Raw genomic sequence first — 56104 nt, forward strand, 5'->3', positions numbered from 1 at the left:
CCCCACTTCGCGGGGAGGACCTTGGTCCCGGGCGGAGGGGACCTCGGCACGCACCCCAGGGGCCGGAAGGACCGCTACGGTCGGAGGGCCCGCGGAAAGGGAGGGTCGATGACCATCTCGGTGTTCCTGCTCGACGACCACGAGATCGTCCGACGCGGCATCGCCCAACTCCTCGAAACCGAGACCGACATCGAGATCGTCGGCGAAGCCGCCACCGCGGCACAGGCACTCGCCCGCATCCCGGCGGTCCGCCCCGACGTCGCCATCCTCGACGTCCGGCTACCCGACGGCGAGGGCGTCTCGGTGTGCCGGGACGTGCGATCCTCGACGACCCCTCCCCCGGCATGCCTGATGCTGACGTCGTTCTCCGACGACGAGGCCCTCTTCGGCGCGATCATGGCCGGGGCATCGGGCTACCTGCTCAAACAGGTCGCAGGAACCGACCTGGTCGGGGCCGTCCGCACCCTGGCGGCGGGCGGGTCACTGCTCGACCCGAAAGCGACGTCGCTGGTCCTGGAACGGCTGCGCCACGGCAAGGAGGCCGAGGACCCGCGCTATGCCGGACTGTCGCCCCAGGAGCGGCGCATCCTCGACCTGATCGCCGACGGCATGACCAACCGCCAGATCGGCGCCGAGCTGTACCTGGCCGAGAAGACGGTCAAGAACTACGTGTCGTCGTTGCTGCACAAGCTCGGCTTCTCCCGGCGCACCGAGGCGGCCGTCTACGCCGAGCGCCGCCGCTCCGCCCGGTGAGCCGGGACCTTCGTCCGTCGTCGATCCGTGCCTTCCGGCCGCAGCGCGCGGTACTGCGTGGCGCCCACGATCGGGGCGTGGTCGCCGATGCCCGGTGGCTGCGTCCGGACCGTGGGAGGCCGTCGCCATGACCCTGACCGAGCGACCTGTCCGTCCCGAGGCCGCCGACGACGATCCGGCCGTGCGGTCGGTGATGTCGACGTACCTCGTCGGGATCGTGCCGGGGGCGTCGTTGCGGGTGGCGTTGCGGCTCATGGTCGCCCGGCACGTCCGGCATCTACCGGTGATCGACGGGCCCGCCGACCGGCGGTGCCACCGGCTGGTCGCCGAGGCCGACGTGCTGCGTGGGCTCGTGGCCTCGCACGGCCCGTTCGGGACGGCGCCGCTGCACGTCGAGGACGTGGCGCGGACCGCGGGCGTGGTCGGGCCGGTCGACCGGCTCTCCGACGCCGCGCGGATCATGCACGAGACGGGTGCCGACGCCGTGCTCGTCGAGGACCGCGGTGAGCTCGCCGGGATCGTGACGGTGCGCGACGTCGTGGCCGCGTCGGCGCGCGGGGTCCCTAGGCCCCGCTGAGGTCCGGCACGCCGACGGGCCGGGCCCGTTCGGCGAGAACTTCCAGGACGTGGACGTAGTCGTGGCCGGTGGCGCGGCTCATCCCGAGTTCGCAGGTGCGGTTGCAGGAGGCGTAGGCGTCTGCGTCGACATCTGCGAGCTCGCGGGCCTGTGGGGCGGTCGCGGCGGCGGTCAGTTCGGGGTGGAGCAGCCCGCGGTCGCCGGCGAAGCCGCAGCAGTTCCACGAGTCGGGAACGACGACCTCGGCCGCGACCGTCTCCGCGATCCGCCGCAGGGGGTCGACGATGCCGAGCTGCGTGGCCGAGCAGGTGGGGTGCAACACCATGCGCAGCAATGGTTCTGCCACGGTGAGTCGGGGCAGCAGCCGGTCGGCGGTGAAGGCGACGACGTCGACGACCTCGATCCCGCGGTACTGCTCGGGCCCGCCGGCGATCATGATCGCGAGGCCCTCGGTGCACGACGACGCGTCCGACACGACGGGGATCGTGCCGCCCCGGGTCGCTGTCCACAGTGCGGGCAGGACCGCGGCGGCCATCGCGGCGGCGCCGTCGGGCAGGCCTTTGGACTTCCACGGGGTGCCGCAGCAGAGCTTCGGTAGATCGGAAGGGGCGCCGACGCGGAGGCCGGCGCCGCGGCAGAGCCGCACGAACGCCGCGGCCGCGCCCTCGCCGGTGGGCCCGAACATCGCGCCGGTGCACGACGGGAACAGGACGAGGTCGGCGTCGCCCGCGATCAGCCCGGCCGGTGTGCGCTTCCCACCGCCGGGGAGGTCACGCGTCCACAGTGGAGCCTCGCCGACCCGGCGCATCGCCGCCGACACCGGACCTGCCGCCGCGGGCACGGCCTTCGCGACCGACAGCGCCGCGCCGAGCGTGCGGGTCGTCGCACCCCAGTGCTTCGCCGCGAACGCCCAGCCCCGGCCGGTCGCCTTGCCCGTGCGTTCCGCGCGCAGCCGCCGGACGAGGTCGCCGGTGTTGATCGTGACCGGGCAGGCGGTGGAGCACATGCCGTCGACGGCGCAGGTGTCGACGCCGTCGTAGGCGTAGTCCTCCTCCAGCGCCGCGACGAGCGCGGCGTCGCCCGCGGCCCGGGCGCGTTCGAGCTCGCGGCGCAGCACGATGCGCTGCCGCGGGGTCGTCGTCAGGTCGCGGCTGGGGCACACGGGCTCGCAGAACCCGCACTCCACGCAGCGGTCGACCTCCTCCTCCACGCTCGGGGCCGACTTGAGGTCGCGCAGGTGCGCGGTCGGGTCGTCGTCGAGGACGACGCCGGGTGAGAGCAGTCCCCGCGGGTCGCAGAGCCGCTTGATCTCGATCATGACCTCGTAGAGGTCGTCGCCGTACTGGCGGCGGACGAACGGCGTCATCATCCGGCCGGTGCCGTGTTCGGCCTTGAGCGTGCCGCCGTGGGCGAGGACGAGGTCGACCATGTCGTCGGTGAAGCGCCCGAACCGGTCCCGGCCCGATCCGGCGCCGAGCTCCTCGGTGAGCATGAAGTGGACGTTGCCGTCCTTGGCGTGGCCGAAGATCACCGCGTGGTCGTAGCCGTGCTTGCCGAACAGCCCGATCAGGCCCTCGCATGTGGGCAGCAGGTCGGGGACGGGCACGGCGATGTCCTCGAGCAGCGCCGCGGTGCCCGAGGGCCGCGCGCCCGCGATCTTGGCGTAGAGCCCCTTGCGCAGCTTCCACAGCCCGGCCTTGGCCACCGGGTCGCCGGACAGCTCACGGGGTCCGTGCAGCGGCAGCCGGGCCAGCAGCGGCGCCGCCGCGGCACCGCGTTCGTCGGCCTCCGACGCGGTGTGCCCGCGGTACTCGACGAGCAGCGCGGCGTGCTGGTCGACGGTCAGCGCGCGCAGCCGGGGATCGGCATCGGCGTCGGACTGCCCGACCCGCAGCGAGGTGGCGTCGAGCAGCTCGATCGTCGCCGGTCCTGACGCGACGAGATCGGGCAGCGCGCGGTTGGCGTCGGCCAGGTTCTCGAAGACGAGCAGGCCGGTGCGGGTGTGGGCGAGCACCGGCACCGTGCGCATCGTGATCGAGGAGATGAACGCGAGCGTCCCCTCGGAGCCGACGATCAGGTGGGTGAGCACGTCGACCGGCCGGTCGTGGTCGAGGAAGGAGTTGAGCCCGTAGCCCATGGTGTTCTTGAGCGAGAACAGCGTCTCGATCGTCCGGCGGGCGTCGGCGTCACCGCGCAGGCGGTCGCGCAGCCGGCCGAGCCCGGCCCACAGGTCGGGCTCGCGGGCGCGCAGTTCGTCGTCGGCGTCCGGGCGGCCGGTGTCGAGGACCGTCCCCGACGGCAGCACGAGCTCGAGGGAGTCGAGCAGGGCGTAGCTGTTCGCGACGGTCCCGCACGCCATCCCCGACGAGTTGTTGGCGACGACCCCGCCGAGCGTGCAGGCCACCTCGCTGGCCGGGTCGGGCCCCAGCATCCGGCTGTGCCGGGCGAGCCGGGTGTTGACCGCGCGCACCGTGGCGCCCGGGCCGACCCGCACCCGGGCACCGTCGTCGAGGATCTCGATGTCGCGGAAGTGCCGCCGCGTGTCGACGAGGATCCCGTCGGTCACCGCCTGCCCCGACAGGCTGGTGCCGCCGGAGCGGAACGTCAGCGGGACACCGGTGGCCGCGGCCGCGGTGAACAGCCGCGCGACGTCGGCCGCCGACGCCGCGGTGACCACGGCCTTCGGGGTGCGGGCGAAGTGCGACGCGTCGTGGGCCATGCCCATCCGGTCGATCGCGCGGGCGCGCACCGCGCCCGGGCCGACGGCGGCGGTCAGCGCGCCGGTCAGGGCCGCCTCGGTGTGCACATGCTCTCCCGTGGTGGTGGGTTCACGAGCACTCTGGCACACCCGGGGCGACCCCGACCCGCCGTCTCAACCTGAGACGTCAGCGCTCGTACGTGGCGACGATCGTCGCCCTGGCCAGGGTGTGGGTGAACAGCAGGAACCCGAGGTAGGCGGGCGAGCCCGTCCGCCCGATGCCCAGCGTCGGCACGTCGACGGCGTGCACGACGAAGTAGTAGTGGTGCACACCGTGCCCCTCGGGCGGCGCCGCGCCCAGGTAGCGCCGGATCCCGGCGTCGTTGGGCAGCGCCAGCGCACCCTCGGGGAGCCCGGTGCCGCCGTCGTCGCCGGCCCCGGCGGCCAGCCCCGTGACGTGGGCGGGGATGTCCGCGACGGCCCAGTGCCAGAAGCCGCTGGCGGTCGGGGCGTCGGGGTCGTAGCAGGTGACGGCGAAGCTGCGGGTCGCCGTCGGGAAGTCCCGCCACGCCAGCTGCGGCGAGCGGTCCTCCCCTCCGGCGCCCATGATGCCGCTGACCTGCGGCGCGGCCAGCGGGACGCCGTCGGCCACGTCCGTGCTGGTGAGGGTGAACGAGGCCACGTCGGGCAGGAAGAGATACGGGTCGGGCGGCGCCGAGACGGCGGTCATGAGTCCTCCAGGAAGTCGTCGGTAGGGCCGGGTCAGCGGGCCGTGCTGCGGAACTCGGTGGCGATGTAGTCGGCCTGCCGGATCGCCAGCGCGACGATCGTGAGCGTCGGGTTCGCGGCCGCCCCGGTGGTGAACACGCTGCCGTCGGAGACGAACAGGTTCGGCACGTCGTGGGCGCGGCCGAACCGGTCGACCACACCGTCGCGGGGGCGGGCGCTCATCCGGGCCGTGCCCAGGTTGTGGGTCGACGGGTAGGGCAGCGTCTGGATGGTGCGGGTCGCCCCGACCGACTCGTAGACGGCCGTGCCCTGCTGCCGGCCGTGGCGGCGCATCGCCACGTCGTTGGGGTGGTCGTCGAAGTGGACGTCGGCCACCGGCAGGCCGTTCGCGTCGACGGTGTCCTTGGACAGCGTGATGCGGTTGGTCTCCTGCGGCATGTCCTCGCCGACGATCCACATGCCCGCGGTGTTGAGGTACCCGTCGACGATCTCGGCCAGCGACGTGCCCCAGCTGCCCGGTGCGACGAACTTCGCGAAGAACGCCGGGCCGAGCGAGATCGTCTCCATGTAGTAGCCGCCGACGAAGCCGCGGTCGGTGTCGAGCCGGGACTCGTCCGCGATCACGCCGGCCATCGTCTCGCCGCGGTACATCCGGACCGGCTTGTCGAACTGTCCCCACACCGTCGCGGTGGTGTGGCGCATGTAGTTGCGCCCGACCTGTCCCGACGAGTTCGCCAACCCGTCGGGGAACCGCGCCGACGACGACAGGAGCAGCAGCCGCGCCGTCTCGATCGAGTTGCCCGCCACGCACACGACCGCGGCGCGCTGGCGGCGCATGGTTCCGTTGCGGTCGACGTAGAGCACCCCGGAGGCCCGGCCGTCCGCGTCGTGCAGGATCTGCGCGACGTGGCTGTCGGGGCGCAGGTCGAGGTTGCCCGTGGCCTCGGCCTTGGGCAGCTCCGCGACCAGGGTCGACCACTTCGAGCCGTGCTTGTCGCCCTGGAAGTTGAACCCGTCCTGGATCGACGCCGGCCGACCGTCGAACGGCTCGGCGTTGGTGGCGTACGGACCGGTCGCGTAGTCGCGGTAGCCGACCTTCTCCGCACCGTTCGCGAACACCTTGTAGTTGTTGTTCGCGGGCAGCGGCGGGCGGCCGTGCCGGTGCGTGACGCCCATCTTGAGCTCGGCCCGGTCGTAGTACGGCGCGAGCTCGGACAGGGTGATCGGCCAGTCGAGCAGGGTGGTCCCCTCGAGCGGTCCGTACACCGATCGCGCGGCCAGCTCGTGCGGCTTGAACCGCGGGCACGCGCCGGCCCAGTGCGTCGACGTCCCGCCGACGGCCTTGACGATCCACGCCGGGAGGTTCGGGAAGTCGCGGGCGATCTCCCAGCTGCCCGACGCCGTCCGTGGATCGGTCCACGCCATCTGGGCGAAGGCCTTCCACTCGTCGTTCTCGTAGTCGGGGCCGGTCAGGTGCGGACCGGCCTCCAGCACCACGGTCTTGAACCCGCGTTGGCACAGCTCGTTGGCCAGGGTTCCGCCACCGGCGCCGGAGCCGACCACCACCACCACGTCGGAGTCGTCGTACTCGAACCGGGTCATGCCGGGGCCTCCTCGTTGCTGTCGACGGTGCTGTCGACAGTGCTGTCGATCCAGGACTCGATGCGCGGGTCGGGCAGCCAGTCGAGATCGTTGAAACCGCGGTCGATGTAGCCGCCCTTGTCGTAGGAGGGCCCCTCGTACCCGAGGATCTCCCACACCTCGTGGTCGTCGTAGAGCGCGACGATCGCGACGTCGAGGACCGCGGTGAAGAACGGGGTGTCGGCGATCCCGCGCAGCACGAGCTGCGCGGTCTCGACGTCGAGGTTCGAGAAGCCGACCTCACGCTGGGTGTCGAGGTCGGCCAGCCCCTGCAGCAGCAGTCCGTGCAACCGCGGGTTGCCGGCGGCCGCGTCGACCACCGCGAGCGCGGTCCGCTGGTACGGACCGACCGGGAACCGATCGTGCGGGAACGCCACCCGCAGCAGGTCGACGAGCGTCGTTCGCTCGTGTTCGGACAAGAGGGTACCCACGGATGTCCTGCCTTTCGTCGTGTCGTGATCCCGCCGGGGCGTCCCGGTCGGGGTGGAAAGCGGCCCAGGTGCGGTGCGCCAGGGCCGGTGTCTCAGGTGCGGTGTCTCAGCTGCGGTGTCCCAGCTGCGGCGTCTCAGGGGGCTGCGTCGAACCCGTCCCGGATGCCGTAGACCTCGATGCGGCGGTAGAGGGTGGCCCTGCTGATCCCCAGCCGGACCGCTGCCTCGGTCATCGTGATGCCCGGCTCGGCCAGGCAGCGCACGATCTCGTCACGCTCGACCGTCTCGATCCGCGACAGCGACCTCCGGGGCGCCCCGCTGGTCAGCTCGGCGGGCAGGTGCTCGACGTCGACGACGTCGGTGCGCGCCACGGCGGCCTCGACGACCCCGCGCAGCTGCTCGACGTTGCCGGGCCAGCGGTAGGCCGACAGGCTCCGCTGGGCCGCCGCGGTGAACCGGACCTCGCGGCGGCGCTGCTTCGCCGCGAAGGCCCTGGCCAGCGGGACGACGTCCTCGCGCCGCTCACGCAGCGGCGGCAGCTCCACACAGGTGTCGACGAGCGGGCGCAGCGCCTCGGGCAGCTCGCTCACGCTGCGGGCGGTGAACGCGATCCCCGGCCTGGCGCCGTCGCGGCCCTCGGCCGGCACCGTGCTCCGCAGCCGGCCACCGAGCTTCGTCGCCACCCACGACGGGAGCTCGTCGACCCCGCTCACCACGATGCTCGTGGCGACCTTGCCCAGCTCGGGCTCCCACAGGTCGAGCCACGCGGCCGTGTCCTGCACCGCGGGTGCGCGCGCGACCAGCACCCGGCCGTGCGGGTGGGTCCGCGACAGCGCGTCGGTCAGCAACGACCGCCTGCCGACCCCGTCCTCACCGACGACGGCGACAACGCGGCCCGCCGCCAGCGCCGCTTCGACCTCGACCGACGCCGTGCGCCAGCCCCGCGACCGCGGCGACACCGACGTGCCGGGCGGGCGCAGGAACACCCGGAACACCTGCCCGTGCGACGCCGCGCGCGGCTCCCGGCCACGATGGCGGGCCAGCATCATCGCCGCCGTGCTGCTCGCGGCGCTCTGGGCCAGCGCCAGCAGCAGCTTGTCCGACTGCTGCGCCCACGTCGTCAGGTTGATCGTGCCGGCCAGCTCCCCCGACACCGGGTCGAGGACAGGCGCCGCGGCGCACGTGTAGCCCCACAGCTCGCTGCAGAAGTGCTGGTCGGCGCGCACCAGGGCGGGGGCGCGGTCGGCCAGCGCGAGGCCCAGCCCCGTCGTGCCCGCCTCCCGCTCGCCGTAGTCGAACCCCGGCGCGAGGTACACCGCGTCGAGCGCCGAGAGCAGCGACCGCTCCCGGCACACCCGGTTGAGCACGACCCCGTCGCCGTCGGTCAGCATCAGGCTGATCGGCTCGTTGGCCAGCGTCGCCTGCAGTCCCTCGATGACGTCGAGACCGCAGCGGAAGAACAGCGACTCCTCGTCGACCGCGCCGCTGAACACCGGCGCGACCTCGTCGAGTGACGCGCCGAACTCGGTGCTCCGCCGCCACGAGGCGGCGAGCCGGTCGGACACCGTCGACCCGGCGACAGCCGTCACCGGCCGTCCGATCTGCTCCCGTGTCGAGAGCGGAGCTGACCCGTTCATCCCTTCGTCACCTCCGAGGCATCGGTGCGCTCATCAGCTCACTGACTGTGACACACGCAACCGGGTTGTCGCACCGGGCGGGCGTCTCAGCCTGAGACAAGATCGACTTCGGTATCCGGGCGGGCCGTTGGTCCCAGGACCTGCGGCCCTCGGCCTCTCCCGCGACGCCCCCGCGCGCGCGACGCTCGACACCGGAGAGAGGAGCCGACGATGACGGCCACGAGCAGCGGTATCGACGTCCACACCCTGGAGGAGGCGGTCCGGCGCGCGACCCGCGCCCCGTCGATCCACAACACCCAGCCCTGGCGGTGGCGGGTGGAACCGGGCCGGATCGAACTGCACGCCGACGCCGACCGTCGCCTCGTCGCGACCGACCCCGACGGCCGCGACCTGCTGGTCAGCTGCGGTGCGGCGCTGGAGTACCTGCGCGTGGCCCTCGCCGGAGTCGGGGCGGGGAGCACGACGCAGCGCTTCCCCGATCCCGAACAGCGCGACCACCTCGCGACGGTCACGGTCGTCGACGGGCACACGATGCTCGACGACGAGAACCTCTACGCCCAGCTCGACCGCCGCCGGTCCGACCGCAGGCCCTACGACGCCGGCGCGCCCGCGCAGCTCGTCCGGGCGCTGGCCCGGCGGGCGCGCGCCCTCGGCGCCGACCTCGTCGCCGTCGAGGGGCAGGCCCGTGACCGGCTGATCCGCGCCCTCGACGACGCCGCCACCGGCCAGCCGCACCGGCCCGGCTACCTCGCCGAGCTGCTGGCCTGGACCCACCGCTACGCCGGCGCCCGCGACGGTGTGCCCGCCACGGCCGTCCCCAAGGCCGGTCCCGGCGGCGACGCCCGGCACCTGCAGCGGTTCCCGACGGGCAGCCTGCCCCACCGCACGGCGCTCGGGCCGGACGCGGGGACGCTCTGCGTCGTCACCACCGCCGGCGACGACCGGTTGGACCGGCTGCGCGCGGGCGAAGCCGTCGCCGCGGTGCTGCTCGCGGCCACCGCGGCCGGTTACGCCACCTGCCCGCTCAGCCAGGCCCTGGAGCTGACGACGACCCGCACCCGTGTGCAGGCGGCCGCCGGGGCCATCGGCTACCCGCAGCTGCTGCTCCGCATCGGGCGGCCCGCCGAGAACTGCGGCCCGGTCCCGGAGACACCCCGTCGCGCGGTGTCGCACCTGCTGTTCTGAAGGCACCCGTTCTGCAGGAACGGCACTTCCCGCCACCGGCCGGCGGTGGTGCCGTTCCCGCACGCCGTCGGGGCGCTCAACCGGTTCCGCGCACCACCGCGACCGGGCACGGCGCGTGGTGGAGCAGGCCCTGGCTCACCGAGCCCACCAGCAGACCCCGCGCCGGGCCGTAGCCACGCGAGCCCACGACGACCAGCGCCGCACCCTCGGCCGCAGCGACCAGTGCCCGGACCGCGCCGTCGCGCACGACCAACTCCCGGACCTCGACGTCCGGGTGTTTCGCCGTCCACGGCGCCACGGCGTCGACGAGCACACGCTGCTGCTGCACCGCCATGGCGTCCCAGTCGGCGTAGGCGCCCAGCAGGGGGTCGATGCCCGGGTCGATCCAGGCGTGCACGGCGACGAGCGGGACCCCGCGGCGCGACGCCTCCTCGAACGCGAACCCGACGGCCGCCTCCCCGCCCACCGACTCGCCCACACCGACGACGACCGGGGCGCCACGCCCCACCGCACGCCCGTCGCCACGGACGACGACCACCGGGCAGCGCGCGTGCGCCGCGACCGACACCCCCGCCGACCCGACCAGCAGGCCGGTGAACCCACCGTTGCCCCGGTTCCCGACGACGAGCAGCGCCGCCCCGTCCGCCTCGTCCATCAGCACCGTCGACACCGCCCCGCTGCGCACGCGGACGTCGACGTCCACGTCGGGGGCGGCGGCGATCGCGGCCGCGGCGGCGTCGTCGACCGTGTCGCGGGCGGCGCTCAGCAGTGCGTCGCGGGCCACGTCGGCCTCGGGCTCGGGGATCGCGCGCGTCGCGTGGCCGTCCCAGCCGACGACCGTGACCACCCGCAGGCCCACGCCGCGCCGCCGGGCCTCGCCGGCCGCCCAGCGCGCCGCCGCCAGCGCCGGACCCGATCCGTCGACGCCCACGACGACGGCGCCGTTCGCGGAGACGATGTTCATGGTTCCTCCTGTCCGGTCCACCCGGTCACCACCGACGATCGCCGTCGCGACGTCGACGCCGCCGCGGTTCTCCGGCCCGCGTCCGCAGGCCGTGCGACCCGTGCAGAAGGGTCCGAGGTCCCGGCGCTCAGCCGTGGCGGGCGTGCAGCCCCGTCAGCCGTGCCGGGCGCAGGGCGAGCGCCGTGGCCGACGGGCCGCCGGTCCAGGGCCCGTGCAACCGGGGGCGCAGCCGCAGGGCCTCGGCCGGGGCCAGCGCGAACGTCTCCCCCACGGCCAGCACCGTCCACGCGCGGGCGGACGCCTCGTCGAACCCGTCGGTCTCGAAGGCCGCGACCGCGTTGCCGACGATCGCGCGCGCGACGGCCGCGTCGTCGACGGCGAACACGATCCGCCCGCGGTCCCACGCGTAGCCGACGGGCCTGCTCTCCGGCAGCGCCCGGCGGGTGAACACGATCCGCCCGACGTGCCCCGTCGCCAGCAACGCGCGGCAGTCGACGGCGTCGATGTCGGCGAGGTACGGGGTCGGCGTGCTCATCCCGCCAGCGTCACCGCCCGGGCCGCCCGCGCGCAGGGCCGAAGGTCCGCATCCGCACCGGCGAGGGTCCCGTCCTCAAGTGATCCCCGTCGTCAGGTGATCCCCGCCGTCAGGTGATCCCCGCCGTCCAGGTCAGTCTGCTACCGCCGCCCGGCCCGGGCGCGAGCGCGAACGTGCCGCCGCGGCGCTCGGCCCGGCGTTGCAGGTTGGCCAGCCCGCTGCGCCGCCCGCCCTCGCCCGGGCCGCGGCCGTCGTCGGCGACGACGAGCTCGACGAGCCCGGCCCCCGGGTCGACGACCAGGTCGACCTCGACGTGCGCCGCCGCGGCGTGCTTGGCCACGTTGGTGAGTGCCTCGCGCAGCACCGCGACGAGGTCGTCGACGAGCTCGTCGTCGCCGGAGAGCGTGTCGGCGGGGCCGGTGAACCGCAGCGCCGGGCCGAAGCCGAGCACCTCGGCGGCCTCGTCGACGACCCGCAGGACCGACACCCGCAGGCCGTGGGCGTCGTCGGGCTGCTGCAGCGCGAAGATCGTGGTGCGGATCCGGGCGATGGTGTCATCCAGGTCGCCGACGACACCGCGCAGCCGCTCGGCCTGCGCGTCGGCCTGCGGATCGCCGCCGAGGCGCGCGGCGACGGCCTGCAACGACAGGCCCGCCCCGAACAGCCGCTGGATGACGTGGTCGTGCAGGTCGGCGGCGATGCGTTCGCGCTCGTCGAGCATCCGCAGCCGTTCCCGCTCGGTCCTGCCCTCCGCCAGCTCGAGGGCGACAGCGGCCTGGTTGGCGAACCCGGCGACGAGCTGCAGGTCGTCGTCGCGGAACACCGGCCCGCCCCGCCCGCGCACGACCGTCAGCACCCCCTCGGTGCGCGACGGGCCCACCAGCGGGACCACGAGCATCGGGCCCGCGTCGAAGCGGCCCGCGGTGAGCGCCGGACCGAGGCCGGGCAGTTCGTCGGGGCCGATGAGCCGCAGCGCCGTCGCCGATGTGAACACCTCGCCGGTCACCGAGCCCCGCATCGGGTACGCCCGGAACCGCAGCTCGTCGACGACGTCGCCGAGACCGGGCGCGGCGTCGACGATGTCGACGCGCAGCGTGTCCGGGCGGTCCGCGTCGGGCCGCACCAGCACGGCGACGTCGGCGCCCGCCAGCTCCCGGCTCCGCTCGACGATCAGCCGCAGCGGCCCGGCGCCTGGCGCGTCGAGCATCTCGCGGGTGACGGCCGCCGTCGCCGCCATCCACTCGCCGCGGACCGTCACCGCCCGGAACAGCCGGGCGTTGTCGATCGCGACGGCCGCCGTCGCCGCCAGCGCCCGGGCCAGCTCCTCGTCCTCGGCACTGAACTCCCCGCGCTCGCTCTCGGTCAGGTAGAGGTTGCCGAACACCTCCTCACGGATGCGGATCGGCACCCCCAGGAAGCTCTCCATCACCGGATGGCCGGGCGGGAAGCCAGACGACCGCGGGTCGTCGGCGACGTGGCGCAACCGGATCGGCGCGCCCCCGGTGATCACCGTGCCCAGCAGCCCCCGACCCGCGGGCAGGTCGCCGATGCGCGCCACGGTCTCGTCGTCGAGTCCGGTGTGGACGAACTCGGCCAGCCCGCCGGCATCGGCCAGCACCCCGAGCGCGGCGTAGCGGGCGCCGAGCAGGGTCCGCGCCGACTCGACGATGCGGCGCAGCACGACCGGCAGCTCCAGGTCCCCGACGATCGCCTGGCTGGCCTGCAGCAACCCGCGCAGCCTGCCCTGGGCGGCCATGACCTCACCCGCCCGGTCGACCAGCTGGCCCAGCAGCTGGTCGAGCTCCAGGCGCGGCAGGTCCGGGAAGGTCAGCGCCGGCTCGGCGTCCTCGTCCGGGGACATGCCCGCCGACGCTACCGAGCACCACGTCCTCGCAGCCATGCCGTCCGGCGCCTGCGGGACCCTGGTCCCGGGCCGGTCGTGACCTCCGGTGCCGCCCGAGGGGCAACCCCGAGTTCGACGAGGGACTGGTTCGATCTTGGTCGGAACCAATCTCATGTCGAGCTCGGCGTTGGCGTCACGAGCGGTTCGCGACGTATCCCGGGACCGCGACACCTGCTTCCAGCTGCGGGCAGGGCTGCGGCTCGCCCCAGGTCGTCACCACGGGGAGCACGCCCGCCCAGCACTGCGCGGTGGCGACGTCGTCGTCCTCGTCGCCGGGTGGGCCCGACCGCACCTTGACGCTCGCCTCCGTCGTGTCGAGGGCGAGCAGCAGCGTGGCGGCGAGCTCCTTGCGCGTCGGTTCGCGGACGTGGCCCCACGATCCCGGCGCCATGTGCTCGGCCAGCGCCCGCAGCCCGGCGAGCTTCTCCGTCCCGTCGTCGACCCGGCGGGCGAGGCCGTGGACCACCGCGCAGCGGTAGTTGACGGAATGACTGAACGCCGAGCGCGCATAGACGATCCCGTCGACGAGGGTGACCGTCACGCACACCGGCGTCGCCTCGGCGGCACGCAGGCTGGTGGCCGCCGAGGAGCCGTGCAGGTAGAGGACGTCGCCGATCCGGCCGTAGCCGGTGGGCAGGACGAGCGGCGCTCCGTCGACCGTGACACCGAGATGGCACACGAGCCCCGCGTCCAGCACGGCATGGAGGTCGCGCCGATCGGTCCGCGCCCGGTCCGGGTACCGACCCAGCCGCGTCCGCGCCGTCGACGACAACGGAGTCGAATCGATTCGCGTCATGACGTCGTAGCGTGCCCCCTCGCCACCTCGAACGGAAGAGCTGGGCGCAGCCAAGAGCGGTTGACCTGTGTCCCGCGCCCTCACTAGGGTCGACGCGAAACGTTTATATGCTGGCGGCAGCTGACGCCGCCCCTCCCTGCCCACCAACCGAGGAGCCACGATGCCGAACGCCGACCGCTTCTACATCGGGGGCGAGTGGGTGGCCCCCACGACAACCGCCACGACGGGCATCGTCGACCCGTCCACCGAACAGGAGATCGGCCGCGTCGCCCTCGGTGGCGCCGCCGACGTCGACCACGCCGTCGCCGCCGCCCGCGCCGCCTTCCACACCTTCTCCGAGACCACCGTGGCCGAGCGGGCCGCCCTGCTCGACCGCGTCGTCGAGGTCTACCAGGCCCGCTCCGCCGACATCGCCGACGCCCTGATGGCCGAGATGGGCGCCCCGGCAGGTCTCGCCCACACCGCGCAGATCGGCGCCGGGCTGGGCCAGTTCGCCTCCGCACTCGACACCCTGAAGAACTTCGCGTTCGAGGAGACCCGCGGCACCACCCGCATCCGCCACGAACCGATCGGGGTCTGCGGTCTGATCACGCCGTGGAACTGGCCGCCGCTGCTGATCGCGGCCAAGGTCGGACCGGCACTGGCCGCAGGCTGCACGATGGTGCTCAAACCCTCCGAGCTCGCACCGCTCAACGCCGTCGTCATCGCAGAGATCCTGCACGAGGCGGGGGTGCCCGCCGGAGTGTTCAACCTCGTCCACGGCGACGGCCCGACCGTCGGCGCCGCCCTCGCCGCACACCCGGACGTCGACATGATCTCGTTCACCGGTTCCACCCGGGCCGGGATCGAGGTCGCCCGCAACGCCGCCCCGACGGTCAAACGCGTGGCGCAGGAGCTCGGCGGCAAGTCCGCCAACATCATCCTCGACGACGCCGACCTCGCGACCGTCGTGCCCCGCGACATGGGCGACGTCGTCGCCAACTCCGGACAGTCGTGCAACGCGGGCAGCAGATGGCTGGTCCCCGAGTCGAAGCTGGAGGAAGTCGTCGCGCTCGCCAAGACCGCCGCCGAGGCGATCGTCGTCGGCCCGCCCGCCCGCGACGGCGTGACCATCGGGCCGGTCGTCTCACAGGCCGCGTACGACAAGGTGCAGCGACTGATCACCGGCGCCCTCGACGAGGGCGCGACGATCGTCGCCGGCGGGCCCGGCCGCCCGGACGGGCTCGACACCGGGTACTTCGTCCGGCCCACCGTGCTCGCCGGCGTCACCAACGACATGCAGATCGCCCGCGAGGAGATCTTCGGGCCGGTCATCACGATCTCGACCTACCGCGACGAGGACGAGGCCGTCCGGCTGGCCAACGACACCGAGTACGGGCTCGCCGGCTTCGTGTCCTCGGCCGACCCGGAGCGGGCCCGGTCCATCGCCCGACGCATGCGGACCGGGATGGTGCACGTCAACGGCGCAGGTCTCGACTTCGCCGGCGCCTTCGGCGGCTACAAGCAGTCGGGCAACGGCCGCGAGTACGCCGACTTCGGCCTGCGGGAGTTCCTGGAGGTCAAGTCGGTCTTCGGCTACTCCACCTGACCACCCCGAGCGCAACCTCACTGCTCTCCGAGCCCCTTTGGAGGACCGTGAGGTTGCGCGCCCGTTGGGGGCGACCGTGAGGTTGCACTCGTTGTGAGGCGACCGTGAGGTTGCGCCCGTTGTGAGGGCGGCCGCCCGGGGCTCCGGTCACCGCGCGGGTTGTCCGGTCGCAGCGCGGCTTGTCCCGTCACCGCGCGGGTTGTGGGCCGTGTTCTGACAGTGCAACCCGCGCGCTGATCGCAGGGCGTGGGTGACGACCCTGCGGCGGCTGCGGCCGCTGCGGCGGCCGAGCTGCGGCTGCGCGCGGTCTTCTCCGTCAGCGCGCGGGTTCTGCCGACGCCGCTCACCCTGGAAGCAGCCCGCCGAACACACACACCAGGTGCAGATCGAAGAAGACGCGCAACGACCGCAGTCCGCAGAGATCTCGGTGATCGCAGGGCCTGCGCGCCTGCGGCTGAACGCAGCGCGCGGCCTTCTCCGTCAGCACGCAGGTTCTACCGACGCCGCTCGCCCTGGAAGCAGCCCTCCCAACACACACACCAAGTGCAGATCGAAGAAGGCGCGCAACGGCCGCCGACCGCAGAGGTCTCGGTGATCGCAGGGCCCGCGACTACAGCCGAACACACCGCGCGGTTTGCCGGGTCGCCACACGGATTCTCCTGCCCTCGCTCGCCCTCGACGCTGCTCCCTGATCACACACCCTGGGTGCGGATCGGAGAATGCACGCGCCGACCGCCGCCCGCGGAGACCTCGGTGGTCGCAGGGTGCCTCGCGGGGTCTGCGCAGCAGCGGTCGACATCGGGCGTGGCCTCCAGTCGCATCGAAAGGACCCCGCCGGCAGTGAGGTTGCGCGCGGGTCCGCGGGCGCACCCCCATCGCTGGTCCGACGCCTCCTCGGACGACGCGAGGTTGCACCCGGACAACAGCCCCGCCGCGCAACCCGCCTTGCGCGCAACCCGACAGCGGCTCCGGTTGCGCCGCGCCGACCCCGCGCGGTGACAGCGTCCGGACAGCGGCAGCCGTCGCCACACCTCTACCCCGCGCGCAACCTCACGGTTGTCCGGCGCCATTCGGACGACCGTGAGGTTGCGCGCGGGATCCGCCGGCCCCGCGACGGCCCGAACCTGTCCGCGGGCCGGGGCTCAGCGGGCCCGGGCCTCAGCGGGGGCAGGGCTCAGCGGGCCCGGGGCCAGCGGGGGCGGGACTCAGCGGGGGCGGGCCGGTGGGGCCGAGAGGTAGCGGGCGGGGGTCGCCGAGAGCCGGATCGGGTTGCGGGTGAGGTCGACCGTCGTGCCGTCGGGGCGAGGCAGGGCGACGAGCGGGTCGAGGCCCAGTGCCTCGGCGAGCCGGAAGGCACCGGCGACGTCGTTCACGACACCAGCCGGTACCCCTGCATCGGTGAGGCGGGCGGCCCATGATGCCGCGGGCGCCTGCCGGAGCCGCTCACCCAGCGCCGCGGCGAGCTCGGCGCGGTGGGCGACACGGTCGCTGTTGGTGGCGAACCGGGGGTCGTCGGCGAGGCGGTCGAGACCCAGCACGACACACAGCGAGCGGAACTGACGGTCGTTGCCGACGGCGAGCGCGAGGTCGCGGTCGGCGCAGCGCAGGAGTTCGTAGGGCGCGATGCTGGGGTGCCGGTTGCCGAGCCGGTCGGGGACCACCCCGGCGACCGTGAAGGCCGATCCCTGGTTGACCAGCGCCGCGAGCAGGCTCGACAGCAGGTCCACCTCGACGCGCTGTCCCTCGCCGGTGGCGTCGCGGTGGCGCAGCGCGGCGAGGATGCCGACGGTCGCGAAGAGGCCGGCGAGGACGTCGACGAGCGCGACGCCGACCTTCTGCGGTTCGCCGTCGGGTTCCCCGGTGATGCTCATCAGCCCGCCGACGGCCTGGACGAGCAGGTCGTAGCCGGGCAGCGCGGCCCCGGCCCCGGCGCCGAACCCGGTGACGGAGCAGTACACGAGGCGGGGGTTGGCGGCGCACAGGTCGTCGGCGCCGAGGCCGAGGCGGTCCATGACGCCGGGCCGGAAGTTCTCGACGACGATGTCGGCGTCGACGGCGGCGGCGCGGGCGGTGGCGCGGTCGGTGGGATCGGCGAGGTCCCAGGCGACGGAGGTCTTGTTGCGGTTGACGGACTGGAAGTAGGTGGCGTCGCCGCGGTCGTCGTGGGGCGGGCCCCAGGCGCGGGTGTCGTCGCCGGTTCCGGGGCGTTCGACCTTGACGACGGTGGCGCCGAGGTCGGCGAGCATCATCGTGGCGAAGGGTCCCGCGAGGACGCGTGAGAAGTCCAGGACGGTGAGGGGGCCCAGCGCGGTGGGCGGGGTCGACATCGCACCTCCGATGGAATGGTTTCCAGACCGTAGGTGCGGCGCGTGAACGTCGTCAAGCGATCCAGGCCCGCGCAGCGACAGTGACCTGCTGACCAGGCGTGGGGCTGTCACCAGCTGCGGCTGCATGGGGACGCTTCGACGGGGCGCGTGCCCAACTGGGGGTTGACCGCGTGCTGAGACGGCGGCAGACTAGAAACGAATCAACCGCCTGCCATTCCGCAGCGAGACCTCCACGGCCCGGGCCGAGCATAAACCTTTCTCGACGCCCGCCGACCAGGTTGCGACCTCAGAGAGGAGACGCGCCGTGACGGACCACGACCCGACCGCCCCCAACGCGCGTCGGTTCCCGCGGGTGATCGTGCCCGACGAGATCGACAAGATGCCCGTGCTGACGTTCAACGACGGGATCACGACGAACATCTTCCTGTCGCGGGAGCGTGACGACGCCCGCTTCTTCCGGCACGGCTACTGCTACGGCGAACCCGACCACCTGCCCTACCAGTGGGAGCAGCGCGACTTCGACGAGACGCACTACGTCCTCGAGGGCCACATCCACCTCGTGGTCGAGGACGCCGTGGGCCGCACGATCGTGCTGGAAGCGGGCGTCGGGGAGCACATCTACCTGCCCGCCGGCTACACCTACCGGCTCGAGTGCACCGGGGTGTCCTACAAGTTCTTCTGGACGTCGGGGCCGTCACCGAAGGTCGGTGTCGCCGACGCGCCCGACTACAGCCGCGAGCTCACGGCGCTGCGCGTCTCCGAGGGGAGCTGATCATGGCCGTCACCGCGAGCACCTGGCAGCCGTTGCGGGGCGACAAGCGTTGGGCCTACCTGGCCCGGGCGAAGACGATCCGGATCGCGACGGCGAACGAGGACGGCAGCATCTACCTGTCGCCGCTGTGGCACGTCGTCCACGAGAAGCGGATCTTCATCCCGATCGACGCGGCGTCGCGCCACGGCGCGAACGTCACCGCAGGTCGTCCGTTGTCGGCCCTGGTCGACCAGGGTGAGGAGTACGCGACGGTGAGCGGCGTCCGGATCACCGGGACGATGCGGCCGATCGACGACGACGCGCTGGCGGAGACGTTGGCGCAGTTGCTGTTCGACAAGTACTTCCACGTCGGTCACCCGTACGCGGAGCAGTACCTGGAGTTCGGCGCGGTGGCGGGCCGGACGTACTACGAGCTGGTGCCCGACCGGATGATCGGCTGGGACATGCGGGAGATCAACGTGATCGCGATGCCGGAGGCCAGGGTGCTCCCGGACCACGTCGGGGACCGGCTCCTGTGAGCGGCCTGCGGGTGCTGTTCGCGGGCGAGTCCTGGATCAAGCACACGATCCACATGAAGGGCTTCGACCAGTTCCACAACACCGAGTACGAGGAGGGCGCGGGCGAGTTCCTCGCCGCGCTCGACCGTGAGGGCTTCCGGGTCACCTACGTCCGCGGGCACGAGATCTCGGCCCGGTTCCCGCGCTCGGCCGCGGAGCTCGACGAGTTCGACGTCGTCGTCCTCTCCGACATCGGGTCCAACTCGTTCCTGTTGCCCGACGAGACGTTCCTGCGCTCGGAGCGCAGCGCGAACCGGCTCGCGGTGCTGCGCGACTGGACGCGCGCGGGCGGCGGGCTGGTGATGATCGGCGGGTACATGTCGTTCACCGGGATCGAGGGCAAGGCCCGCTTCGGGATGACACCGTTGGCCGACGTCCTGCCCGTGCGGATGCTCGACCACGACGACCGGATCGAGGAGTCCGCGGGCGTCAAGGCGGACTTCGACGAGCCCGCGCACCCGGTCCTGGGCGGGACCCCCGCGGAGTGGCCGCCGCTGCTCGGGTACAACCGTGTGGTCGCGAAACCGGACGCGACGACCGTGGCACGTGCGGGGGACGACCCCCTGCTGGTCGTCGGGCCGGCGGGCGAGGGCCGTTCCGTCGCGTTCGCCTCGGACCTGGCGCCGCACTGGGCGCCACCGGAGTTCGTCGGATGGCCGCACTACCAGAGACTGTGGGCGTCCATCCTCGGCTGGGCGGCCGGCGCCTGAGGAGGTCTGCCGTGGTGTCACGCCGTCGGCCCACGATGAAGGACGTCGCGGAGCACGCGAACGTCTCGATCAGCACGGTCAGCTACGTGCTGAACGACAGCGGCCCCGTCGCCGCCGAGCGTCGCAACCGGGTGCTCGACGCGATCCGGTTGCTCGACTATTCCCCCAACGAGTCCGCGCGCAGCCTGAAGCGGCGCTCGGCGTCGACCGTCGCGATGGTCGTGCCCGACCTGACCAACCAGTTCTTCGCGATGGTCGCCGAGGGGGTGCACCGGGCCGCGTCCGCGGTCGACGTGCTGGTCGTTCTCGTGCTGCCCGACGCCACGGAGCTCCCCGAGGAGAGCCAGGCGAAGCTGCTGCGCAGCCAGCGTGTCGACGGCGTGATCTACCTGTCCGGTACCGGGTCGATGCCCGCGGCGATCTACGACCTCGCCCGGTCGGGCCCGGTCGTGCTGGTCGACGAGCAGATCCCGGGCCGTGACCTGCCTGCGGTGGTGTGCGACTCGCGGCGCGGCGGCCGTGAGGTCGCCGCGCACGTACTGGCCCAGGACCACCGCCGGCTCGCCGTCGTCGGCGGCCCGCCCGCGCTGTGGACGGCGCAGCAGCGTCTCGCCGGCTACCGCGAGGCCTTCGCGGGCGCGGGTATCGACCCCGACTCGGTCCCCGTGTTCGCCGGCGACTACCGGCAGGAGTCGGGGTACGCCGCGGCCACGGAGATCCTGTCCCGGCCCGAGTCCGAGCGGCCGACGGCGTTGTTGTGCGCCAACGACCTGATGGCGATCGGCGCGATGCAGTGCCTGCGCGACAACGGGCTGAGCGTCCCCGGCGACATGAGCGTCGCCGGCTTCGACGACCAGCCGATCTCCAGCATGCTCACACCCGCGCTCACCAGCGTGCGCCAGCCGGCCTACGACATGGGTCATCGGGCCGCGCGCGTCCTGTTCGACCTGCTGGAGGGCAGGGAGCCCGACACCACGGGCCCGCTGCCCGCCGAGGTCCGCATCCGCGACAGCGTCGGCCCACCGAAGGAGCTGTGATGACTGCCGACGACATCGTGGTCGTCGGCGCGGTCAACGTCGACATGGTGGTGACCGCGCCACAGCTGCCCGGCCCCGGCGAGACCGTCGTGGGCCCCGGCATGCGCCGCCACGGCGGCGGCAAGGGCGCCAACGCGGCCGTCGCGGCGGCCCGGTCGGGCGGAACCGTGCACTACGTCGGCGCGGTCGGCGACGACGACCTCGGCGCGACCGCGCTGCGTGAGCTCGAGGCCGACGGTGTCGGCACCGACGACGTGGCGGTGGTCGCGCAGGAGGCGACCGGTGTCGCGCTGATCGTCGTCGACGAGGCGGGTGAGAACCAGATCGCGGTCGGCGCGGGGGCCAACGGACGGCTCGGCGCGGACGTCGTCGAGGCGGCGCTGCGGCGTCGGCTCCCCACCGCCGGGTGCGTGCTGGTCAGCACCGAGGTGCCCGGCGCCGCGGTCGCAGCGGCGGTACGTGCCGCGACCGCGGCGGGGGTGCGGTGCGTGCTCAACCCTGCGCCGGTGATCCCGGTCGTCGTGGAGCTGCTCGACCTCGGCCCGGTGCTGACGCCGAACACGGGCGAGCTGTTCGCGCTGGCGGCCGCCGCGGGCAGCGGCCCGCCGCCCTCGCGGGCCTCGCCGAGCTGCAAGGAGATCCTGACGTGCGCGCAGGCCCTCGTCGGCAGGACGCGCGCGCCGGTGCTGGTGACGCTCGGCGGCGACGGCGTCCTCGTCGTCGACAGCGACGGGACGTCGCGGCACGTCGCGCCGCTGTGGGTCGAGGTCCGTGACACGACCGGGGCGGGCGACACCTTCAACGGCGTCCTCGCCAGGGAGTTGGCCGCGGGCCGGCGGCTCGACGAGGCGGCCCGGGTGGCGACGGTGGCAGCGGGGCTGTCGGTGACGGCCGTCGGCGCCAGGAACGGGATGCCGACAGCGACGGAGCTTGCCGCGGCCGCGGCGGGCGCGTAGCCCTACACCGGGATCGAGGAGGTAATGATGCTCGTACTGGAAACGATTCTGTCGTTGCGACGGCCGAGTCGCTCCTCGTCTCGCGCCGACCATCGGTCCACTGCGTCCCGACCTCGGCCACCGGCCCATCTCGACCGCCATGATCTGCACGTTCCCGGCCGCGCCACGAGCCGGACCGCCCGGAGCGGGATGCGGGTCGCCGGCACTGCTCCCACGATTACCGAAGGAGGTGAGTTGACGGTCACACTAGAAACGTTAACATCGTGTTGCTGCACGCCTCGATGCCTGGTGGTCCGTCAGGCGAATACGCAAGGCTGCTCGTCCGCGTAGAACCACGGTTCCACGCAGCCAGGTCCACACCTGTTCCATCCACGTCGTGCCGTCCCGGATCGGTACGGCAGGTCGGTAGAAACGACTCTCGCGGAAGGTGAAGTGCCGATGGGCTACCTCGACAACCTGATCATCAACACCGACAACTACAAGCACTGCCACTACCCGCTGTACCCGCCCGGCACCGAGTACGTCTCGAGCTACATCGAGTCCCGCGGCGGCGAATGGCCGGTCACGCAGTTCGTCGGTCTGCAGGCGTACCTGCGCGAGTACCTCATGCGGCCCATCACCCTCGAGGACATCGACGAGGCCGAGTTCGTCGTCCGCGAACAGGGGATGCACTTCAACCGTGAGAACTGGCTCGGCATCCTCAACGACTACGACGGGTTCCTGCCCGTCGAGATCGAGGCCGTGCCCGAGGGCACCGTGCTGCCGGCGCGCAACGTCCTCGTCCAGGTCATCAACACCGACCCGAAGTACTTCTGGGCCACCAGCTTCTTCGAGACGGCCCTGCTGCGCGCGGTCTGGTACCCGACGACGATCGGCACCGTCAGCTGGCTGTCGAAGATGGTCATCAAGGAGGCGCTGGCCCGGACGTCGGACAACCCGCATCTGGTCCGCAACACCCTGCACGACTACGGCGCCCGCGGCGTCAGCTCCCAGCAGTCGGCGGCGCTCGGCGGCCTGGCCCACCTGGTCAACTTCGACCAGTCCGACACCGTCCCCGGCATCCTCGCGGCGAAGCACTTCTACAACGCGGGCAAGGTCTCCAACTCGGGGCCGAACTCCGAGCACGCCGGGTTCTGCGCGTGGGGCCAGGAGCACGAGGCCGACGCCCTGCGCAACATGCTCGACGTCTACGCCCCCGAGGGCTGCGCCCTGCTGCTCTCGGACACCTACGACCACGAGAACTGCGTCAAGAAGATCATCGGCGGTGAGCTGCGGGAGCAGATCCGCAACTTCCCCGGCCTCGTCGGCGTGCGGCCCGACTCGGGCGACATCGTCCAGGTCACCGCGGACACCACCGAGTGGCTGATGGACGCCTTCGGCTACGAGGTGAACTCGAAGGGCTTCAAGATCCTGCCGCCGTTCATCCGCGTGGTGCAGGGCGACGGCGTCAACTTCTACAGCCTGCCGCAGGTCTACATGGAGCTGGAGCGTCGCGGCCTGGCCGCCGACAACGCCGTGTTCGGCATGGGCGGTGGCCTGCTGCAGCACTGGAACCGCGACACCATGAACTTCGGCCAGAAGGCCTCGGCGGTGTGCGTGAACGGGGAGTGGCGCGACATCGCGAAGAACCCCACCGGCGCGGCGTTCAAGGTCTCGAAGAAGGGCCGGCTCGCCCTGAAGTACGAGAACGGCACCTACACGACGGTTCCGAAGGGCTCGATCCCCGAGTCCGAGAACGTCCTCAAGCCGGTGTTCCGCAACGGCAAGCTGTTGAAGAAGTGGGACTTCACCGAGCTGATCGCCAACGCCGAGCGGGAGGTCCCCGAGTCCTACTACATCAGCCACGTCGGCCAGATGCGGACGGTCTCGAACGAGGCGGCGGTCAGCGCGCCGGCCTGAGCCGGGCACCGACCGAGGAAGGTCGGGACCGACCCGGAACGCCGCCGTGACACGACCCCCCTCCCGTGCCGCGGCGGCGTTCCCTCCGACCAACGGGGAGAAAGCCGCCGATGACTCACCTGCACGTCTTCGACATGGACGGGACCCTCCTGCGCGGTGCCGGGTCCGTGGAGCTCGCCCGGCACCTGGGCACGTTCGAGGCCGCCGACCGGATCGAACGGGCATGGGGCCGTGGCGAGATCACCGACGTCCAGTTCTGGGAGCGGATGCTGCCACTGTGGGCCGACGTCTCCGAGGAGGAGATCGACGCGGCGTTCGCGGCGTCGGCATGGATCGACGGGGTCCGCGAGGTGTTCGCCGACATCACCGAACGCGGCGAGCACGTCGCGGTGATCTCGCAGTCGCCGCACTTCTTCGTCCGCAGGCTCGAGGCGTGGGGCGCCCACCGGACCTTCGGCTCCGACGTGGTGCCGCTGCGGGAGGCCCGCAAGGAGCACCTGCTCACGCTGCAGCACAAGGTCGACATCACGCTGCGGCTGCTCGACGAGCTCGGCCTCGACGAGACCGACGCCGTCGCCTACGGCGACTCGACGTCCGACACCCTGCTGTTCGCGCACCTCACCCACACCGTCGGGGTCAACTGCTCGGAGGTGCTGCGCCGCCACGCGGCGGTCTGTTTCGAGGGCGACGACATCCGCGGCGCGTACGCGCTGGGCCGCCGGCTGCTGGAACAGGAGCCGGCCAGGTGAGCAGCGTCGTCGAGACACCCGGCACCCACTGCATGCACCTCGGCTACCGCAAGCGGCTCATGCTCTTCTCCGGCCGCGCCAACCCCGCGCTGGCCGACGCCATCGGCCGTGAGCTCGGCGTCGGGCTCGGCTCGGTCACGCTGAAGACCTTCTCCAACGACGAGGTGTACTGCCGCTTCACCGAGTCCATCCGCGGCGCCGACGTCTTCATCGTGCAGCCCATGTGCGGCAACCCGGCGACGGGCGTCAACACCAACGACGCCCTCCTCGAGCTCCTCGTCATGATCGACGCGGCCGTCGGCGCCAGCGCGCACCGGGTCATCGCCGTGACGCCCTGGTACGGCTACTCCCGGCAGGACAAGAAGTCCGAGGCGCGGGAGCCGATCTCGGCGCGGCTGGTGGCGCGGATGCTGGAGTCCGCGGGCGTGGACCGGGTCCTGACGATGGACCTGCACGCCGGCCAGCTGCAGGGCTTCTTCGCCCGCCCCGTCGACCACATGACGTCGCTGATGATGCTGGCCGACCACTTCGCGGGCCTCGACGACGACCTCGTCGTGGTCGCACCCGACGCCGGGCGGGTCAAGCTCAACAAACAGTTCGCGACGCGCATGGGCGCGGGCCTGGCCATCCTCGACAAGGAACGCCCGGCGCAGCAGGTCGCCGAGATCGGGCACGTCATCGGCGACGTCCGCGGGAAGACCGCCATCATCGTCGACGACATCATCGACACCGCCGGAACGTTGCGCGCCGCGGGCGAGGCCGTCGTCGCGGCCGGAGCGCGCCGGGTGTTCGCCGCCGCGACCCACGCCGTGCTCTCGGGCCGGGCCGCCGAGAACCTGGCCGCGGCACCGTTCGAACGGATCGTCGTCACCGACACGATCCCGTTGCGGCCCGGCGTCCCCGACAACGTCCACGTCGTGTCGTGCGCGCCGCTGCTCGCCGCGACGATCCGCCGCATCTTCACCGACGAGTCGGTGAGCGAGGTCTTCGGCGGCAAGAACCACCTCTTCTGACTCCCCCGCCACTCCGGGAAGGACCCCGCACCATGCCCTCGTCCGGTCTGGTCGCCACCGGCGACGTCCGCATCGGCTACAAGGCCTCCGCCGAGCAGTTCGGGCCTCGTGAGCTGGTCGAGTTCTCGGTCGAGGCCGAGGACCGCGGCCTCGACATCGTCGCCGTGTCGGACCACTTCCAGCCGTGGCGCCACCGCGGCGGGCACGCTCCCAATGCCCTGACCTGGCTCGGTGCCGTCGGCGCGTCGACCTCACGGGCCGTGCTCGCCACGAGCGTCCTGACGCCGACGCTGCGCTACCACCCGTCGATCGTCGCGCAGGCCTTCGGCACCCTCGCGGTCCTCAACCCGGGTCGGGTGGTTCTGGGGATCGGGTCGGGCGAGGCGATGAACGAGACCCCGGCGACCGGTGCGCAGTTCCCCGGGCCGAAGGAACGCCGGATGCGGATGGCCGAGGCCGTCACGCTGATGCGCAGGCTGTGGACCGAGGACCGCGTCGACTTCGACGGCACGTACTACCGCACCGAGAAGGCGACGGTCTACGACCGGCCCGAGCAGCCCGTCCCCGTCTATCTGGCGGCGTCGGGCCCGCTCGCGGCCAAGCTCGCCGGGCGGGTCGGCGACGGGTTCATCTGCACGTCGGGCAAGGACCCCGAGCTGTACCGGACGCTGCTCGCCAACGTGGCCGAGGGCGCCGCCCAGGCCGGCCGCGACCCCGGCGACCTGCGCCGGATGATCGAGATCAAGGTGTCCTACGACCGCGACCTCGACACCGCATACACGAACTGCCACTGGTGGGCGGCACTCGCGCTCAGCTCCGAGCAGAAGACCGGGGTCGAGGACGCCGTCGAGATGGAACGCCTCGCCGACGCCAACGCCGACAAGGCCCACACCCGGTTCATCGTCTCCGACGACCCCGAGGACGTCGTCGAGCGCATCGGTGCCTATCTCGACCTCGGGTTCACCGACCTGGTGCTGCACGGGCCGGGCGGGGACCAGCACCGGTTCCTCGAGCAGTTCTGCGTCGACGTGCTGCCCGGACTGCGGGAACGCGCGAAGGCGGCGACGGCGTGACCGGCCCTGTCGCGCTGCGCAGCCTCGTCGGCGGCACCTGGGTGGACCCCGACGGCCCGGAGATCGTCGACGTCGACCCGGCCCGCCCGTGTGAGATCGTCGCGACCGGTCACCTCGCGGGTGCCCCCGAGATCGAGGAGGCCGTGCGGGCCGCCGTCGGTGCCGCCGCGTCCTGGGCGGCGACGCCGTTCCCGGTCCGCGGCGAGATCCTGGCCCGGGCCGCCACCGTCCTGGAAGCCCACGCCGACGAGTGGGGCACCGAACTGTGCCGGGAGGAGGGCAAGACCCGCGCGGAAGGGATCGGCGAGGTCCGCCGGGCCGCGGAGATCCTGCGGTTCCACGGGTCGGCCGGGCTGCGCCCGGTCGGCGAGGTCTACGCCTCACCGCGTCCCGACGAGCAGATCCAGGTCGTGCGCCGCCCGGTCGGCCCCGTCGCCGTCGTGACACCGTTCAACTTCCCGATCGCGATCCCGGCGTGGAAGATCGCGCCCGCCCTCGCCTACGGCAACCCCGTCGTCTGGAAGCCGGCGAGCGCGGTCCCGCTGCTCGCGATGCGGCTCGCGGAGGCGCTCGTCGAGGGCGGGCTGCCGCCGGGCGTGCTGTCGCTGCTGCTCATCGGCAACACCGATGCGCCCGCGCTGCTGGAACATCCGGGCATCCGGCGCGTCACGTTCACCGGGTCGACCACGGTCGGGCGGCGGATCATCGCCCGCTGCGGCGAGCTGGCCCGCCCGGTGCAGACCGAGATGGGCGGCAAGAACGCCGCCGCCGTCCTCGCCGACGCCGACCTCGACCTGGCCGTCGACCAGATCGTCGCCGGGGCGTTCCGCTCGACCGGACAGAAGTGCACGGCGACCTCACGCGTGATCGTCACCGACGCGGTCGCCGAGGACTTCCTCGACCGGCTCGTCCGCCGGGTCGCGACGATCCGCGTCGGCGACCCGGGTGCCGACGGCACCGACATGGGGCCGCTCGTCTCCCCCGCCGCTCGCGACGAGGTCCAGGCCGCCGTCGACGCCGCCGGCACGCGCGCCGGCGTCCGCCTGCTCTGCGGCGGCGCTCCCTACACCGACGAGCGCGCCGGGGGCGCCTACCTGGCGCCGACCGTCGTCGAACTCGACGGCGACGACGCCCTGTGGCGTGACGAGCTGTTCGGGCCCGTCCTCGCCGTGCGGCGCGCCGCCACCGACCTCGAAGCGCTGCAGCTGGTGAACGACAGCGTGTTCGGGCTGTCGGCGGCCGTGTTCACGAACGGGCTCGACGCCGTCGCGGCGGCCGTCGCGACGCTCGACGTCGGTGTCCTGCACGTCAACTCCGAGACCGCGGGCGCCGACCCGCACGTGCCGTTCGGCGGGGCCAAGGACAGCGGCTTCGGCCCGAAGGAGCAGGGCGTCGCCGCCCGCGAGTTCTTCACGACGACGACCACCGTCTACCTCCGGCCCGCCCGGCAGCTCGCCCCGTGACCGCCACCCGCACTGGAGACCCGCCGATGCCCGTCATGACCGACCCGCTGGACCTGCTGGCGGTGTCCGCGCTGCTCACCGAGGAGGAGCGCGACATCCGGCGCACGGTGCGCGAGTTCCTCGACGACCACGCCCGCCCCCACGTCGCGGGCTGGTTCGAGGCCGCGACGTTCCCGCGCGAGCTGGTGCCGGAGCTGGGCAAGCTCGGCCTGCTCGGCATGCACCTCGACGGCTACGGCTGCGCAGGCACGAGCGCCGTCTCCTACGGGCTGGCGTGCCTGGAGCTGGAGGCGGTCGACTCGGGGCTGCGCAGCTTCGTCTCGGTGCAGGGATCGTTGTCGATGTACTCGATCCACCGCTGGGGCTCCGAGGAGCAGAAGCAGGAGTGGCTGCCGCGGCTCGCCGCGGGCGAGGCGATCGGCTGCTTCGGCCTCACCGAGCCCGACTCGGGGTCCGACCCCGGGTCGATGCGCACCCACGCGGTACGCGACGGCGGCGACTGGGTGCTCGACGGGTCGAAGATGTGGATCACCAACGGCGGGCTCGCCGACGTCGCGACCGTCTGGGCACGGACCGACGACGGCATCCGCGGCTTCCTCGTCCCCCGCGGCACCCCCGGGTTCACCACGACCGACGTCGGCCACAAGCTGTCGCTGCGCGCGTCGGTGACCTCCGCGCTGAGCCTCGACGGCGTCCGGCTCCCGGCGTCGGCGATGCTGCCGCAGGCACGCGGGCTGCGCGGCCCGCTGTCGTGCCTGAACGAGGCCCGGTTCGGCATCCTGTTCGGCGCGGTCGGCGCCGCCCGCGACTGCCTCGCCACCGCGCTCGACTACGCCGACACCCGGGTCCAGTTCGGACGGCCGATCAGCGCGTTCCAGCTGACCCAGAAGAAGCTGGCCGACATGGCGGTCTCGCTCAACACCGCCGCCCTGCTGGCGCTGCACCTCGGAAAGCTCAAGGACCGGGGCGAGCTGCGGCCCGAGCAGGTCAGCGTCGGCAAGCTCAACAACGTGCGCGAGGCGATCGCGATCGCCCGCGAGTGCCGCACGATCCTGGGCGGCAACGGGATCTCCGGTGAGTACCCGCCGCTGCGGCACGCGGCGAACCTGGAGTCCGTGCGGACCTACGAAGGCACCGACGAGGTGCACACCCTCGTCATCGGCGAAACCCTGACCGGCCGGGCGGCGTACCGGTGACCGGCCACGAGCGGAGGAGACCGCGATGACCGACATCAGGAGCCTGTGCGTGTTCTGCGGCTCCAACACCGGGCGCGACCCCGCGTTCCTCGCCGGGGCCCAGCGGCTCGGCACGCTGCTGGGCAGCGAGAACATCACTCTCGTCTACGGCGGCGCGAGCGTCGGCACCATGGGCGCGCTGGCCGACGCCACGCTCGCGGCGGGCGGACAGGTGCACGGCGTCATCCCCCGTCAACAGCTCGGCGACGAGATCGCCCACGAGGGCCTGACGCAGCTGCACGTCGTCGAGTCCATGCACGAACGCAAGGCGCTCATGGGCGAGCTGGCCGACGGGTTCGTCGCGCTGCCCGGCGGGCTCGGGACGTTGGAGGAGTTCGCCGAGGTGCTCACGTGGTCGCAGCTCGGCCTGCACGCCAAGCCGACGGGCCTGCTCGACACGGCCGGCTACTACGCGGACTTCCTGCGGTTCCTCGACCACGCCGTCGACGAGGGATTCGTGCGCCCCGCCGACCGTGGCATCGTGCTGTCCGGGACCGATCCGGCCACACTGCTGACACGGATGCGGGCGTGGGAGCCGGCGCAGGACCAGCGCTGGGAACCCGTCGAGAGCCCGTGACCGGACCGGACACGCCGCGAGGAGGCCGTCGTTGCCCGTCCCGATGATCATCGACACCGACCCCGGGGTGGACGACGCGTTCGCGATCGTCCTCGCCCTGTGCAGCCCCGAGGTCGACGTGCGCGCCGTCGTCGCGACCTACGGCAACGTCGGCCGGGAGCAGACGTTCACGAACCTGCGGCGCATCCTCGCGCTCGCCGGGCGGTCCGACGTCCCCGCTGCCGCCGGGTCGATCCGCCCGCTCGTGCACCCGCAGGCCGAGACGGCGCCGGACTGGCACGGCGTCGACGGCCTCGGGCTGCGCGGCGACGAGTTCCCCGAGCCCGGCCCCGCCGACCCACGCCAGGGCGTCGACCTCATGGCCGACGTGCTGCTCACCGCCGCCGAGCCCGTCACGCTGGTCTGCCTCGGGCCGTTCACCGACGCCGCGTTGCTGCTCGCGACCAGGCCCGACCTCGTGCCGCGGCTGGGCCGGATCGTCGCCATGGGCGGCTCGTTCGGCGCGGGCAACACCCGGGGAGCGGGCGAGTTCAACGTCTACGCCGACCCCGAGGCCGCCCACCGCGTCCTGACCCAGCACGACGTGCCCGTCACGCTCGTCCCGCTGGACCTCACGATGGCCGCCCGCGTCGACGGTGCGTGGCTCGACGACCTCGCGCTCGCCGGACCGCGCACGGAGGTGCTGGTGCGCACCGCCCGGCTCTACCGGGACACGTTCGTCGAGCGGCACGGCCACGACTCCGTCGCCCTCCACGACACCCTCGCCGTCCTGGAGGCCGTGGTCCCGGGGAGCCTGCGCACCAGCCCGTTCCCGCTCGCGGTCGCCTGCTCCCAGGGCGCCGAGCGCGGGGTCACGGTCATCGACCGCCGGACCGAGGCGGGCGGTCCCCCGGTGGCCGTCGCGCTGGACGCCGACGTCGCCGCCGTGACCGCCGAGGTGGGACGCCGGATCCGCGCGCTCGGCTGAGCCGATGTCGACCGGTCCGTGCCCCACCCCGACGCCCGGCCGGCACACGCCGAGTTCGACGTGAGCCTGGTTCGATCATGGCCGGAACCAGTATCCGGTCGAACTCGGCGAGAGCCTCAGGCCGCGGCGGGGACCGGCTCGCGCAGGCTCGACCCGCCCCGTTCCCACGCCCCGAGTAGCCGCTCCTGCATCCGTTCCCCGAGGAACAGGGCCGCGCGAATCCCGAACACGACGTCGGCGGCCAGATCCGGTTCGGCCGCCAGCAGCGGAGCGAGGACGTCGCGCCGGACCACCTGCTCGTGGACGGCGTCGGCCTCGACGTGCTCGTCGTAGAACCGGATCGCGGCCGGCCCGCAGCCCAGCCCGCGCATCGCGCGCACGAGCCGCTCCGACCCCGGCGACGACGTCAGCTCCACCATCGCGAACTGGCCGACCGACGCGCCCCGCAGGCTGCGCCGCAGCCCGCACAGCGACATCAGGTTGACCTCGGCCAGGGTCTCCCCCGGCACCCGGTCGACATGGGCGCCGTACCCGGCGTCGAGCCCCAGTTCGGTCATCATCTCGGCGAACAACAACGAGTGCATCCGCTCCGGACGCCCGGACCCGTACTCGTCGTGCTCGACGGTGACCAGCCCGGCCTTGGCCGCACCGCCGATGCGCGGGATGGCCCAGGCCTGCGGGTCCGCCTCCTTGAGGTGGTAGATCGACCGGTGCGTGACGTACTCGCGCAGCTGCTCCATCGTGCCGTCGCGCAACAGGTGATGCGACAGCCCGCGCAGATCCGGCCCGACCGGTTCGACCAGCAGCGCCTCGATCTCGGCGTCGACGTCGTCGGAGGGTTCGACGTCGGCCCGCAGTGCGGCGAGGAAGACGCGTTCGACAGCGACCCGCAGCCGCAGCAGGTCGGGGTCCCACTCCAGGTCGGCGTCGGCACCGTCGAAACCGCGGTAGTGCAGCTCGTAGCAGCAGTGCAGGGCCAGCTGCAGATCGTCGCCGTAGGGATCGGCACCCGTGACGTCGACGTCGCGCACCGGCCCGCCGCGCAGTGCGTCGACGACGGCCCCGGACAGCGGGCCGCGGGGAGCCGGGATCGGCGGGCCGGTCACTCGTCGCCCTCCGTCCGCCGGACCTTGCGCCGGTGGGACGTGTCGCAGATCGGGTAGCGCTTGCTGCGCCGGCACAGGCACACGGCGGTGACCGCGCGGTCGGAACGCACGCGCCTCCCGTCGGGAAGACTCAGCTCGACGGGCCCCCTGACCAGCGCCGGGCCGTCGTCGGTGAGGACGACGCTCGTCGGGTCAGCCACGGCGCGCCTCCACGACGACGAGCTCCTCCAACCGATCGCCCGCCGCGATGAGCCCGCGGCGTTCCAGCAACCCCGCCCGCGAGCGCATGACCGGCCCGAACGGGATCCGGGCGCTGTCGACGACGTCGGCGACCATGCCCGCCGCGGCGAGCCGGTCGACGGTGGCCTGCGGGCCGCAGACCTCCGAGTGCACGAGCAACAGCACCCCGTCGGGGTCGAGATGGTCGGCCGCACCGTCGCAGATGCGGTCCAGCACGGCACGGCCGTCGGGCCCGCCGTCCCAGCTCCGGGCGGCGGTGTGGCGGGGCAGCACCGGGCCCGTCGACGGGACGTACGGCGGGTTGGCGACGATCACGCCGAACCTCTTGCCGCCCAACGGCTCGAACAGGTCACCACGGTGGACCGTGGCGGCCGTCCGGTGCAGCAGCGAGTTGAGCCGGGTGGCGGCGACGCAGCGCCACGACAGGTCCACGGCCGTCACCGACGCGGCCCCGGCCCGGGCGGCGGTCAGTGCGAGTGCCCCGGTCCCGGTGCCGAGGTCGAGGACGTTGCGCCCCGTGACGTGCCGGTCGAGATGGCCGGCGAGCAGTTGGGTGTCGGACTGCGCGCGGTAGACCCCGGGCGGGCAGAGGAGGATCACCGGAGCATCCCCGTCCGGTACGCCCGGTGCTGCGGCCCTGTCAACTCGGGGACTCCGACTCGTCGCCGGCGTCGCCGCCCGCGGGCTCGTCGGTCGGCTCGGTCTGCTCGCCGAAGTGGGGCTCCTGCTCGGGCTCGCCCTCGCCGAAGTGCGGTTCGTGCTGCGGTTCCGTCACGACATCTCCCTCCGAACGCCCACCCCGAAGCGGTGGTCCTCCGGCGGATAACCACAACGCCCGCGATCAAAACCCTGTGAGTGGCGATAGTCGCTATAGCGACTATCGCCACTCACGACGTCTGTCCGGCCGGGGCCGGACGCAGCCGGGCAGCGCGGCTCCGCACGACCCCGGCCGCAACCGCCCGAACGCGCCTGCGCCCGTCCGGACCAGCAACGATCCGTCCTCGCGGGACAGGAGGGGACGAACGGACGACATCGTGTGGATCACACGAACGGGTGGGCAGGGTGACCGGAGGCGGCGTGGTGCGTTGACCCGGGTACGGGCGTCACCGGACCAGGGGGCCAACGGTGACGAATCCGATGAGTGGGTAGGCCCGGGTCGAGCATCGCCCTTCTCGTTCGGTACCGGCGAGAGCGTTCCGGTCCGGGCCTGCTCTCTCGCACGGGGATCAGCCCGCGGCGTAGTCCGTGCCGGTGGAGACCTCCCGCCACCGCGCGAGCTCGGCGGCCTGCGCGTCCAGGACAGAGCTGAGCGCCTCGAACGCGTCGGTGCCCAGGACGAGCAGCTCCGGTGCCTGCCCCGAGCCCAGCACCTCGATGATCGCGGTCGCGGCGCGGTCGGGGTCGCCCGCCTGGGTGCCGTGGACCCGGTCGTTCTCCTTGCGGCGCGGCCCCGCGGTGTCGGCGTAGTCGTCGATGGGGACGGCGGACTGGGTGAGCGACCGGCCGGCGAAGTCGGTGCGGAACCCGCCGGGTTCGACGGCCATCGCGGTGATGCCCAACGGGCTGAGCTCCTTGCGCAGCGACCCCGTCAGTGCCTCCAGCGCCGCCTTCACCGCGGAGTAGTACCCCGACCCGGGCGGGCAGATGCGGGCGCCGATCGAGGAGATGTTGACGATCGCGCCCGACCGCTGCGCCCGCATCCCCGGCAGGACCGCCTTGACCAGCGCGACGGGGCCGTGGACGTGGGTGTCGAAGAGCGTCCGCACGTCGGCGTCGTCGCCCTCCTCGACGGCGGAGCGGTAGCCGTAGCCGGCGTTGTTCACGAGCACGTCGACAGTGCCGAACCGGTCCTGCGCGGCAGCCACGGCGGCGGTGACGGCCGCGGGGTCGGTGACGTCGAGGGCGACGGCGAGGGCGGTGTCGGGGTGGGCGTCGACGATGTCGGCGACCGCGGCGGCGCCGCGGGCGGTGACGACGACCTGCTCACCGGTCGCGAGGACGGCGCGGGCGAGCGCGCGTCCCAGTTCTGTCGAGCATCCGGTGATCAGCCAGGTCCGCATCGGCGCGCTCCTCGTCGTCGGGGGTCGTCGCGAACCAGTCAAGCGTGCGCGGCCACGGCGCGGGGAGTCGTGTGAGCAGACCCCGGGTCGGTCAGACGTCGGGTTCCGCTTCGCGGCGCAGGATCTGGGCGACGACGCGCATCAGCATCGCCGAGGTGACGACGAGCCCGATGTAGCCGACGGCGGTGAGCGTCCCGGATGCGGCGGTGTCGGGGGCGAGCGCGGCGCCGACGAGCATGAGTGCCGACGCGAGCAGCCCGACCGCCGCGACGGCCGCGAACATCGTCCGGTCGACCCAGCGGGAGACGGTGCGGCTGCCGGGGCCGGAGAAGGCGTCGACCTGCACGCGGGCCTGCCCCGAACGCAACTGGAGCGCGAGGTCCTCGACGAGACCGGGCAGCGCACGCAGCGACGGGAGGTTGCGCACCAGTTCCTTGCGGACGACGTCCTGCGTGCCCTCGGGGCTGAGGTTCAGTGTGGACCCCAGCTGGGAGGCGGCGGCGGTGGCGAGGTCGACCTGCGGGTCGACGACGCGCAGCGTGCCCTCCAGGGTGACGAGGGCACGGCCGAGCAGGGTGAGCGTCGGCGGGACCGGGATGCCGTGGTGCTGCATGATCGAGATAACGTCCTGCATGCTGCGCGGATCGAACCCGCCCGCGTGCATCTGGGCCGAAAGCACCCGGCTGATCTCGGCCTCCAGGGCCTGCGGGCGGATCGCGTCGCCGGCCGCTCCGGCCAGTGGCCGCAGGGCGCGGACGATGAGCCCGGGCTGGCCCGTCGCCAGCCCGGCGGCCATGAGCTGCAACGCCTCCATCGTGACCGGGTCGATGATGCCGACGGCGCCGAAGTCGATGAGCCACAACGTGCCCTCACCGTCGATCAGGACGTTGCCGGGGTGCGGGTCGGCGTGGAAGACCCCGGCCGTCATGACCTGGGTCATGAACGTGGCGAGCAGGCGGTTCGCCAGTTCGGTGCGCGGGACTCCGGTGGCGTCGACGGCGGCGGTGTCGGACACCGGTCGGCCGACGACCCGCTGCAGGACGAGCACGGCGTCGGTGCTCAGGTCGGTGACGACGTGCGGAATGCGCACTCCGGGCTCGGTCGTCGCGTTGTCGAGCGCGCGGGCGGCGGCCGCCTCGGCGAGGTAGCTGAGCTCGCCGTCGATGGAGCGGATGAGCTCCTCGGCGAGCGGCGCGAGGCCGAGCGCGCGCACGGCCGCGGACCGGCGGGCCGCGGTGCGGCTGGCCCAGCGCAGCACCGCCGAGTCGCGGGCGACGCCGACCTCGATGCCCGGCCGTCGGACCTTGACGACAACGGGCTCGCCGTCGCGCAGCTGCGCGAGGTAGGTCTGGCCGATCGACGCGGCGGCGAGCGGCTCGTCGTCGAACTCGGCGAACACCTCCGCGAGCGGGGCGTCGAGCTCGTCCTCGACGCGTTCCTTGATCAGTGGGGTCGGGACGGCCTTGACGTTGGCCTGCAGGTCGGCGAGCTCGGCGACGACCGGTGCCGGGAGCAGGTCCGACCGGGTCGACGCGATCTGCCCGAACTTCACGAACATGCCGCCGCAGTCCTCGAGGAAGCGGCGCAGCCGCAGCCCGCCGTCGGCACTCGACAACGCCGCCCGCGACGCGAGCCGGGGCCCGGCGAGGCCGTGCCGGCGTGCGATCCGCGCGACCTCCCACAGCCGCCCACCGACGGTGAGGAACGACCGCACCCGCGTCCGCAGCGAGGCACGGCGGCCGGTGCGGTGGGGCCGCAGCACGGCTTCGAGGGTGACGCTGACGATCATCGTCGCGAGGACGGCGAAGCCGAACGCGACGACCAGGACGTCCTCGCCGGTCGCCTCGGTGTCGCCGCGCAGCAGGGTGGCCGCGACCGCCAGCCCGGCGAGGGTGCCGATGATCCCCGCGGCTGCGGAGCGCCAGAAGCCGCGCCGCACGCCGAGGACGCGGCCGGCGCCGAAGCTGACCACGACGACGAACACGATGAGCAGGACCGTGTCCCAGAACGACAGATCGAGGATCAGCGTCACGGCGACAGCATCCACCCGGAACAGATCTCGCGGAACCCGCAGTTCCGGGGCGGGCGCGCGCGGTCGTGAGCGGCGATAGTCGCCATAGCGACTATCGCCGCTCACAGGCGGCGCAGCCGCCCTCGCGCGGCGCAGCGGCGCAGCCGCCCACGCGCGGCGCAGCAGCGGCGCAGGCGCTCACCGGCGGCGCAGGCGCAGCTCCAGGCCGTCGAGCATGATGTCGAGCTTGTCGTGGAACCAGCCGCGGCCGCGCCAGGTGGCGTCCTCGTCGATCGCCGGGGAGACACCCGACAGCGAGCGCATCGAGTCCCGATGCAGCTCGCGACGGGTGCGCGGGCCGTCCGGGGTCTCCTCGACGGCGTCGAGTCCGCGCATGGCGATGGCCGTCGAGAAGACGAGGTCGACGAGGAAGTCGAGCGCCACCACAGCGTCACGGGAGGTGAAACCTTCCGCCCGCAGCCGGGCCCCGTAGGCGCCGAGCAGCTGCATGACCTGCGGCGGCAGCGACGTCATCGTGTAGGCGGCCTCGGCCATGCCCGGGCGGACCTCGACCATCCGCCACAGCGCGTCGGCGAACGCCTCCAGCAGCGGCCGCCACCCCAGCTCCGGCGACGGCCAGTCGTGCTCGGCGACTGCGATCTCCAGGGCGGCGAGCAGCAGGTCGGAGCGGCTGTCGACGTAGCGGTACAGCGTCGAGTGGCTGACGCCGAGGCGGCGGGCGACCGAGGGCATCGACAGGGTGTCGAAGCCCTCGGCGAGTGCCGCGCGGGCGACCTCCTCGCGGGTGAGCGAGGGGGGCCGGCCGGGCCGGCGGCCGACTGCTGTCACGGCCACCGACGCTACCCGGCCGCGGTGAGCCGCCAGCCCTTCGCCCGCGACCGAGCCTCCCAGAAGTCGGCGTAGCGTCCGCCGGCGGCGAGCAGCTCGTCGTGGGTGCCCTGTTCGGCGACGCGGCCGTCGTCGAGGACGACGATGCGGTCGGCGGCGACGACGGTCTGCAGCCGGTGGGCGATCACGAGGACGGTGCTGCGTTCGGCGAGGGTACGCAGCGCGGCGGTGAGGTACCGCTCGTTCTGGGGGTCGAGGGCGGCGGTGGCCTCGTCGAGCAGGACGACGGGTGCGTCCTTGAGCAGGGCGCGGGCGATCGAGACCCGTTGACGCTCACCGCCCGAGAGCGCGGTGCCACCCTCCCCGACCCTCGAGGACCAGCCCCCGGGCAGCCGGTCGACGATCTCGGTGACCCCGGCCAGGCGCGCGGCCTCGCGGACCTCCTCGTCGGAGGCGTCGGGGCGGCCGACGCGGATGTTGGCCTCCAGGGTGTCGTCGAACAGGTAGACGTCCTGGAAGACCAGCGCGAGCTGGGCCATGAGCTGCTCGGTGGGCTGGTCGCGGACGTCGGCGCCGCCGACACGCACGGTGCCGGAGTCGACGTCCCAGAAGCGGGCGACGAGCCGGGTCACGGTGGTCTTGCCCGAGCCGGAGGCGCCGACGAGTGCGGTGGTGCCCCGCGGCGGGACCCGCAGGGTGACGTCGCGAAGGACCGGGCGGCCGGGCTCGTAGCCGAAGGTAACGCCGTCGAGTTCCAGGGCGCCGGGCTCGGGCAGCGCGACGGCGGCGGGGGCCTCGGGCAGCGACTTCTCGTCGAGGATCGCGGTGAGCCGGGAGAGGTCGTTGCGCGCCATCCTGAGCACGCCCGCGTAGTCGCCGATCTCGGCGAGGGGGCCGGTGAAGCGGGCGGCCAGCGCGATCAGTGCGACGGCGGTGCCCGCGGCGAGCGCGCCCGACACGGCGAGGGTGACGCCGACGACGAGGAGCAGCGTGAACGCCAGCTGCACGGTCAACGACCCGAGCGCGATCCCGAGCACGGCGTACCAGGTGGTGCGGCGCCCGGTGCGGCGCTGGTGCTCCAGCGCGGCGTCGAGCGGGGCGTACCCCTCGACGCCCCGCCCGAACGCGCGCAGCACCCGTTGGGTGCGGGCGAACTCGACGACCCGGTTGCCGGAGTCGACGGCGGCGGCGTCGTCGAGGACGTCGCCGCGGCCGACGAGCCGACCGCCGGCCCGGAAGGCCAGGTACAGCAGCGGGGTGCAGACCAGCACGGCGACGGTGAGCCGCCAGTCGAAGAACAGGGTGCCGATCGCGATGGTCGCCGGGGTGGCGATGCCGACGATCGTGGGTGTCAGCAGGTGCGCGAACAGGCCGGCGACCATCATCGTGCCGCTGGTCGTGGTGCGCGAGAGCCGGCCGACCTTCTCCCCGGTGAACCAGCCCAGCGGCAGGGTGACGACGTGGTCGCCGAGGCATTCGTGCATGGTGCGCAGCACGATGATGGCGACGGCGAAACCGCGCATGGCCTGCACGTAGTGCGCGACGCAGGTGACGACGACCGCGACGGCCACCCACAGCAGCGCCCACAGAGCCGCGGCGGTGTCCCCGGCGAGCAGCGCCTCCCAGACTGGGACGAGCAGGATCGTCGCGACGCCCTGGGCCACGCCGTAGGCGACGACCCACGCGAAGTAGGTGTAGAGCCGGCGCTTGTGCGCAGGCCCGAGCAGCGCGAGCAGATCGGCGATCATCGGTGCGCCTCCCACTGGCGGGCGTAGGCGCCGTCGAGCGCCAGGAGTTCGTCGTGCGTACCGGTCTCGGCGACGCGGCCGCGGTCGAGGACGACGATGCGGTCGGCCCCGACGATCGTGGACAGCCGGTGCGCGACGACGAGCACCGTCCGCCCGGCGGCGAGCCGCGAGAGGGCTTCCTGGATGCGGTCCTCGGACTCGGGGTCGGCGAACGCGGTTGCCTCGTCGAGGACGAGCACGGGGGTGTCGGCGAGCAGGGCGCGGGCGATCGAGACCCGTTGCGCCTCACCCCCGGACAGCTGCGCGTCGGCGCCGACGACGGAGTCGTAGCCGCGGGGCAGCTCGGTGATGCGGGCGTGGACTCCTGCGGCCTCGCAGGCGGCTCGGACCTCGGCGTCGGTCGCGTCGGGACGGCCGAGCCGGACGTTGTCGGCGACGCTGCCGTGGACGAGCTGGACGTCCTGCAGCACGAACCCGACGTGGCGGTAGAGGACGGCGGGGTCGACGTCGCGGACGTCCACGCCGCCGATCCGGACGGCCCCGGCGGTGACGTCGTGGAAGCGCGGGAGCAGCGTCGCGAGCGTCGACTTGCCCGACCCGGACGGTCCGACGAACGCGGTCACGGTGCCGGGTTCGCAGGCGAGCGTGACGTCGCGCAGGACGTCGGTCTCGCCGTCGTAACTGAAGCAGACGGCGTCGAACTCGACGCGGTGCCCGTCGGGGACCTGCGGGTTCTCGCTGACGGGGAGCTCCGGGGTCTCGAGCAGCTCGTGGATGCGCAGGGCCGCCGCGGCCGCGGTGCGCCGGTTCGAGGCGCCGAAGCCGAGGACGGTGATCGTCGTCGGCACGACGAGGGACACGAGGATCCCGGTGAGCGCCTCGACGGGTGTCACCCAGCCCTCGGCGGCGAACCAGACCGCGCCGCCGGTCGCGACGAGCCCGACGACGGGCGCCCCGACGGCCATGGTGGACAGTGCTTCCAGGCGCAGCATCGGGCGGACCCAGTCGCCGTAGAACTGCCCGTACTCGCCCGCGGCGCGCCGGTAGCTCTCGTGGGCGCGGCGGCCCTGCCCGAACGTCTTGACGACGGCGATGCCGCTGACGAACTCGACGACCGCGGCGCTGACCCGCGCGAACGCCGCGTTCATCTGGTGCATCTTGTCGGTGAAGCCGCGCATCATCCACGCGTAGGCCATTGCGTAGATCGGCAGCGTCGCGAGCGAGAGCAGGGCGAGGCGCCAGTCGAGCCAGGCCAGGTACCCGATACCGGCGACGGGCAGCACCGTCGCCGCGGTGAGCTCCACCTGGTGGTGGGCGATGAGCTGGTGCAGGTCGTGGACGTCGTCCTGGGCGGCTTTGCGCACGAGGCCCGACGATGTCGTGGAGAACCAGCCGAGGGGGACCCGGCCGAGCCGGCGGACCATCCGCGCCCGCAGCAGGCCCTGCAGCTTCTGGTCGGCGAGGTGGGTGATGGTCAGGGCGATGCCGATGAGCAGGCCGCGCGCCCCGAGCCCGGCGACGACGAGCCACGCGACGAGCACGACCCGGCCGGTGTCGAGGGGCCCGGGCGCGAGCAGCAGTTCGCCCAGCGCGGCGAGCCCGGCGAACGGCACGAGTGCGCAGGCGGCGCCGACGGCGGCGAGGACGCACGCGATCCGGATCGCGCCGGCCACGGGGGTCTTGATCTCGCGCAGCGCGGCGGTCTCGCGGCGGGCGTGGGCGCGGGCGTCGGGTTCGGGCACGGGGGGCGGCGGTGCGGCGTCGCCGGGGGTGTCCCGGTCGGTCGCGGCTACGGCGGTCGACATGGTTGCGGAATTTACAACAGGCTGTCTCCTTTAGGCCAGGGTTGCCTTACCGTAGGGTCTCGGGCAGCGACGCGAGGAGGTCGGCATGGCCCGCACCAACATCCGGGCGACCCGGATCAAGCCCGAGGTCTCGGAGCTGCTCACCACCCGCGTGGTGCGCCGCGAGCAGATCTCACCCCACATGACACGCGTGACCCTCGGCGGCGGCGACCTCGACCGGTTGCGCCACCTGGGTTTCGACCAATGGTTCCGGCTGTTCATGCCGACGGCGGGCGGCGCGCTGGAGAACCTGCCCACCAAGCTGACCATGCTCAGCTACACGCGCTTCCTGGCGCAGTCGAAGGCCACCCGCCCATCGCTGCGCACGTACAGCATCCGGGCCCACCGGGAGGCCGACACGGGCAACGAGATCGACATCGACATCGTCGTCCACGGCTCCCCCGACGACGCCGGTGCCGGCCCGGGCGTCGCCTGGGCCCGCACGTGCACGCCCGGCGATCCCGTCGCGCTGATCGACGAGGGCATCGGCTTCAACCCCGCACCCGGGCTCGACCAGGTGGTGCTCGTCGCCGAGGAGAGCGGCCTGCCCGGCGCCGCCGGCATCCTCGCCTCCCTCCCCTCGACGGCTCGCGGCCACGCGCTGCTCGAGGTCCCGACCAGCGAGGACACCCAGTCGCTGGTGGGTCCGCCCGGTGTCGAGATCACCTGGATCGTGCGCGACTCGCACGACGCCGTTCCCGGCCGGGCCGCGCTCGCGGCCGTCGAGGCGCAGCCGTTGCCGGCGGGCCCGTTCTACGGCTGGGCCGTCGGCGAGCAGGCCCTCGCCACGGGCGCCCGCCGGCACTGGGTGCGCTCGGGCGTCCCCAAGGAGAACCTGATGTTCTGCGGCTACTGGCGCGCGGGCGCCGCGCACTGACCTGCCCCGGGGGTCGTGAGCGGCAATAGTCGCTATAGCGACTATTGCCGCTCACAGGGTTGCGACGCGCCCGCCTCGGCGGCCTTGAGCCACGGGATCAGCGACGGGATCGCGACGACGGCGATGCCGCCGTGGTCCACGCCGGGGAAGGTCTTCGAGGTCACGTGGGTCCCGAGCGCGCACTCCTTGGCGACGAACGCGGCGGTGACCTGCGGGCGGACCAGGGTGTCGGCCTCACCCTGGGCGACGAAGAGCGGCACCCCCAGCTTCGCGGCGCCGGGGGTGTTGGCGGCCAACAGGTCCGCCCACGGCTGGGTCGTCGTCGGGTCGGCGGCGAGGTAGTGCCCGACGAGCGGGCTCGCGATGTCGTGGAGCTGCGCGTTCTGGCCCAGGAGGCACAGCTGCGCCATCGTCGGGGTCGCGGTCACGCCGCCGGGGGTGAGGATCGAGGCGAGCGGGGCGCCGTAGGCCGTCGAGTAGGCCTGGAACGCGTACGAGGCGATGGTCACGCCCGAGACGTCGACGATGTCGGCGGTGAGCAGGTCGCCGAGGTCGGTGGCGGGGGCGGCCACGGCGACACCGGCCAGCTGCAGCTCGGGGGCGTAGGTCGGCGCGAGCTGCCCGGCGAACAGCGCCGCGTGCCCGCCCTGGGAGTGCCCCCAGAGCAACAGCCGTTGCGACGCACCGGCTTCCGGGATCGCCCGGGCGGCCCGGGCGGCGTCGAGGACGGCGTTGCCGGTCGTCACCCCGATCAGGTACGAGGGCGGACCGGCCGCGCCCATCCCGGGGTAGTCGGCCGCGGCGACGACGTACCCGGCGGCGAGCAGGTCGGACAGGCCCTCCATCAGGTCGAACGGGTCGGCCCCCACCGACGGCGCGCAGCGCTGGGCCGTGCCCGTCGTCGGGTGCGCCCAGGACACGATGGTGCGCCCGCCCGCGGGCGCCGGCCCGTCCGGCACCACGACGACGCCGGACGTGAGCAGGTCGGCGCCCTTCACGTCGCGAGAGTGGTAGAGCACCCGCCACGCCGTGGCACCGTCCGGGGTGCTGCCGAGCCGTTCGCTGCGCACGACCGTTCCCGGCGCACCGGCCGGGACGGGGTCGGGCAGCTGGTAGAACGGCCCGGCCGTCCACGAGTCGACCAGCCCGTCGACCGCCCGCCGCTCCAGGCTGCTGCCGCAGCCCGCGAGCAACAGGCAGCCGATGACCAGCAGCACCGCCGTCGTCGACCTGCGCACGCGCACCCTCCCCCCGCCGGAGGAGATTGTCGTCGATCAGCGTTCGATCGTCAGCACCCCAGGGACGGCCTTCCGGCGAGCACCTCTACCGCCCGGTCGGTTGCAGCACGAAGTCGTACTCCGCGACCAGGAACGGCACGTCCGACGTCCCGCCGTCCGGCGTCGGGCCCGGCTCCCGCTCCTGGAACGCCACGACGAGCGGCTCCTTCACCCCGAACACGACGTCGCTGTCGAGGTACTCCGTGCCCTCCCGAAACAGGTGCGTGACCAGCGGCTCGTGACCGTCGACGGTGACCAGGAAATGCACGTGCGCGGGCCGGAAATGGCTGATGTCGGTGCGGTGGATCAGCTCGCCGACGGGCCCGTCCATCGGGATCGCGTAGCCCAGCGGCGCGACCGTCCGCACGCAGTACCCGCCGTCGGAACGGGAGTGGTACTTGGCGCGCAGCCGCGCCTCGTCGGTCACGACCTGCGCCTCGTACATACCGTCGGTGTCGGCCTGCCACACGTCGAGCAGTGCCCCGCCGACGGCCTTCCCGTCGAGGTCGCGGACCGTGCCGTGCACGTAGAGCGGGGTACCGGGCAGCCCGTCGGACATGTCGCCGCCGTACTCGCGCTCCGGCGACCCGTCGATGTGGAACGGGCCCAGCACGGTCGCCGGGGTCGCGTCGGGATCGAGCCGGTTGTTCATCTGGACGACGAGCATCGACAGCCCCAGCACGTCCGAGGCCAGGATGAACTCCTCGCGGCGGTCGTCGCTGATCTGGCCGGTGGCGTTGAGCCACTGGATGGCGGCCATCCACTCGGCCTCGGTGAGCCGCACCTCGCGGGCGAACGCGTGCAGGTGCCGGACCAGCGCCTCCAGGAGTTGCGCGGTGCGCGGGTCGTGCGCCGTCCCCCACCGGGCCGCGGCGAGATCGGTGATGTTGTCCTCGGTGACGAGCTCCATGCCCGTGCCCCTTCCGGGAGATGACGTCGTTGTCGTGAGCAGGTCAACCCTGTGAGCGGCGATAGTCGCTATGGCGACTATCGCCGCTCACGAGGGTTCGATCGGGTCCGGCGGTACCGAGCGGTTGTCGAGGTCGACGGACAGGAAGATGTCGTTGCCGACGGGATGGCGCATCTCCTCGGCGAGCTGCCCGATCAGCCCGGCCGTGCGGGCCAGCAGGGCGAACCCGCGCAGCAGCGCCAACGGCAGCCCGAGGTCGGCGAGCGCGGCACCGCAGACGCCCGCACCGTTGAGCGGCAACGTCTTCCCCAGCACCTGCGGGTGGACACGGCCGATGGCCTCGAACAGCGCGAGGTGCGGCCCGAACTTCCCCTCCTCCCGCGCGATCTGCATCAGGCGAGGGGTGCGGGGGTCGCCGTCCTTGTGGACGTGATGGCCCAGGCCGGGCACGAACCGGCCCTCGGCCCGCTGCGCGGTCACGGTCCTCAGGGCCAGCTCGTCGAAACCCGCATCGTCGGCAGGGACGGCGCCGGCCTCGGCGAGCACCTCGTGCAGGAAGTTGCCGACGTCCTCGGTGACACCCAGGAACCGCGAGCCACCACCGAGCAGCCCCGCGGCGATGGCGCCCTGCACCGAGTCCGGCGCCGACAGGTACGTGAGCCGGGTGACGATCGCGGTCGGGGTGTAGCCGTGGTCGGCGAGCGCGGCGAGAACCGCCTCGAAGACGCGCACCTCACCGCGGTCGGGGCGGCGCTGCGTGGCCAGCCAGAACGCCAGCTCACCGAACCCGACCTCGCCCATGACGTCGGCGGCCAGGTCGGTGCCCAGCAGCGTGATCGACTCGCGGCTCGCGGCACCCAGCGCCGTCGGGTAGCTCTTCTGTTCCGTCACGTCTCTCCGTTCCACCGCAGCGGTCCCCCACGATGGTGTGCCGCGCGAGCCCGGACGGCAACGTCGGCGTCCGTCAGGTGCGTTCGAACTCCCACACGACGACGGCGGGCAGCCCGACGTAGGCGGCCGCGTTGGCCTCCGGCACCAGCGCCGCCGTCGGGGTCGCCGCCGCCTCCGGGGTGAGGCGCGGCTCCTCGACGCCGCGCACCGCGAAACCGGCGGCCAGCGCCGCGCAGGCGTAGTCCGACACCAGGTGCGGGTGCGGCCGGATGAACACCCGCCCCTCCTCGCCGGCGAACTGTGCCTGCCAGCCGAGCGTCACCAGGAACGGGTGCACGTCGCTGACGACGACCCGCCCACCCGGCCGCACCACCCGCGCCAGCTCCGCGAACACCGGTCCGACGTCGGCGACGTGCACCATCGCCAGCGCGCACACCGCGTTGTCGACGCAGCCGTCGTCGAGCGGGAGGGCGTCGAGGCGGCCCTCCTCGAACCGGCCACCCGGAATCTTGGGCCGGGCGAGGTCGAGCATCGCCGCCGACCGGTCGACGCCGACGACCGCGTGCCCCCGCGCGGCGAGGTACTCCGACCAGCGCCCCGTCCCGCAGGCCGCATCGAGGACGGTGCCGGGCGCCCAGGCGTCGACCCGCGGGCGAACCGCCGCACCCTCGACGGCGAAGAGCCGCAACGGGGCGTCGTAGGAGCGCGACCACTGCACGTAGCCTGCGTCGACGTCGGTCTCCGTGCCGAGCGGGACGTCGAGATCGGCACGGTCGAGCGCGTCGCGGATCTCGGCCAGCCGGTCGGCCCGGATCCCCGCCCCGTCGGCGGTGTACAGCCGGCGCAGCAGCGCCAACCCCTCCACCCCGATGACGAGCTGGCCCAGCGTCGGGTCGGTCACCGCGCACACGCTACGAGCAAACCCGCGCCCGGTACACGCAGATCGGCCCGGCCCCCGAGGATCTCGGGGGCCGGGCCGGATGGGCTCGGTGCGCGGCGCGGGGCTCAGCTGTAGGCGTGGTCCCACTTGTTCTCGTGGCAGCCGTACTTGTCGTAGTCCTTGTCGTAGTCGTCGCACTTGCCGTACTTGTCGTCCCAGCAGTCGTCGTACTTCGAGTACTTGTCGTCGCAGTCGTCGTACTTCGAGTACGTGTCGTCGCACTCCTCGTACTTGTCCTTCTTGCCGCCGTAGCCGCCCCACTTGTCGTCACAGTCGTTCCACTTGTCGTTCTTCTCGCCGTAGCCGCCGGACTTGGAGGGGCAAGTGCTCTTGAATATTTGGGGGCTCCTTCTCGTTGGTTCTGTTTCTTCGGAGCGGGCGCTCCGTCCGATGAGAAGAACTCTGCCCGTTTGGCGACGAATGCGGGATCGGTTGCTCCCCACTCCTGCGGGGACCGTTCCCCCGAGCCCGCGCGGGGGCAGACCCCATGGCCGGGGCGGCGTCGGCTCGTCGCCGTCGAGACCCACATCCGACGACCGTGAGGTTGCTCTGACCCGTGAGCGGCGATAGTCGCCATGGCGACTGTCGCCGCTCACGAGGGTTGACGTGCGACGTCGGTCCGGCGACGTCCTGGAGCGCGCCTGCCAGTCCGATGTGGACCAGCCGTCGGCGGGTCCGTCGAGGGCGAGCACCACCCCACCCCGCGCCGCGGGTGGGTGCATCAGTCCCGCTGGGCGATCCACGCCTGGGCGCGCGGGAGTGTCTCCGCTCCGACGTCGCGGGCGACGGTGCCGGCGAGGTCGGCGATACTCGTGGCGCGCAACGACTCCCGCCACGCGCGGTCCGCCTCGATCATGACTTTCGTGATCCCGCAGGGGGTGCGGCACGCCTCGGGCGTGGCGGCGAACGGCCCGCGTTGCCGGATCTCGGTGCAGACGAAGGCGGGCGCGCGCCCGTCGACGGCCTCGACGACGTCGAGCACGCTGATCTCCTCGGCCGCCCGGGTGAGGACGTAGCCGCCGGCCTGTCCCTGCACCGAGCGGACGAGCCCGGCCCGCGACAGGGCCTGCAGCTGCTTGGCGAGGTAGGTCGGCGAGACGTCGTGGAACTCGGCGAGCCGTGCCGCGGGGACGGGTTCGGTCATGCCGGTGAGCACGACGCAGCAGTGCAGCGCCCACTCGACTCCCCCGGACATCTTCACCCCCGCAGCCTACTTGACTCGGACATGGGTTGTCCGGGTACGTTCTCGGACAGAAGTTATCCGAGAACAACGGAGAGGGACGTCATGCGGATCGTGGTCGTCGGTGGCAGCGGACGGATCGGGGCGGCGCTGGTGGAGCAGCTGCGCGCGGCCGGGCACGAGGCGGTCCCCGCCTCCCCGTCCACCGGGGTCGACACCCTCACCGGCAAAGGCGTGGCCGAGGCGCTCGCCGGTGCGCAGGTGGTGGTCGACGTCAGCAACTCGCCGTCGTTCGCCGATGCCGAGGTCATGGCGTTCTTCACGACGTCCACGCGCACGCTGCTCGACGCAGCGCGCACCGCCGGGGTGGCCCACTACGTGGCACTCTCGATCGTCGGGACCGACACCCTGCCCGACTCGGGCTACCTGCGCGCCAAGACCGCCCAGGAGGAGCTGATCACCGCGTCGGGGCTGCCGTTCACGATCGTGCGGGCCACCCAGTTCTACGAGTTCATCGACCCGATCGCCGACGGTGCCGCGATCGACGGCGTCGTCACCCTCCCCGACGCACAGTTCCAGCCCGTCGCCGCGGCCGACGTGTCGGCGCTGCTCGCCGAGGTCGTCGTCGGGGAGCCCGCGGGCGTGTTCGACATCGCGGGGCCCGACCGACGCCCGTTCGCGGAGTTCGTCCGCGAGACCCTCGCCGCGCGCGGCGACACCCGCACCGTCACCAGCGCCCCCGACGCCGAGTACTTCGGCACCCGCCTCGAACAGGGCTCACTGGTCCCCGCCGGCGCGGCGCGCCTGCTCCCGACGCGGTTCGAGGACTGGTTGACGTCCTAAGACTTCGCGGGGACGGGCTTGCGCCAGAACGTCGCCAGCTGGGCGGCAGCGCTCGCGAGGCCCAGCCCCGCAGCGACACCGGCGGCCGCGGGCCCCCGCAGTGTGCGGTCGGCGCCGATCGCGCGGTCGACGCTGAACCGGCCCGGCCCCAGCCCGGCCAACGCGACCGACGCCGCGGCCAGGTTCAGCACGTACTCGTAGCCCTCCGCGGTGATGAAGAAGCCGTTGGACGCGTGGACGGACCGGGTCGCGACGGCCATCGTCCCGACCACCGCGGCCGCCGCGAGCGGCGTGCCCGCCCCGGCGACCAGCGCGGCGCCGGCCCCGATCTCGACCGCGGCACTCGCCCGCGCCTGCAGCTCCGGCTGCCGGAACCCGATCGAGCCGAACCACCGGGCCGTGCCGTCGAGGGTGCGGCCGTGGCGCACCCCGTGGGCGATCATCGTCCCGCCGATCACGCCGCGCAGCAGCAACCGCGCAACCTCCGTACCGGCCCTGCCCCGTCGACGCGCCATCGAGTCCCGTTCCTTCCGTCGGCTACCCGGACCCTATCCGGGGTACACCTCCGGTATGACCGCCTACGTGCTCGCCGTCACCGTCGACGCCCACGACGCGCCCGCCCTCGCCGCGTTCTGGCGGGCCGCCCTCGGCCGTGACGCCCCGTTCGCCTGGGACGACAAGGAGGGCGCGCAGTACGTCGAGCTCCGCGGCGAGCCGACCCTGGTGTTCCAGCCCGTCCCCGACGACAAGCACGTCAAGAACCGGCTCCACCTCGACCTCGCCCCCGCCGACGGCACCCAGGACGGCGAGATCGACCGGCTCGTCGGGCTCGGCGCGCGGGTCGTCGACACCGCCGACGGCTTCCCGTGGACCGTCCTCACCGACCCGGAGGGCAACGAGTTCTGCGTGCTCCCGCCGCGCTGAGCACGGGTCAGTCCCCGGTCGCGCCGCCGCCCAGCCCCGCCCGGTAGTCGGCCAGCGCCTGCGCCGTCGCCGGATCGGCGAACACCCGCCCGAACTCGACGGTGCTCTCGTCGATCCCGTCGACCAGCGGGGCGTTGAGCCACGTCTCGAACAACCGCTTCTGCGCCGCGGTGACCACGGGCGTGTGCCGCGCCGTCCGCTCCAGCCAGCGGTCGAGCTCGGCGTCCAGCTCCCCGGCCCCGACGACCGCGTTGACCAGCCGTGACGACGCGAACTCCACCACCGGGTAGGCGTCGCCGGTCAAAATGATCTCCTTCGCGAACGCCAGCCCCACGTGGTGGTGCAGCAGCGCCGCGTCGATCACCGACGGCACCCCGACCTTGATCTCGGGCAGCCCGAACGTCGAGCGCGGCGTCGCGATCCGCAGGTCGCAGGCCAGGGCCAGCTCGAACGCGATGCCCAGGCAGTAGCCGTCGACGACCGCGACCGTCACCAACGGCGCCGCCCGCACCGCGGCCAGCAGGTCACGCCCGGTGCGGATGAACGCCTCCCCCGACTCCGGGGTGAACGACGCGAACGCCCCCACGTTCATCCCCGCCGAGAACCCCCGCGTCCCCGCACCCCGGAACACGACGGCCCGCACCCCGTCGAGGTCGGCGAGCACCTCACGGGCGCGGACGAGGTCGTCGGGAAGCAGGCTGTTGGCCTTGTCGGGACGGTCGAAGGTCACGGTGAGCACACCGTCGGTGCGCTCCACCGCGATCGCGGACCCGGTCACTGGCGTCTCCTCACGGTGTCGGTCATAGGATTCGCGGCCATGGCGCGCTTCCGCATCTCCCAGGCCGCGGACCTGATCGGGGTCAGCGACGACACGGTCCGCCGCCACATCGACACCGGACGGCTGCGCTCGTCGCTCGACGAGTCCAACCGCAAGGTCATCGACGGCGTCGACCTCGTCGAGTTCATCCGCAACCACAACCCCGCGCCCGACAACCCGCTCGACGTCCGCTCCTCGGCCCGCAACCGGATGGTCGGACTGGTCACGGCCGTGACGATGGACAAGGTCATGGCGCAGGTCGAGATGCAGTGCGGGGCCAACCGCGTCGTGTCGCTCATGAGCGCGGAGGCGGCCCGCGACCTCGGGCTCGAGCCCGGGTCGCTCGCGGTGGCCGTCGTGAAGTCGACGAACGTCACGGTCGAGGTGCCGAACTGACCCGCGCGAGCGCGGCGAGGGCGTTGGTCCGGCCGATCGCCGCGGCCAGGTCAGGGTCGACGTCGTCCAGGACCGCACCGGCCGGCGACTCGCGGACGACGAACGGGTAGTCCGTCCCGCACATCACGTGGTCGGCGCCGAAGCGGCGCACCGACAGCGCGAGGCTGTCGGCGTCGTAGGTCAACGAGTCGCACCACAGCTCGCGCGCCCGCTCGGTCGGCAACGGCTCGCCGGGCCGGTCGAGCGACGCGCCCCTGTCCAGGCGCGGCAAGATCTGGGGCAGCGCGCCCCCGCCGTGCGCGAGGCACACCGTGACCCCGAGGCGACGCGGTGGCCGCGACACCAGCCCCGCCCCGGCGATCGCCGTCTCCGACGGCATGCCCAGCCCGAACCCCAGCCCGAGCCCGATGGCGCGCGGGTCCAACGTCTGGTCGACGGGATGGACGAGCACGAACGCGCCCAGCGCAGCTGCCTCGTCGAAGAACGGGTCGAGCACCGGGTCGGCCAGCTCCGTCGTGCCGACGAGCGTGCCGATCTCCACACCCGCGAACCCGAGCTCCCGCACGCAACGCCGCAGCTCGGCGACCGCGGCCTCGACGTCCTGCAGCGGCACCGCGCCCAGGGCGCGCAGCCGGTCGGGGGCCCGGCCGCACAGGTCGGCGAGGAACTCGTTCTGCTGCCGGCACAACGCCGCCGCGGGTGCGGCCGGCTTGTCGTGGGAGAGCGTCACCGGGATCGGGGAGACGAGCTGGACCGCGACGCCGTCGGCGTCCATGTCGGCGAGCCGGCGCTCCGCCGACCAGCATCGGTCGTCGACCTGCCGGTACACCGACCCGCCCAGCATGATCCTGGCCTTGTCGGGCGCGGTCCTCTCGACCGACGGCCAGCGGCCGGGGGCGGGCGCCGCGAGCTCCGGGGCGATGGCGTGCGTGTGCACGTCGATCCGCCCGTCCGGGATGTCGCGTCCGTCCACATCGGGCACTGCCACGGTCGGCCTCCTGACCTCGACGTCGGGACCGTACGACCGTAACTCTGGTCCGTGGCGCCTCGCCCGGGCCGCGGGGGTGGCGCCCGCCACGACCGCGCGACGTAGGCCCGACAAACCCGCGCGCAACCTGACGGTCGAGATCGGGCGCGTCGCGAGCAGTGAGGTTGCGCCCGGCACCCGGCACCCGGCGCCGCCGGGGCTCCGGGAGCTGTCAGACCTGCTCGGCGGAGACGACGGCAGGCATGCGGCGCAGGCGCTCGACCAGCAGCGCGGCCTCGTCGGCGGTGAGGGCGACGGTGCACGACACGACGCTCTCGACGACGCCGTCGCACACCTCGACGGACAGGTCGCGGACCTTGTACCGGCGCCCGCGCAGCATCGTGACGACGCGCAGCACGCCGTCGAGCCCCCCGGCGACGTACGCGGTGACACGGCGGTGCGACGGGTAGGTGACGGCGGGGGCGGCGGCGCGATCGGACAGCAGTGCGGTCATGACGGATCTCCTCGACGAGCTGGTGGGGGATCCGGACCAGGTTCCGGAGTCGGCGCACGACGACGGCGCACCGGCGACCTGGCTCAGCCGGCGCGCTCGATAATGATCGGCCACGACCACACGCGCACGTCGCGACGGTAACAGGTCTGCCACCATCGTGAACACCGGAGTGCGATCAGACCGGGAGGACCCCGTGGCCGATCCGACCACCGCCGCGCTGATCCGTCGTTACTACGACGGCTGCACCGACGGCGACCTCGACGAGCTGGCGGCGACGTTGCATCCCGACGTCGTGCACTGGTTCCTCGCGCCCAACGTGGGGTCGGCACCGGTGCGCGGCCGCGACCATCTGGCCCGCTACTGGCGCAAGGTGACCCGGATGATCGATGCCCGGTGGGTGGTCGACCACGTGGTCACCGACGGTGACGAGGCCGTCATCGAGTGGACGATGTTCTGGCGGCCGCAGGGCGCCGCCGAGCGGGTCGCGACGCGGGGCGCCGAGTGGTTCGTGCTGCGCGACGGGCTGATCGCCGAGATCCGCTCCTACTACCAGCAGCGGCCGTCGACGACGGAGCTCGACGGGTTCCCCTACGCCGGGCGTGGCTACGCGACGGCCGACCGGGAGGCGAGCGACGTGCACCCCGACGCGCCGCAGCACAGTGCCCCGAGGGACTAGGAGCGCGCTGAACAACTCGGACCTACTGCGCGACACCCAGGCGGTGCCCTCGCGGCGTTGGGAAGGTACGTCGATACAACCCCGGCATCGCCGCACCTGCCCGCCTTGCGATGACATCACCTGGACGCCGCTCGCTACGGCCGGAGTTGTTCAGCACCCTCCTAGAGCGACGGCAGGGTCTGCGCGCGATCGACCAGTGGGAGCATCGGGTCGCCGACCGTCTCCAGCCGGTCCAGCGCCGTCGCGACCGTCCAGCGGTCCGGGCGCAGGCCGGGGTCGTCGAGCTCGTCCCAGGTGAGGGTCATCGAGACGGGCGCGCCGGGCGCGGGCCGGGCGCTGAAGGGCGCGACGAGCGTCTTGTTGACGACGTTCTGCGTGTAGTCCAGGCGCATCCGGCCACCGCGGCGGTCGGTGTGCCACTCCCACGAGATCAGCTCGGGGATCATGCGCCCCACCGCTCTCGACACCTTCTCGACCCAGCCGCGGGTGTCGGCGAACGTCGGCCCGGGGGTGACGGGCACCCAGATCTGGACGCCGCGTTTGCCGGTGACCTTCGGGGCGGCGGCGACGCCGAGGTGCTCCAGCGCGGTGCGGTAGAGCCGGGCGACGGCGAGGACGTCGTCGAACGAGGTGCGCGGGCCGGGGTCGATGTCGATGAGCGCCCAGGTGGGGCGGTGCACGTCGGGCAGTGTCGAGGTCCACGGGTGGAGCTCGACCGCGGCGAGGTTGGCCAGCCAGACCAGGGTGGCGGTGCTGTCGACGACGACGTAGTCCTGCACGTCGCCGGGGTCGGCGTCGGCGTCGGGGTAGCGCCAGCGGGTCACCCAGTCCGGCGCGTGGGTGGGGATCTCCTTCTGCCAGAACCCCTGCTTCGTGACGCCGTCGGGGAAGCGCTGCATGTTGACGGGCCGGCCCCGCAGGTACGGGAGCAGGTACGGGGCGACGCGGGCGTGGTAGCGCACGAAGTCCCGTTTGGTGACGGGCGGCGCGCCGTCGCGGCCCGGGAAGAGGACCTTGTCGAGGTTGGTGAGCGCGACCTCGCGTCCCCCGACCGCCCAGTTCCCCTTGCGGCGCAACATGTCGAGGGCGGCGAGCTCGTCGGCGGTCACGGTGCGGGGTGTCTCCGGCGACCTCACGGCAGCCCCGTAGGACGCGAGGGGGGCCCGGGCGAACGCCCCCTCCAGCACCACTTCGCGCGGGTCGCGGTCGGGCCGCAGCCCCCGCCACACCGAGTGCCGCAGCCGGGCGTCGTGGGTGAGCGTGCGGTACTCGACCTCGCCGACCAGCCGCGGCTCCACCCACCGCACACCGCGGGCGTGCTCGCGCGGCACCCCGGAGGCGAACGGGTCGTCGTCGCGGCGCAGCTCGTCGAGCTTGCCGCGCAACGACCGCAGCGCGGCCTCGGTGAACCCGGTGCCGACGTTGCCCAGGTAGTGCAGGTCGCCCGCCTCGTCGTAGGCGCCGAGCAGCAGCGACCCCAGCGCCCCGCGCCGGCCCTGCCCGGGCGTCCACCCGCCGAGGACGACCTCGCGCGTCGTGAACAGGGCCGTCTTGATCCACGACGCCGCGCGCCGCCCCGGTTCGTAGCGCGACGTGCGGCGTTTGGCGACGATCCCCTCCAGCCCGTGCTCGCGGGCGACGTCGAGCATCTGCGCGGGCGGCACGTCGACCGTCGACGGCGGGACGGCGATCCGGGGCCGCTCGGCCAGCCCGAGACCCAGCAGCACCTGACGGCGGTCGTCGTAGGTCTCGCGCAGCAGCGACCGTTCCCCGACGCGCAGCACGTCGAACACGTAGAGCTGCACCGGGACCTCGGCGCGCAGCGCGGCGGGCGGGTTGCGGACGTGCATGCGGTTCTGCAGCAGCCCGAAGTCGGGGCGGCCGGCGGCGTCGAGCGCGACGATCTCGGCGTCGAGCACCAGCGGTCGGTCCGTCGGCAGGCCCGGGACGAGGTCAGGGTAGCCGCCGGTGACGTCGTTGCCGTTGCGGCTGGTCAGATGTACCGCGCCGGACGTGTCGACGTCGACGATCGCGCGCACGCCGTCCCACTTGAACTCGACGGCCCAGCCCGGCCCGGCGGGCGGGCGACCGGGGGTGGCCAGCATCGGCCGCAGCTGGGCGTCGGGCCGGCGGGCGGGCATGGCCCCGGGCTGCGCTTCCTGGGCAGGGCCGCCGTCAGCGACGGACCTCGGCCCACACGGTCTTGCCGTCGTCGCGGGTCTCGATGCCCCACCGGACGCTGAGCCCGCGGACCATCTGCAGGCCGAGCCGGGGGCGGCCGTCGGTGACGGTCTCCGGCCCGCGGACCGACCAGGCATCGTCGCTGACGCCGACGTACACGACGTCGCGGCCCGCCTTGTCGCGACGCGGCTCCACCTCGATCGAGAACGGTGTGCGGGCGTGGGTGACGGCGTTGACGGCCAGCTCGTCGGCGATGATCACGACGGCGGCACCCACCTCGCCCTCGGGGTCGACGCCCATGGCGCGCAACGCCTCCCGGACCTGTTCCCGCACTCCGGCGAGCTCCTCGGTCTGGGGCTGGTGGGTCGTCACGCGCACATCGCCTCCCGGGCCGCGCCCGCGGGAGGCGTAGCGCCGGCCGCCAGCAGCCTAGCCGCTGACGACGGCGGTGCCGACCCGGAGCGGACACATCCGGGTGATCCCACCGAAACGTGCGGGCCTCGTCAGGCGCCGGCGAGCTCGCCCGACTTCACCAGTTCGGCGAGCTCGGCGCGCCAGGTCCCGTGTTCCTCGACGTGGTTGAGCCCCATGTCGGCGATGCAGTCGGAGCAGTGCCCCGCCATGTTGAGCAGAGCGTCGCGTCGGCACCGGACGCAGGGCACCGGCTGGGCGATCTCGTCGTCGGCCACGCCGGGATCGTCGCACACCGCCGTCACCCCGTGGCTCGCACGGGCGGGTCGGCGGGGACGAGGCCCAGCTCGCGGGCGCGCAGCACCGCCGACAGCCGGTCTGCGCAGCCGAGCTTGCCGTAGGCGTGCTCCAGGTGCTTGTGGACGGTCCGCCCGCTGATCCCCAGCCGGCGCCCGATCGCGTCGGCGGTCAGGCCCAGCGCCACCAGCCCGAGGACCTGCCCCTCACGCCTGGTCAGCGCCTGTCCCGGCGGCCGGACCGCCCGGACGGCGGGCTCCGGCGGGTCGCCCGCGAGCCGGCGCAGCAGGCCGGGCGCGAGCAGCGCGGCGTGCTCGACCTCGTCGGGCCCGAAGTCGGGCTCGTCGCGGCCGAGGAGCCAGGCGTCGAGACGGCCGTCGCGCAGCCGCAGCGGCACGGCGAGGGTGCGGCCGCTCCCCGCGGCCCAGCGCACCCGGGCGGCGGTCCCGCGTTCGAGGGCGTCGGTCAGGGTCGCGGTCACGCCGCGGTCGACGACGACCCTGACCAGCACCGGGGCGCGGTCGCCTGTCCAGGTGCGGACGAGGCAACGTCCCGTGCCCGCCTGCACCGTGACCAGCGACGCCGTCCGGCTCGGCACTGCGCGGCGCAGCAGCCGCGCGGTGTCGGCACGCCGATCGCGCGTTCCTCCGACGACCCCTCTGATCGGACCCTGCCCGGACATGGCGCCCTCCCCCTCCTGCCCATGGAGGAGGTACCGCAGGAGCGTGGCGATACGTCCGGTGCTGCTCAGTCGTCGCCGAGGCCGTGGTCGGCCAGCCAGCGGACCCAGGCGTCGTCGTCGCCGACATCGCCAGGTTCCGCGGGAGGAGAAGCGGGGCGGCGCGCCGGCGGGCCCGTCCGGAGCCCGCTGTGGCTGCTGCCCGCGTGTGTGACACGGGGGTCACCCTCGACGAGGACGAGCTGCTCGAAGTCGGGCTCCCAGCGGACGACGACGGTGCGTCCACAGGTCGGGCAGTGCCACTCCTCGGCGCCGGAGGGGCCGCCACCCTCGTGCACCATCACGTGCTCGTCGGCGACGTGCTGGTCGGGGTCGTCCGTCACGGTGGTCCCCTCCTTCCGGCGATGCGGTTCGAGCGATTCTCCGGCGACGTCGGCGCCGGGGCCACCCGGAGCAGGCCGGGCGGCGGCCGGCCCGCGGCGGGCGGCGCCACCGGCGCGGCCGGGCGGGCAGCCGGGCGCGGACACCGCGGACGGGGGCGTCGATACACATTCTCGACGATTCCGGTACGCAGACATGCGTACGGATCCGGGGCGTCACGAAACCTATTCTCTTTTCACGGGGACCGGCCGGAATCCGACACAGGGGAATCATCAACGACCCACCGGGGTCGAAATCGGGGAGACCACGATGC

General features: G+C 73.2%; 57 protein-coding genes (1 of these 57 cut by a window edge). 23 read left to right on the forward strand and 34 right to left on the reverse strand.

Translation table 11 applies throughout. The features are described from left to right. Nucleotides 1-108: 108 nt before the first annotated feature. Nucleotides 109-753: a response regulator gene (locus PSU4_RS16040; RefSeq protein ID WP_147108845.1), complete on the forward strand. Its 645-nt coding sequence runs from the start codon at nucleotides 109-111 to the stop codon at nucleotides 751-753. A gap of 127 nt (nucleotides 754-880) precedes the next feature. After that, on the forward strand, nucleotides 881-1330 hold the full coding sequence (locus tag PSU4_RS16045) for a CBS domain-containing protein (protein WP_147108848.1): 450 nt from the start codon (nucleotides 881-883) through the stop codon (nucleotides 1328-1330). On the opposite strand, the gene PSU4_RS16050 is transcribed toward PSU4_RS16045, so the two are convergent. From PSU4_RS16050 to PSU4_RS16070, 5 genes are all read right to left on the reverse strand, one after another. Beyond that, nucleotides 1317-4136 (reverse strand): FAD-binding and (Fe-S)-binding domain-containing protein, encoded by a 2820-nt coding sequence (locus PSU4_RS16050; RefSeq protein WP_246115153.1) that lies wholly within the window; start codon nucleotides 4134-4136, stop codon nucleotides 1317-1319. The two genes, PSU4_RS16045 and PSU4_RS16050, sit on opposite strands and share 14 nt — an antisense overlap. Before the next feature lie 79 nt (nucleotides 4137-4215). Beyond that, nucleotides 4216-4758 (reverse strand): YbhB/YbcL family Raf kinase inhibitor-like protein, encoded by a 543-nt coding sequence (locus tag PSU4_RS16055; protein WP_147108851.1) that lies wholly within the window; start codon nucleotides 4756-4758, stop codon nucleotides 4216-4218. Between the two features lie 32 nt (nucleotides 4759-4790). Next, nucleotides 4791-6359, reverse strand: a complete 1569-nt coding sequence (locus PSU4_RS16060) for a GMC family oxidoreductase (protein ID WP_147108854.1) — start codon at nucleotides 6357-6359, stop codon at nucleotides 4791-4793. Next, nucleotides 6356-6829, reverse strand: coding sequence for a hypothetical protein (locus PSU4_RS16065; RefSeq protein ID WP_147108857.1), 474 nt, complete (start codon nucleotides 6827-6829; stop codon nucleotides 6356-6358). Before PSU4_RS16065 ends, PSU4_RS16060 begins: the two co-directional genes overlap by 4 nt. Nucleotides 6830-6963: 134 nt before the next feature. Next, nucleotides 6964-8466, reverse strand: a complete 1503-nt coding sequence (locus PSU4_RS16070; RefSeq protein WP_147108860.1) for an AAA-type ATPase lid domain-containing protein — start codon at nucleotides 8464-8466, stop codon at nucleotides 6964-6966. 210 nt (nucleotides 8467-8676) lie between these two features. On the opposite strand from PSU4_RS16070, the gene PSU4_RS16075 reads away from it, so the two are divergent. After that, a complete protein-coding gene (locus PSU4_RS16075; RefSeq protein ID WP_147108863.1) occupies nucleotides 8677-9651 on the forward strand; it encodes an Acg family FMN-binding oxidoreductase in 975 nt (324 codons plus the stop codon). A 76-nt stretch (nucleotides 9652-9727) separates the two neighbouring features. Here PSU4_RS16075 and PSU4_RS16080 read toward each other — a convergent pair whose 3' ends face one another. The 4 genes from PSU4_RS16080 to PSU4_RS16095 form a co-directional block, all read right to left on the reverse strand. After that, on the reverse strand, nucleotides 9728-10615 hold the full coding sequence (locus PSU4_RS16080; protein ID WP_147108866.1) for a universal stress protein: 888 nt from the start codon (nucleotides 10613-10615) through the stop codon (nucleotides 9728-9730). Between the two features lie 127 nt (nucleotides 10616-10742). Further along, nucleotides 10743-11150 (reverse strand): pyridoxamine 5'-phosphate oxidase family protein, encoded by a 408-nt coding sequence (locus PSU4_RS16085; RefSeq protein ID WP_147108869.1) that lies wholly within the window; start codon nucleotides 11148-11150, stop codon nucleotides 10743-10745. A 109-nt stretch (nucleotides 11151-11259) separates the two neighbouring features. Further along, the gene (locus PSU4_RS16090) at nucleotides 11260-13011 is read right to left on the reverse strand and encodes a sensor histidine kinase (protein ID WP_186816990.1); all 1752 of its coding nucleotides are present in this window, start codon (nucleotides 13009-13011) and stop codon (nucleotides 11260-11262) included. 175 nt (nucleotides 13012-13186) lie between these two features. Continuing rightward, a complete protein-coding gene (locus tag PSU4_RS16095; protein ID WP_147108874.1) occupies nucleotides 13187-13849 on the reverse strand; it encodes a pyridoxamine 5'-phosphate oxidase family protein in 663 nt (220 codons plus the stop codon). 160 nt (nucleotides 13850-14009) lie between these two features. On the opposite strand from PSU4_RS16095, the gene PSU4_RS16100 reads away from it, so the two are divergent. Then, on the forward strand, nucleotides 14010-15437 hold the full coding sequence (locus PSU4_RS16100; protein WP_147108877.1) for an aldehyde dehydrogenase family protein: 1428 nt from the start codon (nucleotides 14010-14012) through the stop codon (nucleotides 15435-15437). Nucleotides 15438-16642: 1205 nt separating this feature from the next. On the opposite strand, the gene PSU4_RS16110 is transcribed toward PSU4_RS16100, so the two are convergent. Next, nucleotides 16643-17764 carry a CaiB/BaiF CoA transferase family protein gene (locus PSU4_RS16110; protein WP_147108880.1) on the reverse strand — a complete coding sequence of 374 codons (1122 nt, stop codon included), beginning with the start codon at nucleotides 17762-17764 and terminating at the stop codon, nucleotides 16643-16645. A gap of 304 nt (nucleotides 17765-18068) precedes the next feature. Between PSU4_RS16110 and PSU4_RS16115 the strand changes: the two genes are divergently transcribed. From PSU4_RS16115 to PSU4_RS16175, 13 genes are all read left to right on the forward strand, one after another. Further along, nucleotides 18069-18536: a cupin domain-containing protein gene (locus PSU4_RS16115; RefSeq protein WP_147108883.1), complete on the forward strand. Its 468-nt coding sequence runs from the start codon at nucleotides 18069-18071 to the stop codon at nucleotides 18534-18536. A gap of 2 nt (nucleotides 18537-18538) precedes the next feature. Next, a complete protein-coding gene (locus PSU4_RS16120) occupies nucleotides 18539-19054 on the forward strand; it encodes a pyridoxamine 5'-phosphate oxidase family protein (protein WP_147108886.1) in 516 nt (171 codons plus the stop codon). Next, nucleotides 19051-19803, forward strand: a complete 753-nt coding sequence (locus PSU4_RS16125) for a glutamine amidotransferase (protein WP_246115154.1) — start codon at nucleotides 19051-19053, stop codon at nucleotides 19801-19803. The genes PSU4_RS16120 and PSU4_RS16125 overlap by 4 nt, the downstream gene beginning before the upstream one ends. Nucleotides 19804-19814: 11 nt before the next feature. After that, nucleotides 19815-20840, forward strand: a complete 1026-nt coding sequence (locus PSU4_RS16130) for a LacI family DNA-binding transcriptional regulator (protein WP_246115155.1) — start codon at nucleotides 19815-19817, stop codon at nucleotides 20838-20840. Continuing rightward, the gene (locus PSU4_RS16135; protein WP_147108889.1) at nucleotides 20840-21796 is read left to right on the forward strand and encodes a PfkB family carbohydrate kinase; all 957 of its coding nucleotides are present in this window, start codon (nucleotides 20840-20842) and stop codon (nucleotides 21794-21796) included. The genes PSU4_RS16130 and PSU4_RS16135 overlap by 1 nt, the downstream gene beginning before the upstream one ends. Before the next feature lie 438 nt (nucleotides 21797-22234). Further along, nucleotides 22235-23695 carry a nicotinate phosphoribosyltransferase gene (locus PSU4_RS16140; protein WP_147108892.1) on the forward strand — a complete coding sequence of 487 codons (1461 nt, stop codon included), beginning with the start codon at nucleotides 22235-22237 and terminating at the stop codon, nucleotides 23693-23695. A 110-nt stretch (nucleotides 23696-23805) separates the two neighbouring features. Continuing rightward, the gene (locus PSU4_RS16145) at nucleotides 23806-24444 is read left to right on the forward strand and encodes an HAD family hydrolase (RefSeq protein WP_147108895.1); all 639 of its coding nucleotides are present in this window, start codon (nucleotides 23806-23808) and stop codon (nucleotides 24442-24444) included. Continuing rightward, on the forward strand, nucleotides 24441-25457 hold the full coding sequence (locus PSU4_RS16150) for a ribose-phosphate diphosphokinase (RefSeq protein WP_246115156.1): 1017 nt from the start codon (nucleotides 24441-24443) through the stop codon (nucleotides 25455-25457). Before PSU4_RS16145 ends, PSU4_RS16150 begins: the two co-directional genes overlap by 4 nt. A 32-nt stretch (nucleotides 25458-25489) precedes the next feature. Further along, the gene (gene fgd, locus PSU4_RS16155; RefSeq protein ID WP_147108898.1) at nucleotides 25490-26530 is read left to right on the forward strand and encodes a glucose-6-phosphate dehydrogenase (coenzyme-F420); all 1041 of its coding nucleotides are present in this window, start codon (nucleotides 25490-25492) and stop codon (nucleotides 26528-26530) included. After that, nucleotides 26527-27993, forward strand: coding sequence for an aldehyde dehydrogenase family protein (locus PSU4_RS16160; RefSeq protein WP_147108901.1), 1467 nt, complete (start codon nucleotides 26527-26529; stop codon nucleotides 27991-27993). Before fgd ends, PSU4_RS16160 begins: the two co-directional genes overlap by 4 nt. Nucleotides 27994-28028: 35 nt before the next feature. Next, nucleotides 28029-29189, forward strand: a complete 1161-nt coding sequence (locus PSU4_RS16165; protein WP_147108904.1) for an acyl-CoA dehydrogenase family protein — start codon at nucleotides 28029-28031, stop codon at nucleotides 29187-29189. A gap of 25 nt (nucleotides 29190-29214) precedes the next feature. Further along, a complete protein-coding gene (locus PSU4_RS16170; RefSeq protein ID WP_222596281.1) occupies nucleotides 29215-29805 on the forward strand; it encodes an LOG family protein in 591 nt (196 codons plus the stop codon). A 31-nt stretch (nucleotides 29806-29836) separates the two neighbouring features. Beyond that, nucleotides 29837-30772 (forward strand): nucleoside hydrolase, encoded by a 936-nt coding sequence (locus tag PSU4_RS16175; protein WP_186816991.1) that lies wholly within the window; start codon nucleotides 29837-29839, stop codon nucleotides 30770-30772. A gap of 116 nt (nucleotides 30773-30888) precedes the next feature. Here the strand turns inward: PSU4_RS16175 and PSU4_RS16180 are convergent, their stop codons facing one another. The 9 genes from PSU4_RS16180 to PSU4_RS16215 form a co-directional block, all read right to left on the reverse strand. Next, the gene (locus PSU4_RS16180; RefSeq protein ID WP_147108907.1) at nucleotides 30889-31878 is read right to left on the reverse strand and encodes an iron-containing redox enzyme family protein; all 990 of its coding nucleotides are present in this window, start codon (nucleotides 31876-31878) and stop codon (nucleotides 30889-30891) included. Continuing rightward, on the reverse strand, nucleotides 31875-32078 hold the full coding sequence (locus PSU4_RS16185; RefSeq protein WP_147108910.1) for a CDGSH iron-sulfur domain-containing protein: 204 nt from the start codon (nucleotides 32076-32078) through the stop codon (nucleotides 31875-31877). Before PSU4_RS16185 ends, PSU4_RS16180 begins: the two co-directional genes overlap by 4 nt. Then, on the reverse strand, nucleotides 32071-32718 hold the full coding sequence (locus tag PSU4_RS16190; RefSeq protein ID WP_147108912.1) for a HemK2/MTQ2 family protein methyltransferase: 648 nt from the start codon (nucleotides 32716-32718) through the stop codon (nucleotides 32071-32073). The genes PSU4_RS16185 and PSU4_RS16190 overlap by 8 nt, the downstream gene beginning before the upstream one ends. Nucleotides 32719-32758: 40 nt before the next feature. After that, entirely contained in the window at nucleotides 32759-32893 is a 135-nt protein-coding gene (locus tag PSU4_RS32800) for a hypothetical protein (protein WP_281290691.1), read from the reverse strand. A gap of 451 nt (nucleotides 32894-33344) precedes the next feature. Continuing rightward, nucleotides 33345-34178 carry an oxidoreductase gene (locus PSU4_RS16195; RefSeq protein ID WP_147108915.1) on the reverse strand — a complete coding sequence of 278 codons (834 nt, stop codon included), beginning with the start codon at nucleotides 34176-34178 and terminating at the stop codon, nucleotides 33345-33347. 91 nt (nucleotides 34179-34269) lie between these two features. Next, nucleotides 34270-36210, reverse strand: coding sequence for an ABC1 kinase family protein (locus PSU4_RS16200; protein WP_147108917.1), 1941 nt, complete (start codon nucleotides 36208-36210; stop codon nucleotides 34270-34272). A 177-nt stretch (nucleotides 36211-36387) separates the two neighbouring features. Then, nucleotides 36388-37038: a TetR/AcrR family transcriptional regulator gene (locus tag PSU4_RS16205; RefSeq protein ID WP_222596282.1), complete on the reverse strand. Its 651-nt coding sequence runs from the start codon at nucleotides 37036-37038 to the stop codon at nucleotides 36388-36390. 11 nt (nucleotides 37039-37049) lie between these two features. Continuing rightward, nucleotides 37050-38786, reverse strand: coding sequence for an ABC transporter ATP-binding protein (locus PSU4_RS16210; protein ID WP_147108919.1), 1737 nt, complete (start codon nucleotides 38784-38786; stop codon nucleotides 37050-37052). Then, on the reverse strand, nucleotides 38783-40591 hold the full coding sequence (locus PSU4_RS16215; protein WP_147108922.1) for an ABC transporter ATP-binding protein: 1809 nt from the start codon (nucleotides 40589-40591) through the stop codon (nucleotides 38783-38785). The genes PSU4_RS16210 and PSU4_RS16215 overlap by 4 nt, the downstream gene beginning before the upstream one ends. 85 nt (nucleotides 40592-40676) lie before the next feature. On the opposite strand from PSU4_RS16215, the gene PSU4_RS16220 reads away from it, so the two are divergent. Further along, a complete protein-coding gene (locus PSU4_RS16220) occupies nucleotides 40677-41507 on the forward strand; it encodes a siderophore-interacting protein (RefSeq protein WP_186816992.1) in 831 nt (276 codons plus the stop codon). A gap of 41 nt (nucleotides 41508-41548) precedes the next feature. Here the strand turns inward: PSU4_RS16220 and PSU4_RS16225 are convergent, their stop codons facing one another. From PSU4_RS16225 to PSU4_RS16250, 6 genes are all read right to left on the reverse strand, one after another. Beyond that, entirely contained in the window at nucleotides 41549-42745 is a 1197-nt protein-coding gene (locus PSU4_RS16225) for an alpha/beta fold hydrolase (RefSeq protein WP_186816993.1), read from the reverse strand. 85 nt (nucleotides 42746-42830) lie between these two features. Continuing rightward, a complete protein-coding gene (locus PSU4_RS16230; protein WP_147108924.1) occupies nucleotides 42831-43694 on the reverse strand; it encodes a dioxygenase family protein in 864 nt (287 codons plus the stop codon). A gap of 87 nt (nucleotides 43695-43781) precedes the next feature. Then, the gene (locus PSU4_RS16235) at nucleotides 43782-44585 is read right to left on the reverse strand and encodes a citryl-CoA lyase (protein ID WP_147108927.1); all 804 of its coding nucleotides are present in this window, start codon (nucleotides 44583-44585) and stop codon (nucleotides 43782-43784) included. 73 nt (nucleotides 44586-44658) lie between these two features. Beyond that, on the reverse strand, nucleotides 44659-45486 hold the full coding sequence (locus PSU4_RS16240; protein ID WP_147108931.1) for a class I SAM-dependent DNA methyltransferase: 828 nt from the start codon (nucleotides 45484-45486) through the stop codon (nucleotides 44659-44661). Between the two features lie 104 nt (nucleotides 45487-45590). Then, nucleotides 45591-46052 (reverse strand): hypothetical protein, encoded by a 462-nt coding sequence (locus tag PSU4_RS32435; RefSeq protein ID WP_246115157.1) that lies wholly within the window; start codon nucleotides 46050-46052, stop codon nucleotides 45591-45593. Nucleotides 46053-46246: 194 nt separating this feature from the next. Beyond that, the gene (locus PSU4_RS16250; RefSeq protein WP_147109019.1) at nucleotides 46247-46720 is read right to left on the reverse strand and encodes an RrF2 family transcriptional regulator; all 474 of its coding nucleotides are present in this window, start codon (nucleotides 46718-46720) and stop codon (nucleotides 46247-46249) included. A gap of 90 nt (nucleotides 46721-46810) precedes the next feature. Here PSU4_RS16250 and PSU4_RS16255 point away from each other — a divergent pair, with 90 nt between their 5' ends. Beyond that, nucleotides 46811-47548 (forward strand): SDR family oxidoreductase, encoded by a 738-nt coding sequence (locus tag PSU4_RS16255; RefSeq protein WP_147108936.1) that lies wholly within the window; start codon nucleotides 46811-46813, stop codon nucleotides 47546-47548. Here PSU4_RS16255 and PSU4_RS16260 read toward each other — a convergent pair. Further along, nucleotides 47545-48063 carry a DoxX family protein gene (locus PSU4_RS16260; RefSeq protein WP_147108939.1) on the reverse strand — a complete coding sequence of 173 codons (519 nt, stop codon included), beginning with the start codon at nucleotides 48061-48063 and terminating at the stop codon, nucleotides 47545-47547. The genes PSU4_RS16255 and PSU4_RS16260 overlap by 4 nt on opposite strands. A gap of 55 nt (nucleotides 48064-48118) precedes the next feature. On the opposite strand from PSU4_RS16260, the gene PSU4_RS16265 reads away from it, so the two are divergent. Continuing rightward, complete coding sequence (locus tag PSU4_RS16265; protein ID WP_147108942.1) at nucleotides 48119-48472, forward strand: VOC family protein; 354 nt, start codon at nucleotides 48119-48121, stop codon at nucleotides 48470-48472. A 7-nt stretch (nucleotides 48473-48479) separates the two neighbouring features. Here PSU4_RS16265 and PSU4_RS16270 read toward each other — a convergent pair whose 3' ends face one another. Continuing rightward, nucleotides 48480-49250: an enoyl-CoA hydratase/isomerase family protein gene (locus PSU4_RS16270; protein ID WP_186816994.1), complete on the reverse strand. Its 771-nt coding sequence runs from the start codon at nucleotides 49248-49250 to the stop codon at nucleotides 48480-48482. 39 nt (nucleotides 49251-49289) lie between these two features. Between PSU4_RS16270 and PSU4_RS16275 the strand changes: the two genes are divergently transcribed. Beyond that, nucleotides 49290-49685 (forward strand): TOBE domain-containing protein, encoded by a 396-nt coding sequence (locus PSU4_RS16275; RefSeq protein ID WP_147108948.1) that lies wholly within the window; start codon nucleotides 49290-49292, stop codon nucleotides 49683-49685. On the opposite strand, the gene PSU4_RS16280 is transcribed toward PSU4_RS16275, so the two are convergent. Together PSU4_RS16280 and PSU4_RS16285 are read right to left on the reverse strand one after the other, a co-directional pair. After that, a complete protein-coding gene (locus tag PSU4_RS16280; protein WP_147108951.1) occupies nucleotides 49663-50673 on the reverse strand; it encodes an amidohydrolase family protein in 1011 nt (336 codons plus the stop codon). The two genes, PSU4_RS16275 and PSU4_RS16280, sit on opposite strands and share 23 nt — an antisense overlap. Nucleotides 50674-50884: 211 nt before the next feature. Then, complete coding sequence (locus PSU4_RS16285) at nucleotides 50885-51166, reverse strand: hypothetical protein (protein WP_147108954.1); 282 nt, start codon at nucleotides 51164-51166, stop codon at nucleotides 50885-50887. Nucleotides 51167-51359: 193 nt separating this feature from the next. Between PSU4_RS16285 and PSU4_RS16290 the strand changes: the two genes are divergently transcribed. Further along, nucleotides 51360-51842 carry a nuclear transport factor 2 family protein gene (locus tag PSU4_RS16290; RefSeq protein WP_186816995.1) on the forward strand — a complete coding sequence of 161 codons (483 nt, stop codon included), beginning with the start codon at nucleotides 51360-51362 and terminating at the stop codon, nucleotides 51840-51842. Nucleotides 51843-52003: 161 nt separating this feature from the next. Here the strand turns inward: PSU4_RS16290 and ligD are convergent, their stop codons facing one another. The 5 genes from ligD to PSU4_RS16310 form a co-directional block, all read right to left on the reverse strand. Beyond that, on the reverse strand, nucleotides 52004-53983 hold the full coding sequence (gene ligD, locus PSU4_RS16295; protein ID WP_186816996.1) for a DNA ligase D: 1980 nt from the start codon (nucleotides 53981-53983) through the stop codon (nucleotides 52004-52006). A 34-nt stretch (nucleotides 53984-54017) separates the two neighbouring features. Continuing rightward, nucleotides 54018-54395 carry an ATP-binding protein gene (locus tag PSU4_RS31350; protein ID WP_186816997.1) on the reverse strand — a complete coding sequence of 126 codons (378 nt, stop codon included), beginning with the start codon at nucleotides 54393-54395 and terminating at the stop codon, nucleotides 54018-54020. A 131-nt stretch (nucleotides 54396-54526) separates the two neighbouring features. Continuing rightward, nucleotides 54527-54712, reverse strand: a complete 186-nt coding sequence (locus tag PSU4_RS16300; protein ID WP_147108963.1) for a hypothetical protein — start codon at nucleotides 54710-54712, stop codon at nucleotides 54527-54529. A gap of 23 nt (nucleotides 54713-54735) precedes the next feature. Next, nucleotides 54736-55413 (reverse strand): response regulator transcription factor, encoded by a 678-nt coding sequence (locus PSU4_RS31885; protein WP_147108965.1) that lies wholly within the window; start codon nucleotides 55411-55413, stop codon nucleotides 54736-54738. A gap of 65 nt (nucleotides 55414-55478) precedes the next feature. Further along, nucleotides 55479-55793: a hypothetical protein gene (locus tag PSU4_RS16310; protein WP_147108968.1), complete on the reverse strand. Its 315-nt coding sequence runs from the start codon at nucleotides 55791-55793 to the stop codon at nucleotides 55479-55481. Nucleotides 55794-56100: 307 nt separating this feature from the next. On the opposite strand from PSU4_RS16310, the gene PSU4_RS16320 reads away from it, so the two are divergent. Then, nucleotides 56101-56104, forward strand: the 5' end (the start) of a protein-coding gene (locus PSU4_RS16320; RefSeq protein WP_147108970.1) for a hypothetical protein. It continues 392 nt past the right edge of the window; only the first 4 of its 396 coding nucleotides appear in the window; its start codon is at nucleotides 56101-56103; its stop codon lies off the right edge, out of view.

This window comes from Pseudonocardia sulfidoxydans NBRC 16205 (assembly GCF_007989085.1).
Lineage (GTDB): Bacteria > Actinomycetota > Actinomycetes > Mycobacteriales > Pseudonocardiaceae > Pseudonocardia > Pseudonocardia sulfidoxydans.

What these genes read in the sequence shown, in the direction of transcription:
- PSU4_RS16060 (WP_147108854.1), bottom strand. Translation starts at nt 6,359, where the DNA reads ATGACCCGGTTCGAGTACGACGACTCCGACGTGGTGGTGGTGGTCGGC.
- PSU4_RS16080 (WP_147108866.1), bottom strand. Translation starts at nt 10,615, where the DNA reads ATGAACATCGTCTCCGCGAACGGCGCCGTCGTCGTGGGCGTCGACGGA.
- PSU4_RS16120 (WP_147108886.1), top strand. Translation starts at nt 18,539, where the DNA reads ATGGCCGTCACCGCGAGCACCTGGCAGCCGTTGCGGGGCGACAAGCGT.
- ligD (WP_186816996.1), bottom strand. Translation starts at nt 53,983, where the DNA reads ATGCCCGCCCGCCGGCCCGACGCCCAGCTGCGGCCGATGCTGGCCACC.
- PSU4_RS16090 (WP_186816990.1), bottom strand. Translation starts at nt 13,011, where the DNA reads ATGTCCCCGGACGAGGACGCCGAGCCGGCGCTGACCTTCCCGGACCTG.
- PSU4_RS16220 (WP_186816992.1), top strand. Translation starts at nt 40,677, where the DNA reads ATGGCCCGCACCAACATCCGGGCGACCCGGATCAAGCCCGAGGTCTCG.
- PSU4_RS16085 (WP_147108869.1), bottom strand. Translation starts at nt 11,150, where the DNA reads ATGAGCACGCCGACCCCGTACCTCGCCGACATCGACGCCGTCGACTGC.
- PSU4_RS16135 (WP_147108889.1), top strand. Translation starts at nt 20,840, where the DNA reads ATGACTGCCGACGACATCGTGGTCGTCGGCGCGGTCAACGTCGACATG.
- PSU4_RS16145 (WP_147108895.1), top strand. Translation starts at nt 23,806, where the DNA reads ATGACTCACCTGCACGTCTTCGACATGGACGGGACCCTCCTGCGCGGT.
- PSU4_RS16045 (WP_147108848.1), top strand. Translation starts at nt 881, where the DNA reads ATGACCCTGACCGAGCGACCTGTCCGTCCCGAGGCCGCCGACGACGAT.
- PSU4_RS16110 (WP_147108880.1), bottom strand. Translation starts at nt 17,764, where the DNA reads ATGTCGACCCCGCCCACCGCGCTGGGCCCCCTCACCGTCCTGGACTTC.
- PSU4_RS16260 (WP_147108939.1), bottom strand. Translation starts at nt 48,063, where the DNA reads ATGGCGCGTCGACGGGGCAGGGCCGGTACGGAGGTTGCGCGGTTGCTG.
- PSU4_RS16275 (WP_147108948.1), top strand. Translation starts at nt 49,290, where the DNA reads ATGGCGCGCTTCCGCATCTCCCAGGCCGCGGACCTGATCGGGGTCAGC.
- PSU4_RS16055 (WP_147108851.1), bottom strand. Translation starts at nt 4,758, where the DNA reads ATGACCGCCGTCTCGGCGCCGCCCGACCCGTATCTCTTCCTGCCCGAC.
- PSU4_RS16215 (WP_147108922.1), bottom strand. Translation starts at nt 40,591, where the DNA reads ATGTCGACCGCCGTAGCCGCGACCGACCGGGACACCCCCGGCGACGCC.
- PSU4_RS16140 (WP_147108892.1), top strand. Translation starts at nt 22,235, where the DNA reads ATGGGCTACCTCGACAACCTGATCATCAACACCGACAACTACAAGCAC.
- fgd (WP_147108898.1), top strand. Translation starts at nt 25,490, where the DNA reads ATGCCCTCGTCCGGTCTGGTCGCCACCGGCGACGTCCGCATCGGCTAC.
- PSU4_RS16095 (WP_147108874.1), bottom strand. Translation starts at nt 13,849, where the DNA reads ATGACGCGAATCGATTCGACTCCGTTGTCGTCGACGGCGCGGACGCGG.
- PSU4_RS16230 (WP_147108924.1), bottom strand. Translation starts at nt 43,694, where the DNA reads ATGGAGCTCGTCACCGAGGACAACATCACCGATCTCGCCGCGGCCCGG.
- PSU4_RS16195 (WP_147108915.1), bottom strand. Translation starts at nt 34,178, where the DNA reads ATGCGGACCTGGCTGATCACCGGATGCTCGACAGAACTGGGACGCGCG.
- PSU4_RS16265 (WP_147108942.1), top strand. Translation starts at nt 48,119, where the DNA reads ATGACCGCCTACGTGCTCGCCGTCACCGTCGACGCCCACGACGCGCCC.
- PSU4_RS16100 (WP_147108877.1), top strand. Translation starts at nt 14,010, where the DNA reads ATGCCGAACGCCGACCGCTTCTACATCGGGGGCGAGTGGGTGGCCCCC.
- PSU4_RS16210 (WP_147108919.1), bottom strand. Translation starts at nt 38,786, where the DNA reads ATGATCGCCGATCTGCTCGCGCTGCTCGGGCCTGCGCACAAGCGCCGG.
- PSU4_RS16255 (WP_147108936.1), top strand. Translation starts at nt 46,811, where the DNA reads ATGCGGATCGTGGTCGTCGGTGGCAGCGGACGGATCGGGGCGGCGCTG.
- PSU4_RS16165 (WP_147108904.1), top strand. Translation starts at nt 28,029, where the DNA reads ATGACCGACCCGCTGGACCTGCTGGCGGTGTCCGCGCTGCTCACCGAG.
- PSU4_RS16070 (WP_147108860.1), bottom strand. Translation starts at nt 8,466, where the DNA reads ATGAACGGGTCAGCTCCGCTCTCGACACGGGAGCAGATCGGACGGCCG.
- PSU4_RS16075 (WP_147108863.1), top strand. Translation starts at nt 8,677, where the DNA reads ATGACGGCCACGAGCAGCGGTATCGACGTCCACACCCTGGAGGAGGCG.
- PSU4_RS16040 (WP_147108845.1), top strand. Translation starts at nt 109, where the DNA reads ATGACCATCTCGGTGTTCCTGCTCGACGACCACGAGATCGTCCGACGC.
- PSU4_RS16170 (WP_222596281.1), top strand. Translation starts at nt 29,215, where the DNA reads ATGACCGACATCAGGAGCCTGTGCGTGTTCTGCGGCTCCAACACCGGG.
- PSU4_RS16250 (WP_147109019.1), bottom strand. Translation starts at nt 46,720, where the DNA reads ATGTCCGGGGGAGTCGAGTGGGCGCTGCACTGCTGCGTCGTGCTCACC.
- PSU4_RS31885 (WP_147108965.1), bottom strand. Translation starts at nt 55,413, where the DNA reads ATGTCCGGGCAGGGTCCGATCAGAGGGGTCGTCGGAGGAACGCGCGAT.
- PSU4_RS16285 (WP_147108954.1), bottom strand. Translation starts at nt 51,166, where the DNA reads ATGACCGCACTGCTGTCCGATCGCGCCGCCGCCCCCGCCGTCACCTAC.